The organism is Nitrospira sp. M1, from assembly GCF_965152605.1.
Genome location: NZ_OZ224217.1, coordinates 2,784,717 through 2,842,387, shown reverse-complemented (window position 1 = coordinate 2,842,387; position 57,671 = coordinate 2,784,717). Strand labels below are relative to the sequence as shown.

Here is a 57,671-nt window from a genome sequence, read left to right as displayed (position 1 = left end):
AATTGATGGGTAAACCCACCGGCTTGGCACGTTGGCTGTGAATGAAGACGGTACAATGTACTCATGGCATCCGGCGGAAGGGTGGTATCAGCGTGGAGGAACAGGAGCCAGTCATTCTCTGACATTCGGTGATTCCACGCAAAGGCTGCTCCGGCATTCATCTGCGAGGCTCGCCCCCTCGGAGCGGTCAAGAAAGTGATTCGCGGATTGCCGGAGACAAGGTTTGGTGTATGGTCTGTACTCCCTCCATCAACCACCACCACGTTGTACGTACCTGATTGCTGGAATAACGATTGGAGTGTGGCCGGTAAGGCGCGTTCTTCGTTTAATGTTGGAATGATGACCCAAATCATAACGTGTTACACGTGAATCGTATCTCGTATTTCGTAAAAGCCAAATAGAACTTCTGACAAGATGTGAGAGTCAGTCGATTTGTCTCGCCTTTCTTCTTGCTGCTTATGATATTCCCGTACTGGGAGAATATAGCGAATCACAATATTGCTTTGCCGAAAGTCCATCATGTCCACAGCACAACACAATACGTCGTGCAACCGGCCATCTATTCGAACAGCTATAGCCTAAAGGATGAGAGCCCTGGATACGAAGTTCGGCAGACGAGGTTTTTTTGACGTTGCTCTACTTTCCGCTCGTTGTCTACGTCACTCATCTTTTTTGAATCTCACGTTATACGATAGCGCAAACTGGTGAACCTTTTATCCAGTCAGGTAATGTTTTTCGGAACTCCGTTAGATACCAATCAGGGTCCTCATTGATCTCAACGAGAAGCGCTTGGCCTGTTCGTACCATTGACTCTGCCAGTCCAATGTAATCTTGTGCCTGACTTTGAAGTGATTGTGTCGAGATCGCGCGCTGTGCGATTGTACGTTCCAAGAGTCGAAGCCCAAACCCATGATGAGCTTCTTCTTGTTGTAAAAAAATCCGCCGAAGTCGTTGAAACGGAGCTTGTCGTTTCAGAAGACCCATTTCTAGTTTCTTGAGTATGACTTCTCCTAAACCTTCAAGAATCACCTGTTCGGCTAAGATTGTCTCATGCAAGTCCCCACGGTCCAGTGCCGAGGCGATGAGGCGTTGGTATTGTGCAAATGGTTTGGTAAATGGGGAGGCGCCGAGGTGTTTTGGGGCGATCCAATTAATCGATGCATGAAATGTGCGCGCGTGCAATAGTTCTTGTCTCGCTTGTCCTTGCAGGAAGCGAGTCGTTCCCGGGTCTTGAGCCAGTGCTGCTTGTGCTTTTGCGCAAGAATGAGCGATGTGTTCACCCAACTCAATGAATTGGAGAAGTCTCGCAAGAGGAAGACGTTCGTTAGTGTGCAGTAACATGGGTGCCGTTTCTGAGAAATGGTTCGACTTTTGTCGGGGTCAACAGCGCATTGAGTGGCTGGCGTAGGGTTGATCCAATGACACGGCTACAGAGCATGTTGCAGGAAGACTGGTTTGAGCATTCTTCAATAGTCTGTTGATCGAAATGGTGTAAAATCTCATCCAACGATGATCTAAGAAGATTCCCCTGATGTGTCAGGGCCAGGCAGGGAGCCACGTTGCCGGAGGCATCGATGGCGATGCTGTAACGCCCGGCATCGCACCGATTGAGCGGTCCTCCGTTTAGCCATGTAATGTTATCGCGCAGGTATTGCCGAAAATACCCACGCGGGACGAGTCCGGAATCTAAGACAGACTGAAAAACCGACACCGCCGTGGCTTTCTGATATTGGAGCGTCAAGTCAACTTTTCCATATCGATCAATATCCCAATGGTAGGCTCCGACCACTGGGATAAATCCTCGATCACGCGCAAACCGAACCACGTCCATTACATGGTGACGATTCACCTCGCTGACAATGCAGGTCAGATACTTGGGGTGTGGATAATCAGCTAAGGCGTCAATGCCGTTGAGGACAAGACCCAATTGGTCGGCCCCGCGGATCTGTTTGTAGAGGTCTCGATCAAGCGTATCAAGACTTACTGAAATATTCAGAGGAATATGCGCGAGTCGATTGATTCGTGCTGGTGTCAGTTTCGTTCCATTCGTAATCAAACTTAGGCTGAACCCAATCTCCGTGAGATCATCCAGGATTTCTGGCAGGTCTGTTCTTAAGAGCGGTTCCCCGCCTTGGATCAAGAGAAAGCGCAGCCCGTCGTGATACAGGTTACTGAAGACCTGACGAATTTCCTGCCGACTCATTTCATAGCGACCTTGATTGAGTGGGAGATCACAATAGCCACATGAGGAGTTACAACGGAGTGTGACTTCGAAGATGCCTAGAAGAGGGCGGCGGCGCAAGAGATTCAGTGCGGGTTTGGTTGTGTTGTAGAGATTTGCAATCATCGTGATACCGTATTGGAAATAGGCGTGTGCTTATGACGTGCTCGTGATGTGTTGAATCATGCCCGTGTGTACCATGACTTGAAAGAGTTGAGAAATTTCCGTCTGACTCATTTCCGGATAGTGATTCAGGGTGTGGTGAAGCGCTTCTTCGAGCGAGAGACCTGTGCAGAGGTGTTCAAGAAGATTGTATTCAACCTGCTGTAATTCATTCACATAAATTTGTTGGTGTTTTTTATAGAGCAAGAGGTGTTGTGCAATGTTCCAGTCAGGCTGCGGCTGTCCATCGTGGCAAGTGCCTCGAAGTTTCCAGATGTTGTAGATGGAATATGGAGCAGAAAACAGATGAACGGACGGGCCGAATTGAAATCGTATATTGCTCTGTTGCGTCATGGCTTGGATGGTCTCTTGGGAAGCTGGTTCATGTTGTGGCATGTGGAAGATATTTTTAAACAGCCATTCGAATCGAGCAAGGTCGGGAAGAAAGAGAAGGTCAGGAAATGGACGGGCTTTTTCCAGAAAGTCGGCAAACTCTGCTCCGTAGGTAGATAGATTATAGGTTTGAGATGGATAACTCTGGATGAAGGTTTTCGCCAGGCGGAAAAACTCTTCATCACCAGCAACCCACCAGACGGCCTCGTAGGTCTCTCCCAACGCTTCGGTCAGTCTGACCAAATACCCACGTCGGTATACGTCTAGCGCATCGTGCGACGTGAGGTCTTTCCCCGGTGTAATGGCCTTAGAAAGGCGTGCGTCCGGGGCTTCGTGATCCTGTCTACAGGCTGTGTGCGAAAATAGACGTTGATACTGATTCAGCGTGAGTGTGCCCATGGTGATAGTTCCATATTCGTGTAGCTTTGTGCGCTTCCTGTTCTAATACGGAAAATTCGGGGATGTCATCGTCCCATTCGATAAGCACGGGAATATCTGGAGCACGAGCGATGAGTTTCGAAAATAATTCCCAGACTTCCGGATACACGGGTTTTGAGTGTGTATCAAAGAGATACGTCCCCATGTCGGTATAGCCAGCCAAATGAATCTGTCCAATCAACTCTGTTGGGATGGCTTGAAGAAAGACCTCTGGATCAAAGCGATGGTTGATGGCGTTGACGTAAAGGTTGTTCACGTCAAGGAGGAGTTTGCAGCCAGATTGTTTCGCCAGTGTCGTTAAGAATTCCCATTCGGCATACGTTGCTCCGGGCGGTTGAAGATATGTTGAGACGTTTTCTAGCAGCATGTGGCACCCGAGGGCATTTTGGACTTGATCGACATGCTTCAGCAGTAATGTGAGCGCTTCGTCTGTATAGGGAAAGGGTAAGAGGTCGTGGAAATTGGACGCTTGCAAGCCAGTCCAACAGAGGTGATCGGACACAATCCATGGTTCGATACGATCTTTAAGCCGCTTCAATTGTTTCACATATTCCGGCCGTAGTCCTTCAGTTGATGCGATCGAGAGAGAGACGCCATGGAGTGCGACAGGGTAGTCTTCTCGAATGAGCTGAAGCATGTTGAGTGGTCGCCCTTCGGTATCCATATAGTTTTCACTAATGGCTTCGAACCAGGTCACCGATGTGTGGGGGCGTGTTTCCAGGTGAGGATAGTGAACTGGACGAAGTCCAAGTCCAACATTTGGTTGAGCGAGTGTGGCTGGTTGTGAGAGTGATTCATTCATGGTGAGTCTTGATCGTCTGTTACCATGTGCCCTCCCTCTTTCTTTCTATATGGAAGCAAGGGAGGGCGTTATGGATGTTATAGCCGCTTCAATTATACCGGATCGATTGAATGTCTCATTACTGAATTCCGATTATCCTCGCGTCATGGCCCATAACAATCCTAAGAGGTTCATCTAAGCGAGTATCAGCTCCCATTGTTGAAGCAGATCATACGCGGTGTCTGGCAAATCGGTTCGACTGGCATTCAATTGAATTCACGAGAACTAATGAGATTTAGCCACGTATTGCCCGCCTTTTGCATCGCAGTCGGCTTGCGACATGCTGACCCACCCTTTGCCTTTGCAATCATTCTTGCCTTCGCAGGATTGCCCCGCGCCTTTGCATTCTCCGTGTCCTTTACAGTCGTTCACACCATGACACTCGCCTTTGGCCATTTGGCCACCCGACATACTGTCATGCATGCTGTCGTGTGAATGCGCGCAACCTGACGCAATTAACATTCCTGTCAGTGCCGCACCCATAAGTAATGATTTACTGGACATAACTGATTCCCTCCTCAATACAAGTGAATTGAAAATGTGGACTCGTGATGTGTCACTTCTCGTTCGTCGTTATAGCCTCATGTTTAACTGGTACTTCAGGCCTGGGGCGAATAGTCCATTTCGATGGTAGTCTGCATAGGCCGTTCAACGTTACAGGTTCATGTAAAAAATCATCGCGACAGTGAGAATATCCAGTTTGAGTACAGGGTATCCTTTTACAGCGGACTGTTCGTATCTGGTGCGATGCCGTTGAGATGCCAGTCATATTCAAGAAACTGTACGTCATAAGTATTGGTTCGTAGATTGTAAGCCAATGTGGGGTCATCGATAAATTGTGCAACATAGGCACTCAGCGAGCCTGAATGATTGACGAAATCTTCGGTGAACCAATCAAAAATTTTCGAAAGATAGGCAATCTTATTTTTGTGGTCGAACCGATTTTTCGTTGGATCGTTGATAAATTGTCTGGCGCTATCCGTAAGCTGTTGATCGAGCTGTTCACCTGTGAATGCCTGGGATCGGAGTTTGGGGCATGATTGAGACGCACATACGATGGCGAAGTGAATGCGGGGTTCCCGAAAGTCAGGAATCAGGAGTTCTCGTTCCAAATCATAGAGGTTGATGGTCTCACCGCCCACAGAGTATCGCTGGTTCACGAAATATTGGTACCGGCCAGTAAACGTACTTGGGGAATAGCCGTCTAGGATACCCTTAATGGCAAAGGCGTTATATGCGTTTATCCAGAATGCTAGTCGATCATTTGGCGTCGGGAGTCGGGTCGGAGCAACGTGATTGAGAAGGTGAAGATACTCGGTGAATGTATGGTCCTGTGCAATAGCTGGGTACTGGACGACACCATCCTGTACATGTGCTTTGAGGACCGCATCAAACAATTGGTGTGAAAAGGTCTTTGTAGCAATTGGCTGTTCAGGGGTAAATGAGCGAGGAATGGTCGTGCACCCAACGAGCCAGATCGGGGCGATAATCAGAATAGATACTAACTTTATGGTTTTGGTTTTTAGCAAGAGTTTTCCTCAAAATGAGAGACGATACTCTCGGTTATGGTGAATTGGTGCTTGTTGCATAACAATCGTGTTCTCTCAGTGAGGTAATCGGACTCCTCTGTATACGAAAAAGTCTTGAATGATTTGAAAATGTTACACGGCTATTACAATTATCTGTGATGCAGATGCGTCATGCTGAACTGATGCCTCGTTGTCTGTGTGCAGGGAGAAGGTATTGCTGTATTCGGCGGGATCGCTTGAGGTGCTGGCTAAGAAACGACCGAGTGGATGCGTGCCGGATTCTAGACAAAGATATCGACAAGGTTTCCCGTCACCCCAAGTTTGTCTCGTAGCTCGGTTTCAGATTTCTCGAGTACCTCGGCGATAGATTCAAGGAGACCGTCGTCTTGAGCGGATGACGAACCGAACAACAATTGGTTGACGCGAGTTGGATTCTCACGAAGCGTAGAGGTCAAGGCATTGTGGTTCTGTCCTGACAATCGAAAATCAAGGACCTTATTGGAGTTTGGTCTAAAATCAAATTCAATGCCAAACGGACTCCGAAACCGCGGGCCATCGGAATCAAAAATATTGGCAATGGTTGATTGAAGATTTGCGCGTAGTGTGTTCAAGAATGGTCCGGGATCGCCAGAAAATTTCCTGTTGTTGAATAGCGGATTTAAGGCTTCTCCCACTTCCCGTAATAAAGTCACAAATTCAGCCGTTTGCTTCGGCGAGACGCCTTTTTGGGCTTTATTGACTCCTGCCGTATTGTGAACTGGATCATATGTTCCATCGGTTATTTCGAGTGCCGCAAAAAATGCTGTGCCGTTACTGTCTAAGATAAGTTGGTCTTCTGGATCATTGGCCGTAATCGAGATGCGCTGTCTTGACTCATTGAAGCTTGCGGTGACATTGGCTGCCGAACTATTGATTCGGCTCAACACGTCGTTGATGGAATCGTTGAGCACATCAATTGATATCGAGATCGAATTAATTAGAATGGATCCGCTGATGACAGAGGAGAACTGTGCGAGTTCACTCAACGATTGATGTTCATCTATGATTTCGTCTTGACCTTGGACTGCCGTCGCTCCGTTGAGTTTCGTCGCCGTTAAAAACCCTGCTGTATCGTTTCCGACCGTGATGGTTGGCGCTGATCCAGTTGTTTTCTGAGTCAGGACAACGCTTTCTGTCCCCGCGTCAAATGTGGCAGTGACTCCGGCACTGGACTGCGTAATTTTGGTGAGGACTTCGTTTAGCGAGTCGCTCGCTGCTACGGTAATGGAATGGCCGTTGACTTCAAACGAACCTGCAGAAACGGAAAGGCCATCGTCGAAATTCGGATTGTCATTTCGTGTTCCATTGAACGGATTATCAGGATTGATGGCGCTACCGATGGAATCAAAGACGTCGACGGTAAACGTGTCATTGGCTGTCAAAGCTCCGGCGCTCAAGCTTAACTCTAGACCATTATCTAATGTGTTGACACGATCGGCTGAACCTACTCCGAAACTAAATGTTGCGATCACTTGATTTTGACTATCGCGAGCTTCCAATGTAGGCGGAAGAAAGAACGACCCAATGGTGCCTCCTCTGGTGACGGTAAACGTCAATGTATCAGTACTATTGTCGCCATCGTAAATACCGCCAAGGGTTGGAAGACTTGTGGAGCTACCGGTAAAAGATGGTCCAAAAGGTGAGAACGACATGGGTGTCGTATTGATTTCTTCTGTTGACCGGAACGTCGTGGCCGTGGCTGCCGTCGTTGTGAGGCCGAGGTCGCTACTGGAACGAATGGTGGCCGCTTGGATGCCTGTTGCGCCAGACTTACGAATATGTGAAGAGGGAAGCGTGGTATTGACCGCTTGCAGAGCTTTGAGTAATTTTTGAATTTGAGTACGAGCAAAGGTGAGTTGTTCCCGTGTGTCAGTCGCGACGGGCGGTTCTAGCGTCGAAGTTTTTCCAGATGTTCTGGCAAAACGAACTGAAATGGATGTGGCCGAAAACGGATTGGCCGTTGGGTTTGTATCGACTTCCATCAATCCATCCTTGAAATCTATGTGCTAATTATGACCTGTGAGTTGTCAAACTTCTTCAATGCCTCCTGGGTTGATGAGGAAGTTTGACGCAATCAGAGATCGAGAAAAAGTGGAGTGCTGGGAGTCCACGATCGTCCCGTATGGACGGAGCCAGGTGGTACCCTCGCGATTTCGAGGCTCATAGTCTTTTTTGTCATTCTCGTACTTCTGTATCGGGTATTGTGAAAATTCCTTGCTGACGTTGTTCAGTGATGAACTCTAATATATGGGAATAGGTATTCGTATATGAATCGAAGCAAAGATTCTTGCTCTCTGATAGTGGCAAGCCCCCGTTTCTATGCTTTGTGGTTATGCGGACATTGAGGAGCATCGTTGTTTCTGATTGTGATGTGATTGTTTGGAATATCCTCTCGCCCATCTCTTTCTTCTAGGTTTTTAAGAAATGGTTTTGCCAGGATAAGTTTTGTCTGGATTGCTGGTCTTTCTTTTTAGGTCTGTTCATAGCCGTTGGCTTTGAACCCTCATCGGGAGTTTGGTCAGATTTTACTTACGATCGATGCATGGTTTTGTGAAATATCGATGCCAATATCGCGTACTGGTATTCTGTCGAAAATGAGAGAAGTAATTGAGAAGGGATTCTATCTTTATCCCCTTGATGGGAACGCTAGACTCAAAGCGAGGTGATGTGAGTGATGAGTTCGTGACTCAAGGCGGGTTGTTGTCCGGCGAGAATATTACGATGTAAATGATTGACGGATTTCGTTCCCACAATAATCGATGAAATTTGTGTGAATTGTAAAAGAAACTGAATGGCGACATCCGAAATTCTTCGATCTTCTTGTGCGCATAATTCATGAAGGGTTTGTTGCTGTTTTGATATCTCCGCACGATTCTGAACTTGAGGTCCTGTTTGTATCATGGCTTTCTCTGTGAGGAGACCTCTTGCGAGGGGGACACGCGCCAGAATACCCGTATTGGGAAATGCGTGAGGCAAAAGGTTGGTGACGGCCTGTTGTTCGAATAGATTGATGGGAACTTGAAGCGCCGCAATTTGAGGGTTTTGTAAACAGAACAGGCCATCCTCAATCGAATTGACTGAAATTCCGTAGAACCGTATTTTCCCTTCTTGCCGACATTGCTCCAGAAAGCGAAAAACTTGACCGTTTTCTAGGATCGCTCGCGGCGGGCTGTGCAGCTGATAGAGATCGATATAGTCCGTTCCCAGTCTGCGCAGACTTTTCTCCAGAGCCCCCTTGAGATATTGAACATCAAAGTTTTGGCGTTTTCGAGATAAGGTTTTGAATGTGGATTTTTTCCTTGATATTCGTGAACGAAACGGACCGATGAATGGAACAAGGTATTGTCCCACTCGAGCCAGTGATGAAGGGAGAAATCCTCCTTTTGTCGCGAGAATGACCTTGTCCCTTTTCCCGTGAAACGCTTTCCCAAGCACACGTTCTGAATTCCCATACCCGTAGGAGTCGGCAGTATCAAAAAAATTGATGCCATGGTCTATGGCAAAATGAAGGAGCGATTCAGCTTCGACCGTTTCGCCTTCGAAGACACTGGCTCCGAGTCGAGAGCAGCCAAGGCCAATGACTGATGTCAGGAGTGGGGTCTTTCCGAGTGGTCGATATTCCATTTAGGCAAACAGATCGGAAAGAACCTTTCCGTCCATAATTTCAGGAATGGGCTGGTGCAACACATGAAGAATCGTCGGAGCGACATCCATAATATGCGCGTCTTCCAATATTTGATTCTTCTGGATGGTCTTTCCCGAAGCCAGCATAAATCCGTTGACCATATGCGCACCTGAACGTTTATCGGGTAAGATTCCTGAAACTCTTCCCATTTTTTCAGACTCAAGATGGTTAATGGGTGCATCGCCGTTCCATTGCACAATTAAATCTTGCAATTCATCGAGATGGTTTCCCTGGTACAGGTCTTTGACCTTGATGACGCCGGTGACGGCATGTTTCCCAGTATCAGGATTCGTCAGTTCAAGAAGATCTTCAGTAATTTTGGCACACAGACGGTCGTATTCTTCCCCAGGTTCGATTTGACCATTCGGTTCGCGTCCTTTGAGGTTGATCCGAATAGCGCCTGAGTAGTCAGATGGAATTTCAAAGGCTTGACTATGCTTCCAGTTGTTTCCCATCGTGAGTACATGTCGTGTGACGTGGTCCCACAATTTTTCAGGAATCACTCGTTTGATGTATTCAATACGCTGAGGAGACAGCATGGTTTCGATGCTCTTAATGGCATAGTAGGGTCCCCATTTTTGATGAGGGAGGAACTGTTTCAGGCCTTTAGATGATGGTTTCGTGATATACCCAAGTTTTTCCAACACTTGAGGAAGAAGGTGTTGCCCGCTGAAGTTTGCTCCCATTCCGGTGTTAGACACGACGAGTACGGTGGCATTCGGGTAGACCTGTAAAAGCTCGCCAATGCCTCGATCGACCTCTTGATAAATACGAAGGACGGCTTCGCCACATGCCTGTTCGAGTTCCGGGTCATATTCAGGGTGTCTCGTATCGGTGATATGCCAGAAGTAATGCCCGACCCAATGTGGTTCGGCATAGCCAATGACGTAACAATCCCATGGTTCTTGGGCCAGGACCCATTTGGCCAGTTCAGTACGACGGCGGGTACCGTCCAGAAGTTTTTTGGAAAATTCTTCCCACGCCGAAATGCTTGTCGGTTTTTCCTGATACCAAAACTCTAAGGGATGATGTCCAACCCGAGAGAACGCATCCGTGAGAAGCTGCTTAGGCCATGACTGTTGTTTGGCATTCAATCCTTCCGCGCCCCAACCTACGAGCATAACGCCATTGAGGTTCTCGGTTGCGTAGGTATCTGGAAGGTCGAGAATGGCCACGCGTTTTCCGTGCTCACTTAATGACTGCCAAAATGGGGCTGTTGCAGTTTCCTCTGCGTATTTTTTTCGTATGGTATAGGTTCCCGGCTTTAACTGACGGTGGTAGAAGCTCATTCCATGTTTGGCTGGATTGGTTCCAGTGATGAGCGACGCCCACGTTGCTCCGCTGGAAATTTCTGTGGTTGATGCGAGCCGCCGCCAACTTCCTTGTTGCATCATGCGTTGAATGTTGGGAAGGTATCCGTCGCGGACCCATCGTTCGATCAGCGTGGGTTCTGCGGCTTCGAGCCCAATGACAATAACCTGATTACGGTCTGGAGACGTATGTGCTTGTGCTTGACTCATGGGGTTTTCTCCGTAGTCACTTCAGAGGTTTTGTGCGAGCCGATGGCATGCCACGCGCCTCGTATATGTGACGCGATGATATTCCCGTTCCCTTGAAAAAGTAATTTGGTGAAAAGCGTAAGGAGTCGAAACGGGAGGTAGAGTCCGATGCAAATCCATTGTGCGAATGTGGCGTGATTTCTGATGAGATACAGATAATTTCTGGCTTTGGTCTGTTCATACTGCGGGATGGGAGGGCGGCCTAACTTTGTGCCTTTGTGGTGAATGATGGCTGTTGGAACATAGAGCGTCTTGAACCCCAGTTGTTTCGAGCGGAGACACAGGTCAACATCTTCCCACCCATAGGGGTTGAACGCTTCATTGAATCCGTTGAGTTGCTCAAAAAGCGTGGCGCGAATGAACAGGCCAAAACATCCGCACGCGTCCACATAGCGCGGATGCGCATACTGGCCGCAATCTTCTTCCCCTGCGCCAATGTCGTGAATGATGCCGGTATACAAATTGACGTGAATACCAACAGAGTTAATGGTTGTCGTCGGGAATCGAGTGTAGCCTTTCCCGCAGGCGATACCCACTGTCTGATCTAATTGGATGGCTTGCATGAAACAGTGGAGGACATCTGGAGCGATGACGGCATCATCATCGAGGAAAAAGAGATAGTCGGCATGGACATGTTGTTTGATGTGTTGCCAGCCAGCATTTCTTCCGCCTGCGGCTCCGCTATTCATTGGCATTCGAATTTTTGAAAGCGTGGGGTAGGCGTGTGAAATCGCTTCCCATGAGCCATCTGTCGATGCGTTGTCGACGACTAATACGTGAACGTGTGGGTATTTGCTTGCAAGCGCGCTGTGAATGGCGGCAAGGATCTCCGTCCGTTTATTAAAGTTGAGAATAATAATGGCAATCATTGGTCGTGGCGTTGTCATGTGCGTACCGTAGATTTCACTGGGAACCATGTGCTGTTGAGTTCAACGAGTGCGCCGATAAGACCTAGGAATAGTGTCCTGGCAAACACTAAAAATGAAAACGCCAGGGCAGTGGCCGGGACGATGCCAAAGTATCCAAAGAGGAAGATGAGTGCGCCTTCGCGAACACCAAACCCTGAAATGGAGATGGGCAACAGAAGCAGAAATCCGAGCATAGCGCGAATCCATCCCAAGCTCTCAAAACTTAAATCAATGCTGATCGAACGTGCGAGAAGAAAGAAGAAAAGTCCGAGAAGCACATGCCAAAGGCTTGAAAAAAACACAATGACGCAATGTTCCCGTAACGATAATCTCTGGTATTCCATCGCGGCTTGGATGAGCCGTGTAAGACCACGGACGATGGGAGCCGGGAACGATTGAAAGAAGGCATGATGCGAGATGGATTGGAAGATTACAGGCACATATGGGCTGAAGAGAAATGCATAGAGGCTTAGGAGTCCTACGGATAACACGAGAAAAAATAGGCCATAGTATTCATTGCCTATGCTTGGACGGTCAATTGCCCAGCAGATGAGTCCAAATAGCGCGAGGGTGAGCGTATTGACGACTCGATTGAGAATAAGGGCGGCGAATGCCTCTGCGCGTTTCTGATTGTCTTTTGACAGCTTATGCCAGCGTATGGCTCCTCCTGCCAGATAGCCCGGCAAGAACAAATTATAAAACTCCGTTGAGAAATTTATGGCGACGATGTTCATGAACGATACATGCATCTGATGATTGTCTGTAAACACTTTGAGCTGAGCGGCTGCAACAAAGAATGAGATGAGAGTAATTGGAATTAAATAGAGCACTGTTGCCAGGTCTAGTCTATGGAATGCCGTCGCAATGGCTGAAAATGGTATAATGCTGAAAATATACGTCAGGATGAGTATGGTGAGGAGGAGTTTGAGAGTCCACAGTATTCCGTTTTTCATATTGTTGACCGGGTTCGTGTCATACTCATTCATGACAGGTCTGGTATTCCAAACGGTGTCAATGTGATGTGTTTTGACCAGTGCGTCTCTTGGTATCCTACCTCGAACGTTCAGAGGTTGTGTGCCCGCAGGCATATGTTGTTGGATCGTTCCACTAGGGAACGAATGCTATTGGCTTTTTCTATAGTCTATGCACTGAATGGGTTGTTACGGACTGTGGATAGGGTCTTCAATTTTTTTGAACAATTCAGCATATTGTTGCGCGACGGATCCCCAGCCAAAGTGATCTTCGAGTCGTTTGCGTGCGTTTCTCCCAAGCGTTGTGCAGTAATCATCGTCAACGATCAGACGTTGCAGCGCGTCTTTAATACTGTCCGAATCTCGAGGCTTGATGAACAATGCGGCCTTTCCAACAACTTCTGCGCAACCCGTTCCCTCTGTCGTGACAATGGCCATCCCGGCGGCCATCGCCTCCAAGAGCACGATAGGAAAGTTTTCAGCTACTGAGGGGAACACAAAAATGCGCGAGGTTTCGTAGAGGTCACGAATTTCTCTTGACTGATTGTCAAGAAATCCCCAAAATTTGACATCCAGATTCTTTTCATCAACCTGTCCTCTGAGCGTTTTCAGGTAGGGGCCGTCTCCGACGATATGAACTTCATAGTGGGAATGAAGATCTTCAAGAGCTTGTAACAGGTATTGAACGCCTTTTCGTTCAAACATTCTCGTCACGATGAGTAAGCGGTTGAGTTTCGGTTGATTTGGGTTGAACTTGTCGATATTGATACCATTTGGAATGATCCATGTTCGAATGCTTGGGTCGATTGTGCGAATAAGAGATTCAATTGATCGGCTCGGGCAGATAATGGTCTTGCTTCCATGCACGACTCGTTTCCACAAGAAAGCAAAGATCTTATGTTGGATTTGGAAACGGTCAGGATTGTATCCTGGAACGTCTGAACCATGTGCCGTAATGACATAGGGTAAGCCCGTCAATTTTTGTATAATATTGGCAAGAATTCCATCAGGAAATATGAAATGGGTATGATTAAGATCGTATTGATGTTTCTTGATGAGACGCGTCACGACTGGAATGGCTGATAAAATGTAGGGGAGCATTTCAGGGGTATAGCACATTGATTGTTGTGTGCGAATGCATGGAACCCGATGGACCGTGATGCCGTCAATGACTTCTTGTTTGGGAAGGTCTTGATACCCCATGGTGACGACATCAACAATATGGCCGTCTTTGACGAGCGATTTGGCCAGCCCATAGACGACTTTCGCTCCACCCCCTCCCAGTGGAGGAAACTCATAACTTAATGTAAGAATTCTCATGATAGACGACTGTGTGCTTAATAGATGGGATGAGGTGAAAATTACCTAGATGTTCTACGTATATCAGGCCAATCGTATGGGCTGCATCTCTCTGATGAATGAATCCCTACTACTATACGATGCACATCTTAAATTGTGAATAGCAAGATCAAAAGCCAAGGCCTGTGAGCATGGTGAAACTTTGACTGCATGTGGTCAACAATGTGGAGTTTCACATCCTGCCTAGAATATACGATAATTTTCAGGAGGAATGAAATGAAAAACACATATGTTCGTGTCATTTTTATTCAGTTGTTGATAAGTGTCATGTGTTATGTGTCGTTCATTGGGAATGTTCTTGCCAAGAATAATAGTGAAGTGCCTGTTCCGATTCAGGAGAACTTGGGGGGACATTCGTACGCAGTTTCGACATCTATTCCGATGGCGCAACGGTATTTTGATCAAGGTCTGATCTTAGCCTACGGGTTTAATCATGCCGAGGCGGCACGGTCCTTTGTTGAGGCTTCCCGGATAGACCCTGCTTGTGCGATGTGTTTCTGGGGAGAGGCCTTGGTGTTGGGACCGAATATTAATGCGCCAATGGATGCATCTGCCGTGCCGCAAGCCTATGCTGCGGCTCAACAGGCTCTGGCGTTGTCTGAGAAGGCGACCGGAAAAGAGCAAGCGCTCATTCAGGCTGTCGCAAGGCGGTATGCCAAAGATGTTGGTGAAGATCGAAGTCACTTAGATGCGGCCTACGCTGATGCGATGCGTACTGTTGCGAAACAGTTTCCTGATGATGCCGTAATTGGTGCATTGCTTGCCGAGGCCTTGATGGATGTGCACCCATGGGACTTATGGACAACGCAGGGAGAAGCGAAACCCTGGACCTTAGAAATTATTAGAACGTTGGAAGTTGCCTTGCAGCACGCTCCGAATAATCCGTTGGCTAACCATTTGTATATTCATACCATGGAGGCTTCTCCTTATCCGGAAAAGGCATTGCCGAGTGCGAAACGTTTAGCTACGCTTGTGCCGGGCTCAGGACATTTAGTGCACATGCCTGGACATATTTACATTCGAATCGGACGCTATCGTGATGTTGTACACGCCAATCAACATGCCGTCGCCGTCGACCAAGAGTATCTCAAACATTCGCATGCTGAAGGTATCTATACGGCGGCGTATGTGCCGCATAATCATCATTTTCTCTGGGCTGCCGCCACGAAGACCGGTCAGCAATCGTTAGCAATGCAGGCGGCCAACGATACGGCGGCGAAGGTGAATCCTGAAGCTATGCGAGATCCTACATTTGCCGGAACCCTTCAGCATTTTTGGTTAATGCCGCTCTATACGCAAGCGTTGTTTGGACAATGGGCAGAGATACTTCAGGCTTCTGCTCCGCCGGAGGATTTGGTGTATCCAACAGCCATTTGGCATTACGCACGTGGGCTGGCATTTGTCCGTCAAGGGAAAGCTGATCAGGCTCAACAGGAACTGAGCGCATTGCGACAGCGTGCTCAGGATCCAGCCGTTGCGTCGTTGACCATATTCGATATCAATCCTATCTCGACAATATTGTCCATAGCAGAGAATGTGTTGCTGGGTGAGATTGAAGCGGCAGGTGGTCGGTCTGACGTTGCCGTGACTCACTTAGAGAAGGCGGTGAACCTGGAAGACACCTTAAACTACACAGAGCCGAAAGATTGGTATCTTCCGCCCAGACAAGTATTGGGGGCAGTGTTGTTACAAGCGGGAAAGGCGGCAGAGGCTGAACAGGTCTATCGAACCGATTTGACGTATCACCCGCAGAGCGGGTGGTCGTTGTTTGGTCTTGTTCAAAGTTTGCATGCACAAGGTCATGTTGATCAAGCGAATGTGGTGCAGCAAGAATTTGACAAAGCCTGGGTCGATGCAGAGGTCATGTTAACGAGTTCCAGGTTTTAAGAGACATCTTAGTATTTTGATATGACAGACCGAAAAGGAGGTGGAGCCCCGACACATCTAAACATCCGAGCTTTTCTTTCATGCGAACCTCATTTGTCTTTCAAGGACTGCTGGTAAGTCTTGTCCTCATTCTCCTCTATTCCGTGTTTGTTCCATCCCTTTCTGCTGACTCATGGTCGTCCGTTCGCCCAGACTATCAACTGGGTCTCGAGAAAAACCATTCACAATATGAAGATCCTCCAGACAGGCCTCTCCAGCTTGTATTTCAGAGCGATGGATTGAGCGTAATGGCATTTCGAGGGAATGGCTTGATTGAACAATGGGATTTAGCCAATCGCTCACTTGCTCAAACCTTTCAGACGAACAGTATTTTTTCTTATGCCGCTCCTGTCAATAGTCTAATCACCAAAAATGTGATGGATAATGTGGAGATCCTTTCTTTGGATTCATCGAAGGGCATGACTCTGGCGCGAGATTTTTATATCCATAGTGCCATTGATGACAGTGGGAGGTTGCTGTTGTTGTCCACTGGTGGACAATCCTTAGAGATGTGGAACGTTGACACCAAGAAGTTATTTAAAACGTGGGATGCTCATCGACCGATTCGAAACGGCGTGGCCATTTCCACAAGCGGGAAGTATGTGGCTGCGGCTGAGGGGTCGTACGATTCTGTTGCGAACACGCATCGTACAACGATTGAGCTTTGGGAAACGAAGCATACAGCGCCACGACTCTTATTCAATGGGGTTGATGATCGCGAAGTGCATGGAGTCTGGACTATGGTGTTTTCTCCTGATGCCTCCATGATTGCGGTTGATAGTCACGTCGATCGTCAGGGGGGATTGACGGTTTGGGGGACAGGTTTGGGAAATCGTATCTTTCAGGTGAGGGAGTTGGATTCGAGTTGGGTGCGCGCGTTAGCGTTTTCTCCAGAAGGCGAATACCTGGCTTCCGGTGATGAGCATGGTCATCTCATGTTATGGAGTATTGAGCAGCAACGAGTCGTGTGGCAAGGATGGGTAGGGGAGCACGCGATTCATTCAATCACGTTTTCGCCCGATGGTCAATTTTTAGCTGCGGGAATTCAGGATTCAACGATTCAGGTTTGGGAAATTGCATTGCTGTTTGAGGAGTTGGCCGGAGGGGTATTACATGATGGTTGAGAAAGAACGATGGTCAAACCTCTCAGAGCGGCGTGAGGAGTTCCTCTCGTATGGAAGTTGGAGTGAGAATTCGATGCCAATCTGTGAAGTCATTCCGCATGGGATTCCAATTCTTTCAGGAGCGCAATGCCTAGCGATTGCATCTTCGAGGCCTCATCTTGGGAGGCAAGGCTAAGAGACGATGCATCTTGACGTGGTGTTCGATCGTACTGTTGCACTAATGTTTCAACGGTCTCTATGAAATCAGTCAGTTCAGGTTTTCGAAGTTCGCGTGGACTGTCGTATGGTAGTTGTTGATCTTCGCGTATGTGTTGGTGAGATCTCATTGGCCGCATGACGATCTCTGTGTCATCGACTGGAATGGATGTTGACGCATGCATTCGTGGCAGTACGATAATTTCTTTCAATTGGGCATGGTGAGCAGAGTTGGGTTGAGAATAGAGAAGCGCGTAATCATGACCGAGCAGTAGTCGCTCAATTCCCTGTTGGAGTGGAAGGTCGGTGAATGTGGTTGAGAAGCGATGATCTTTTTTCACTCCCTGTAAAGTCATCGTGATAGATAATTGATTGGCGAGTTGTTGCAACACGTGATGAAAAGAAAGCCTGTCGATGTGTGCCGATAGTGTGTGGTGAGTTCGAGAGAAACGTATCGTTGGGGTCTCGATAACATTCTCTTCCGCTATGGCGTATGTCCACGGGGCCATGCTGCATCCTATGACAACGAAAAATATTACCATGAATATTCGAATTGTGAATCGCATGGACATTTACCAGACTCCCATTCCAATGTTCACGTTCATGCTCCGTTCGATGAACCACACGAATGCAATGACGGCGATCATCAGAGAACCAACCTGAACACCAATACGTTGATACGACCAGGAACGACGAATCAAGAAGGCTAGAGGGATAAATAGCCCGACGATCACGACCTGTCCGATTTCCACTCCGATATTAAATCCCGCAAGAGCCAGGGCTAAGGATTGTCCAGGTACGCCTAAATCGATAAGGACCGACGCAAATCCTAACCCGTGAATTAACCCAAAGATGAAAATCATGATCCATAGATGGGTACGAAACACAGGGTAGAAGTTATGAAGTGCTGCCAGAAGGACGGAAGCCGCGATGGTTGATTCAATCCAACGTGAGGGGAGGCTCACGAATCCTAATACGGCCAGACTCAGCGTCATGGAGTGAGCCACGGTAAAGGCCGTAACGATTTTGAGTGCCTCCCTGAGTGCGGGACGAAAGGTTTGTTGCGGATGCCAATGTCCTTCTCTCCACCATAAGACGGCAGGCAAGAGCAGGCTGATCAAAAAAAGAATGTGATCATAGCCAATCCAAATGTGCCAGACACCTTCTCGTCCAAATTGGAACAACTCATGCCAAGGTGAGTGTTGCTTTGGATTGAGGCGTATCGTTGGGTGCTCAGGACTGAATATTCCGGTTTGCACATGTCCGTCGGCAGCAACGTGTAGGAGACCACGATGAAGTGGATCGAGGTCAAAGAGTAAGCCGTACTCTATTTGCAATGTACCCATGGTTTCTGGGCAGACAACCCCAAACCGTATGACCGCATAGGCCCCGTCAGTGTGCTGATCGACAAGGTCCTTTGTAGGATTATGCCAGCATGTGGATTGTTCTCTCGTGATGTGCAGGCGGGACAGTGCATAGTTTCTCATCGCCTGATGGTTGGCCCGAACTTCTCCCCAGGTGATCTGTCCGTCACCATTTCCGTCTAATCCCATGGCATAATCAATGTCGCGTAACGCAATGTCCCATTCTCCTTGAATGGCGTTGCCCTCAATCGTGAACCGTAGATAACTATCGCTCGCCTTATGAGCAAACGTGGGTTCTGCAAGTAGGACAAAAAGCAAACACGAGAAAAGTACAATCCCCCAGCGATTCATCTCAATTGTCCTAGAAGCTTCTGAAGTTGAATATCTTCTACGTTGCGTGATTCAAGCCAATCGACAACGGGTTGAGCGGCTGATGGATCTCCATTCTGTAGTGCGGCTTCCAATACTATGCGTGCATCCGAAGGTTCTCGTTGGATGCGCCAGTTTTCCAGGGCCAATTTCAATGCTTGCTCTGGTTTGTGTAATAGCTGCAACAAGAATCGAGCTTCTTCTTTAAGATGTCGTGTGTTGCTTCTCAATTGATTCTCTGTAAAACGTGCTGTGAGTGTTTCAATATGTTGTTGAAGCGATGGAGCCTCGATGTCTTGTTCTGCAAGGGTGACGCGTAATAATAACCCGTCAGAGCGGACCTTTTGCTTGAGTAAGTGATAGACCATTCTCGGATGCCCCTGATCTAGTAGGAAATCACTATAAGCTCCCAATAGGTAGGTGTCGTCTCGATTGAGCATGAGCGCTTGTTGAAAATAATACTCGGCCTCTTTGGTCTTGCCCAGACGTGTCGCCATTTCTGCAAGAACCGTCAGAGCCCAAAGTTTTTCATTCGGTGTAGGCGAGGTCTTGTTCTTGATGCTTCTTTGCAGGGTTTGATAACTCTCCAATGCATGACCGTTTAAGCTCATGACATGAGCTAGGCATGTTGTTGAAATCAACCTGTGTGTGATTTGTTGCAAAAGCAGGCAACTTCGTCGAGCCTCATGATAGTTTCCTCGTACCGTTTGGATGACGGCCTGCATGAGCCATGCTTGAGCATGGCGAGGCTGTTGCTGAAGCGCACGGTCAAGATCCTGGAGTGCACGATCAAAGTCGTGTCGGCGTTGCCGAAGGGTTGCTCGTACAATAAGGATTTCTGTCGGCGCGTGGCTCACGTTCCACCAGGGGTTCAGTACTGCTTGAGCATAGCCGTCGTAACGAGGATCAGCATTTGTCCGTCCCAATTGAAGGTAAGCTCGTGCAAGATGAACCGCGAGCCTTAGATCATTGGGAGTGTTCGATAGTTGTGTTTGAAGTTCTCGAAGTTTCTTAATTTGAGGGTTTTGTGATGTCGGAAGTTGTTCTAATACGACGGAATCTTTCTGAGGAACGTAAGGCTCTGCATGAAGGCGAGAGTCATTGCCTAGCTGTACGGCCATGACCAAGCTGAGTAGGAACGTTTTCAAGACCACTGTGGTGATCGACATGAGTTTATACCCCTACCCCACTCAACCCTCTCCCTACTCGAGAAGGTTAGGCGGGGTTGAAAATTGTCAGATCGCCAGGTTTAACGACACGGATTGACTCCAACTTCATCACAATCAATGTGCTGACGATTCCGTCCATCATGTGGTGTTGGGAGAAATGGGAACACCTTGTATATGCCGTTTGCTGTTAAGTTGGATCCTGGAGCGTCTTCAAGGAAGTTGACTCCATCACCAACACGGTTGTCGATGAACGCTTGCCCGCCGACAACTCGGGTCGCGATGTCAGTGACATCATCATTGGGGCGGCGTCCATTGGGAAATCCAGCGGGATCACCAGCCAATCCACCTAGTCGCTTTTGGTTTTCTGGGGACGTAGGCGGAACGCTGAGGTCGACCCGAAGCAATTCTGAGCAAGGGGAGCCGCAGTTGGTCCCGTTTAATGGCTGCCCTGGGTATTTCAAAAACACTTGCATCAGATCAGTTCGAGGGGTCGCAGGTACCGGGAGTTTGAAGATCAAGTTCAATGCCGTCGCAATTGAAGGCGTTTTAAAGAATTCTTGGAATTGTGCCTCGTCCTCTGGGTCGGCTGCATTCCATTTATCTTTGCTTGGAGTGTCAATGATCAGTTCATTCACGAGTGGGTTAGCCATTCGAGAAACTTGGACAAATTTTCCGACATTGATTGACTTTCCATTATTCCGCAATATTTTTATTTGTTTCTTACTGGTCGAGGCATACATGCCAATGAGAGATTTGTTGGGCTTCCCTTTCGATGTAGACCCTTTAAGTATCCGTTCAATGGGTATTTCAATAGCAATGCTGTTGATATTAAACCCACTGAAGCGATTGATCCCGAATGGGTTGGCCGCATCATTCGCGTCTTCATCTGCGGTAAGCGCAGGAACCGGACGGCGTACATTCACCGTGTCGAAGATTGCTCCCAAGTCAATGTAAAACGTCTCAGCGCGTTGACCAGCAAAGACACGAATACCGCTTGAACTATCTTTATAGAGACCTTGCGCGGCCAAGTCTTCATAGTTTGGCATTGTAGCTGACCCGACATTCGATGGGACTGCCACGAGCCTTTGACCTTTAAAGAGACGCGTTCGTTTTTTTCCTTGAATCTCGGTGACGGTGTAGGTTTGCCGTCGAGTCAATCCTTCCGATCCTGGTCCATCTAGCGCAGTAATTCCTTGAAGTTCGGCGAGAGCGATGTTTGGATTTCCAACAAAGGGTAGAGGAAAGTTTAATGATCCAAGTGCCGGTCGAGCTTCAGACTTAAATTTGATCTGATAGACGATGTCTTCGGCTTTACCATCTTGATTATTGTCAATGTGGATTTCGTACAGGACCTTGTCATCAAAGGCAAAGTAATTTGGTCCATCCGCTGGATCTTGGCCCGGTATGGTATTGAGGATGAAGACAACTTTATCTGGGTCTTCCCAGCTTCGAAAGGCATAGACATCGGTGTTGTCAGCTGCTGGGTCAAGTGCGATAAGCGGAGCTTCACGGTGACTGGCACCAAAGGCCGGAGTCGCGATACATGTTATAAGCATGAGAGCGAATAGTTGTTGTCCATTTGGAATTCTCATGTCAGGACCTCCAAGATCGTCAGGGGTTTGTGTTTGTTGCCATTACTCGTGCCCACGGCGTGATGAACATGCTGAGGCCAATATCCGACTCCGCTGTGTGTATGTGTGTCGGTGCATGCATGCAAGGCCTAGCAGTCCAATGCCCAAGAGGGTCAGCGTCGATGGTTCGGGGATCGGTGCGATTGCCGTTGTTGCTCCTGCAGCTTTCGTGGTGAGCGTTAGAACATCTGATGCACGTGGCGTTATGGAAATTGAAAATGGCAGAACGTGATTGTCAGTGAAGAGACCGCCACCCAGATCCGAGTCTGCACTGACCGTGAGATCAAATATGTTTCCGTGTTGACCACTTTCCAGAAAAATATCACTGGCGGCAGTTGAAAATTCCCTCTTTGCATTGGTGAGGTTGGCCTCTGCCAAGTATGACCAGTCAACCTCGAAATCGATGGTGTATGACTCAGTTGATGACAGGTTATTGATGGAAAGGATTCCCTGTGTGAATGCAAATGATGCGGCTGTCCCATTGCGTGCTTCTCCCGTTGCAACAGACTGTTGAGAAAGCCCCTCACTCAAGCCAAGCTCATTCGAGCGAGTCCCAATAACCATGACTGCAGCCAATGTATCGGCGAATCCAGTGCCGGAGACATTCGACTCTTCCGCGATGGCCGATGTATCCCCTGTGATGAGTAAGTCATGTGGTTTCGCGCTGAATGATTCTGTTTGACTTGAAAAATTGGTGATGCGAACGTCCACAAGCGCAATAGCGTTATAGATGGTGTCAGCATGCAACAGGGGTGGGCCACTTATGATGAAGAGGAGGGAGAGTGTTATGGCTGGTCGTAAAGAGAGGTCTATTCGACGAAGCTGTTGCATCATTCATCTCCTTGAAAATTGTGAGGATTTGGTTCATATTGGTGTGCACTCAAAGATTGTGATAAAGACTGCAACTGCTGAAATGTCTCTATCAGCTTTCAAGGGCGACCCCCAGCCATCTTGGCCCATTGATGTACATCGACCTTTCTGATGCACCTGTTCATGTTCTGGCTTCGTCTGTTTTAGATGTTTTTATAGGCATTACGAAAGGGACAATCGTTTTGGATCTCTTTTCCAGAATTTATGACACTGTTGTACGTTGTCGTGTGAGGCCTGCGTTGGGGCCGGGGGCTCGTCTTGGTGATTCTCGGTGAGTATGCTAGGTTGTGGCGTTACAGCAGGGAGACGAAATTCGTGGTTTGACCACGTCATGAATCCATATGAAGGATATCTCTCGTATTACGTCGTAAAGGAAGAACACGAGTGCCCGATGTAGATGTCCAGGTTAAATCAGAGTCGAGTACTCACGATCAGCAATTAGTGAGTTTGATCGTGAAGGTGGCTCAGGGAAATGAGCAAGCGCTCGGAGATTTGTATGACCAGACCTCGTCTCATGTATATGGATTGGCTTTTCGTGTCCTGAATGATCCCATGCTTGCCGAAGAAGTGACCATGGATGTGTATATGCAAGTCTGGCGTCAAGCTTCCCAGTTTGATCAGGAGCGAGGAAAGCCGATTGTCTGGTTGACGGTGTTAGTGAGAAGTCGCGCGATCGATCGACTTCGCTCAGGTCAGAAGGAGCGAGACAGTCGCCAATCACTAGATACGATAGAAGACGCCCCGGCGACAAAGGCAAATCCCGAAGAATCCAGCGCGTATAGTGAGCAGTGTCGCGTTCTTCAGAAAGCCCTAGCCTCATTAACGATCGATCAGCGAAGTGTGATTGAGTTAGCGTATTTTGGAGGGCTCACGCAACGTGAAATCGCTGAGCGTATTGGGGAGCCGCTTGGAACCGTGAAAACGCGAGTACGATTAGGTATGATGAAGTTACGAACGATCCTTGGTCCATTGGAAGAAGGTCTTGTCTCGTGAGCCCTCAAGAACCCAGCGATAACATTCTCGAGCAGGCCGCGCTCTATGCATTAGGTGCGCTTGAGGGGGCAGAGCTGGAGTCCTTTGAAAGGACTGTGGCTGAAGGCTGTGCGACCTGTCAGGTTGTAAAAGATTTTCAGAATATTGCCGGGCTGCTTGGTTCTTCCGTGGCTCCCATGAGCCCGCCCGCTTCACTTCGCACAACGTTACTCAAACGAGTTGCGGCGGAGCGTACAGCTGAAGGCCAAGGATCAAGAGACAACCCCGACGTTCCTTCAGAAGATAGTGACGGGTTTACGGTTATCCGAGCAACGGACGACCTCTGGCGAGATGTCGAACCTGGTATTCGTATCAAACCGCTATCTTTTGATAAAACGAATGGACGAATGACCGCTCTCGCACGTATGGCGCCTCATAGTCGCTATGCGGCTCATCGGCATACGTCTTCCGAAGAGTTCTATATCCTTGAGGGGGCGTTGTCTTGTGGTGGACATACCCTATATCCCGGCGATTATCATCGTGCGGAAGCCGGAACCGTGCATCATGAGACGTCAACTGAGGTTGGATGTCTCATGCTCATGATCTTCTCGCCGAATAATGAGCTGCTTGAATCGATTGCCTAGCTACGTATCATTGGGTCGAATGATGCCCCTCCTTCCCTTTTAACGTTATAGCGAAACCAAATAACTTTCAGCCGAATGTACATCATGTACACAGCACGTTTCAACGTTTACATAGAGGAAAGTTATGCCCGCCTGGATGCCCTGCATACAATTGACGGTTCAATAACGAAGGGGCAATCAGGATGCAGTAGGTCGACATTTAAGTGATTCGGCATAACTGGAACGGCTATAAGGACTTCAAGGTATCGAAGTTCAGGGAATCGGCTATAGCTCAGCGCAGTACAACGTGAACCTGAGGGAGGTTATGCCCGCCTGGATGACCTACAGACGATTGACGGTTCACGAACGAAGGGGCAATCAGCATTCAATTGGTCGACGTGTAACTGATTCGGCATAACTGAAACGGCTATAATGCGAAGCCTCAGATCTGGTTGGTTTTTCACGCTTTGTCAGGACTGATGGACGTGTCGGATGGAAGGGGCGGTGAAGGTCAATACCTCGTAGCTATTGGGGTTCGTTTGAGGCTGCGGCAAAGTGTTGGGTGGCAAAGGCTAATCGATCTTCAAGCTTGACGAGATTTTTGGCTTCTTGTTCGACCATGTGCAGTCTTGGTAGTAATCCTGCCCGATTGGCAATTTGAATGTTCAGCCCAGGCCGCGCATTCAGTTCTAAGATTAGTGGGCCTTCGGTTTTATCCAAGACGAGGTCGACTCCTTGATATCCGAGTCCTGTCAGTTCATAGCATTGAGCCGCTTGATACAATAATGTTTCCCAGTGTGGGATTTGGACACCAGTAATTGATTTTTCGGTGTCTGGATGTTCGGTGACAATCTCATTTTTCCAGACTCCGCTTAATGTGCGGCCCGTCGCCAGATCGATGCCTGCGCCAATCGCGCCCTGATGGAGATTGGCCTTTCCATCGGACATGCGTGTCGGGAGACGCACCATGGCCATAACGGGAACGCCGAGAAAGACGATAATCCGAATATCTGGAATACCTTGGAAGCTAATGGTCTCAAACACAGGATCAAATTTTACACGATATTCAATCAAGGCTTTATCTGGGTGTCCCCCAAGGCTGTAGAGTCCACTTAAAATATTCGAGACATGATGATCGATCCCTTCCTGGGTCATAAAGTGACCACTGGCTTTGCGATAGCGATGGGTGCGCCGACCGGTAATCACGACAATGCCGTCCCCGCCACTTCCTTGTGCCGGTTTAATCACAAAGTCATCGTAGGGTGTGAGCAAGGCGGAGAGTCCGCGAACTTGCCGCTCAATTTCAATAACGCCATACAATTTGGGAACAGCGAGCCCTGCGTCTTCAGCTAATCGTTTGGTCGTCAACTTATCATCGACAAGGGGAAAGAGGTGACGTGGGTTATGCCAGAGGGTATAGCCCGCGTTCCGATGATTTAATCCTAATACGCCTTGCTTTGCTAATGTTTTGCTGAGAGAAAACATCTGTTCCTGTGTGTTGCCGACGTTAGTGGGTTAAGGCTTTAAAGCGACGAAGTTCAAGCAATCGGAACCCAGAGTATCGTCCCATGAGTAACGTGCCTGCCAGGAAGAGTAACAGCAATTCCGGAAAGACAAAGAGAAGATGTTCCATATATGGGATTGTCATGGCTAAATAGGTCAGGGAGGCTACGGCTAAACTCCCTAGTCCTTGCTGAATGGATTCACTGGCTCCTCGTTCTTCCCAGACAATACACATGCGTTCAATCGTCATCGTTAAAATAACCATAGGAAATAATGCGACAGAAAGCCCACGATCGAGGCCAAGTTTATGGCTGAGGACACTCAATGTGGCCATCAGTAAAATCACGATAATGAGAAGGGAGGCCAGCCGAGGAACGAGCAGGAGTTTGAGATGTTCGAGGTAAAAACGTACCCCCAATCCTAAGGCCACGACGAATGAAAACAGGATGATTCCCCAGAGTAATTGCGTTTCTCGAAATGCTAACGCCATGAGAATAGGCATGAAGGTTCCAAAGGTCTTGATGCCAATGACGTTTCGTAACACGAGTAACAACAGGGCCCCCATGGGTACCATGAGCAAAATCCGATAGACCCCCTGTGCCTCGAGCGGAAGGCTAAAGAGAGAAAACTCTAACAGCTCTGGGGTTGCGAGCTGAGTGTGATACATGGCTGCCTGTATCGCTTCTTCCTGATTGGGAGCCACAGTCATCGTCATGGCGAGTCTATCTCCACCTTCAATTTCCATTAACGGTTGAAGTCCACGCCACCAAGTGAAGTAGTTACTTGGAATATCAGGGCTGCCGGTTTCCGGGTTATGTGACTTCCATTCGTTCTTTTCAAAAATCTGCAACCAATGGACAATGGTGGCTTGGCGTTGAAATTCGGCGAGTCGAACCCCATGGACGATTCGATTGGGTATTTGAGCAAGGTCCAGAATGTCAGTGGCCAGCTCCAGTTTGTTCTCTGGCGAATAATCTTTTGCAAGTAACAATTGAAGGTTTGGGTCGACATTCGGATGTTTCATTCGGGAAAAGAGTTCGGCAACCATGGTGGTGGCATCGGCTGACTTTTCTTTAATGTCGGTTAACAGTGCTTGAGCCGCAGCTAGTTGTGAGCCGAGGAGGGGGGAGATGGTGATGTCGGGAAGTCGAGATTCCGTGTTTGGGTCATCCACTTCTACCCGTCGAACCGTCGCACGATAGTAGAGGTGTTGTTTGCCATTCGCTTTCCGGATCGACCACGTTGCCCGTCGGTTCTCATCGTCTTTGACCGTTGTTAACCCATATCCCTGAGAAATAAAGTTTTCATCGACGATGGCATATCGACGAGTGTTTCTCGGTAAGGCGAGCGAGGCTTTCACTGGCTTGTTTTTTGCGAAAAAGGTGAGGTGAACTTCGACGTTCCACAGTTCGGCTTGTGTTTGTGGAACTAAAGGAAACTGGAGGACGGAGGCCTTATAGACAAATAGGCTAAGACTAAAGACCGATAAACAGAACGCGAGTAGATACAGATGATGTTTGCTCAAGAATGCTTATTTCTCTTTTACGCAGTTAGGTTCATGTTTGTAGGTCTCGGCGGAATCGACTACCGCTATGCGTTTGAGGAAGTTTCGACCAACGAGCATGTTATATTTGAAATTTTTACGATCAGCCAAGTTAACTTGTACATTTCTTTTGTAAATGTTTCCTAGGCAAAGGTCAAATCTCACCACTGGCCGTCGTTGAGAGTGGGCGCCTTTTCTCTTGATCTTCACATACCGGTGAACTGGCTTTTTGAGATTGACGCTTTGGCCTTCTTTTGTGGTTACCGTAAATTTTACCCATCGTTCCGAATCACGAACGATATCTGAGAGTCCTGAGACATTGAGTGATGATGTGTCCGCACCCGTATCGACTTTGGCGTGAAGAAGAATATTTTCTGGAAGAATTTGAACTTTTTCGATCCAACCGACGATAAGTTTTGGGCTATAGTCTAAAACTAATTCAGCCGTTGAATGCGACGGGGAGGTCAGAATGGCAACGAAACACGAGGCTAAGAGTATGTTGGAAAATTTCAAGGGATACTCCTTCGGCTATGTTTTTGCCTAGAATACGAATTCTGGTGAGAGCGCATGCTGTAGCTTTGACCGAGCCGCAAAATTGCCTGTTACCTTAGCATCAAAATTGCTCATATGGCTATACCGAACGTTGTATGTTTATCAAGTGCTTATAGATGCTGCTGCCGTTGGTTTTGTCTCACAATGGCGGATCATGTGCCTGCCTGAAGCGGGATGAACATCGAGGTGTTTTCACGGCGAATCAACAGAAGGGCTGCATCCTTCCGTGTCAAGGTGTCTCGTAGCTGCAGGAAGTCTTTAACCGTACGCATGGGTGTTTGATTGATGTCTAGAAGAATGTCCCCTTCTTCTAAGCCTTGCGTGTCCGCTAGACATCCTGGGGTTACCGTGCTGACCAACAAGCCATCTCGTCCTCGCGCAAAGTCCTTCGGGACTGGTTCGACGCTGATGCCTTCAAGCAGTTGGAGTGTATTGAGCGGCTTCAGGCGTGGACGCGCATGGGTTTTGAACGGGAATTTCCCTATGTTCACCGTGATCTCTTTTACGTGTCCGTCTCGAAATCGTGTGAGTGAGACCTGTGTGCCAGGTGTCGTGGCTTCAACCAATGCTTGTAATTGCCGCGGTTCGGTCACGGATTGTTCCTGAAACTTTCGAATAATATCCCTCCGCTGAAACTTGGCACGCTCTGCTGGCCCATTTTTCGCCAATTCTGTGACGATGACGCCTTGAGCCGTCGGATCGTTGAGTTGTTTGGCAATGTCTGGGGTTAGTTTCTGAGTGGCAATTCCCATCCATCCACGGGTGACCTTTCCGTGTTGGCGTAATAACGTCGAGATTGTGTTGGCTAATTGGCTGGGAATGGCAAAGCCAATTCCCATATTGCCATGGCTTTCATGAAGGAGAGCGGTTGTGATTCCAATCAGCTCGCCTTTCAGGTTGACGAGTGCCCCTCCGGAATGTCCTGATTGAACGACCCTATCGGTTTGAATAAAGCTTTCGTAGTCGATCACGTCAAGACTTGCGTGACCCACGGCGCTGATGACACCTATCGTGACTGTTTGGTTCAGACCAAACGGATTGCCGATCGCCATCACAATTTCCCCGACTTGTACCTGCCGCGAATCACCCCAAGGTAAAGCCGGCAAGTCTTTGGCTTGGATCTTGAGAACGGCAAGATCGGTTTTGGGATCTTGCCCGACAACCTGAGCTGGCACTGTTCGCTGATCATCAAGGACCACGCGTATATCGTAGGCCTGGTCGATAACGTGATAATTCGTCAGAATGTGCCCATCCGGACTAATGATGACCCCAGAGGCAGCATAGCGTTCTGGACTTTCCGGGAGTGGAATGTCTTCATCCGGTATTGTGGATTGGTCAAAGTATTGTTGAGGGAACGGATTGTTGAAGAAGGGAAATGGTTCATACAGTCCCGTCTTGTCCGTTACTTTCGTTTTCACGGTGATATTGACGACGGACGCGCGTGCGTGCTGGGCGACCTGCCTAAAGGTCTGAGAGAACACCAAGGTGTCGGTCTGGGGTGTAGGTGTTGTGTCACCTTGTACCTGAGTTTGTTGAGGTTCCGATGCAAGGGCGGCGTTTCCGCTTAGGAGAAAGAAGAGCGCCACGAATGCCAAGATAGAGGAAAACGTCAACAATTGTTGACGGGTATTCATTGGATGTGGGGATCGTACGACTTCAATCATGATTTCCTCCGCATTGGTCATCGTCGCGTTGTGTTCAGGCATATTTCACATGTCTTGACTAGTGTGTCGATTGAGCAATAACTATTCCATGACTCGCTAACTCTGAGATCGTGAATTGTGAATAGATGGTGTAACTACCTGCTGACAAAGGAGCGTTTTGGTGTAACTTGACGACAAGTTGTCTGGATTTTGGACAATTTGTCTACCGAGAAGAGGATGTGTTCATAATGGACAGAAACAATATTCTCATTTTAGGCAAGTTTCTTTCTAATGGCTATAGCAATATCACGTAACTTCTAGAGGTGCCTAGGTCACGAACCTACAAGGGGTTAGCACCTCCATGCACGTATACCCAACACTTGAATCGTCATTGAAGATTGAAATGATAGGTACCCTATGTGTATACGGTCGTTGATCGAGCCAGCTGTGCCTGATGGTCAATTTACCTTGAGGTCTCACCACAACTGATGTTCCCATGACAGGTGTCCTTGGCCACGAACGTTGAGCGATCTTCGCGTGCCACATGGACCATCTTCGTTGAAGTCTCACTCCATCTGCTGTCATTATTACAGGTGTCCTTGGCCACGAACGTTGAGTGACCTTCGCGTGCCGCATGGACCATCTTCGTTGAAGTCTCACTCCATCTGCTGTCATTATTACAGGTGTCCTTGGCCACGAACGTTGAGCGACCTTCGCGTGCCACATGGACCATCTTCGTTGAAGTCTCACTCCATCTGCTGTCATTATTACAGGTGTCCAAGTCAACACAGCGCAAAAGTACGCTTTATACATTGCAACGTGTATATGAATGACTCTATGTGAATTTTTCCGAAGACCTGGGTATTTACCTTGCATTGCTAAAGGGCAGTGCTCTACTGATGCAACTCCCGGACATGGGGCTTTCGGTGGGGTGGCATCGTTCGAGGAGTCATGGCCTTGCGTGTGGGCTATAGCATTGATCCATCAACTCTATCACGTGTCCATTGTTTAGAAGATTCGATGCTGTATGGACAACAGAGCGTGGTATTTGTCAGAGTGGACAATTCAGAAAGATTGAAAACGTCATTCGGTGAACGTCGTCGTACGCCTTGCAGGCCGCAGGAGGATGATATTCGAGAGACAACTGAAGATCTCAAGCAGCGAAATGAAGAACTGTCTCAAGCGAATGAACGCTTGGTGGGAGATCAACGGGAATTGCTGCGTCAACAGCGTTTGGCGGTGCTTGGGAAACTTGTGGCAACCATGGCCCATAAAATTGGAACTCCATTGACAGCCATTTCTGGACATCTCCAACTCTTGTTGGAAGATACGCAATTGTCGTCCGAGGTTCAACAGAGGATTCGAATCATCTTTCAACAAACGCACCGTCTGAATACGGTCATGCAAGATTTATTGAATTTTTCCAGAACACCGACGTTGTCTCTCGAGCCTGTGTCCATTCCTCAATGTTTAGGCCAAGCCCTGCAATTGTTTCTTCCGGTTCTTGATAAGCAAGGCGTACAGTTGAAAACCCGTTATGGATCTTCATTGCCACTTGTGAATGCTGATTTTCTCCAACTGCAGGACGCATTCAACAATCTCATTGACAACGCCATGGACGCGATGCCCCATGGGGGACACCTGACGGTGAGTGCATGGCCGCAGAATGGTCCTGGAGCCATGGATCACGATGCCGGAGTGTGTGTTGAGATTCATGATACAGGGTCGGGGATTTCCCATGATCTTCTTCAATCCGTCTTTCAACCGTTTTTTACGACGAAAGATCATGGTGAGGGAACAGGCTTAGGCTTAGCCATCGCCTCCGAGATTATCCAGCAACATAATGGGAAGCTAACCGTGCAAAGCGGAGAGGGAAACGGCACGAATTTTTTAATGTGGCTTCCCGCGTGGAGTGAGAAACCCTAATGTCTCAGGTTCGCGTCTTGATTGTTGATGATGAAATGGAGACATGTGCGCTCCTTCGCGAAATTATGGAAAAAGAGGGATACGATGTCCTCACGACCCATGACGGTCACCTGGCATTGGCCCGTATCAACGAGCAGCCACCCGACATCGTCTTGAGCGACATTCAGATGCCTGGAATCAGCGGGATTGAATTAGTGACGGCGATTCATGAACGACAACCGGAGATCCCAGTCATCCTCCTAACCGCTTACGGGTCGTTGCATACTGCCGTTGAAGGCATTAAGGCCGGCGCCTTTGATTATTTAAGCAAACCATTTGTGTTGGATGAAATTCGAACGGCCGTTCGCCGGGCGTTAGACCACAAGCAACTGCTTGGTGATAGGTCGGTTGATCGTGCGCAGATTCCACCATCCAACCCTTTGAATAACATTCAAGGAAAAAGTCCAGCTTTGGTGGCGATCTACAAACTGATCGCCCGTGTGGCCCCAACAGATTCTACCGTATTGATTCAAGGCGAAAGTGGAACGGGTAAGGAACTGATTGCGCGCGCACTCTATGCGAATAGCGTACGGAAGAATGGTCCCTTTGTGGCGGTTGACTGCGGAACGCTCGCGGAAAATTTGCTCGAAAGCGAGTTGTTCGGGCATGAACGTGGAGCGTTTACCGGAGCCATTTCCAGCAAAAAGGGATTGCTGGAATCTGCTCAGCATGGGACGTGTTTTTTAGATGAAATCGGTGATATTTCTCCCACTCTGCAAAGTAAATTACTGCGGGTCATTCAAGAGCATGAAATTCGCCGTGTGGGGGGGGTAGAGTCGATTCGTGTCGATGTTCGAATTTTAGCAGCGACCAATAAGAATTTAAAGAAGTTGGTCGAGGCGGGAAAATTTCGTGAAGATTTGTACTATCGATTAAATGTCGTGGCCATGACATTACCGCCACTTCGAGATCGCCTTCAAGATATTCCCGAGTTGGTGGATTTTTTTCTTGCAAAACATGGTCGAAGCGGAGCGATTGCGGTCACCGGCGTCAGTTCGCAAGCCATGGCGCTGTTGATGCAGTATGAGTGGCCAGGCAATGTACGTGAGCTTGAGCATACGATCGAACGTGCGGCTGTCTTGGCCGGCCAGGCAACTATTTTTCCACAAGATTTACCTGAAGCTGTCACAGCCGTCCATGTGCCCACGTCCACTGCTCAGAACGGGTGGAAGACGCTAGAGCAACTTGAGCGGGAGCATATCCTGCGAGTTCTTCAGGCCCATCACGGTGATGAAGCGCAAGCAGCTGAAGTGCTCGGCGTTCACCGAAAAACGATCCAGCGGAAATTGAAGGAGTATGGTCTCGATGTATAAGGTGTGCTCACTGTAATCAATTCTCTTTGGGAGGCTTTCCTCCTCTGTCTTTCACACCCTTTCCGTTTATAGGACCTCTTGTCCTGATGTCCTAGACACACTGTCTTTACTCAATCATCAGACCACTTTTTCCGCACATGATGGAGGAATGTCATGAAAGGCCAACATCATTCGCCATTCAAAAGAACGAGGTATACGGCGTCATGGTTATCAGCGGAGAGAACTGCGTGCCTAGACAATTATGCCAGATTGGAGATGAGCAGAATTAATTGTCTGAGAACATGTGCTTTGATGCGTATTGTTCCATGAGTTTCGCGACTAACGCGGTCCAGCCTGTTTGATGACTCGCTCCAATCCCTGCTCCATTGTCTCCATGAAAATATTCATGGAATTGAATCCAGTCCTTCCAGTGGGGATCGTGTTGGAATTGCGTGATGCCACCATAGACCGGTCTGCGGGCATTCCCATCCTTGAGGAAAATCTTTATCAGTCGATGAGCTAATTCGCCTGCGGTTTCCCAGAGGGGCATGAATTGCCCTGAGCCGGTGGGGCATTCGACGGTATACGAATTTCCCAGAAAATGATGGAATTTCTGAAGCGATTCAATCAACAGGTAATTGACGGGAAACCAAATTGGGCCACGCCAATTGGAGTTGCCGCCAAAGTCTGGCACGGTTGATTCGCCTGGTTCATAGCCAACGTGGTAACTATGTCCGTTTGCATGGAAAATAAACGGTGCATCGTGATGGTATTTAGATAACGAGCGAATGCCATAAGGCGAGAGAAACTCCTGCTCGTCGAGCATAATCTGAAGGACGCGGGAGAGGCGATCCTCTCCGACAATGGACAGCATGCGGCGAATGCTTCCGTCCGGTGTGGTCTCCGTCGCGACATGCCGACGAAATTCTGGCCGGTTTTCCAAAAACCACAGCATTCGTCGTTTAAACCCTGGAAGAGCATCAACGACGTCAGGCTCTAGCGTTTCGACGGCAAACAGTGAAATTAACCCGACCATAGACCGGATTTTCATTTTCTGATGGTTGCCATTGGGGAGATGCAAGACATCGTAATAAAATCCATCCTGTTCATCCCAAAGATCAAGGCAGTCGTCTCCTTTTCCATTGATGGCGTCGGTTATGAAGACAAAATGTTCGAAAAATTTACTGGCGACCCCTTCATACGCTGAGTTAGTTTTGGCCAGTTCTAGCGCCATCGCCAGCATGTTGAGACAATACATGCCCATCCAACTTGTTCCGTCTGATTGATCAAAATGTCCGCCTGTTGGCAATTCTTTTGAGCGATCAAAAATCCCAATGTTATCTAGCCCGAGAAATCCGCCTTGAAAGAGGTTTTTCCCTTCCGGGTCTTTTCGATTGACCCACCACGTAAAGTTGAGCAGGAGTTTGTGAAAGATCTGTTCCAGGAAGTGACGGTCCGCCTTCCCCTGTATCCGTCGATCGATTTTATAGACTCGCCAGGCAGCCCACGCATGTACCGGAGGGTTGACGTCGTCAAATGACCATTCATATGCCGGAAGCTGCCCATTGGGGTGCATATACCATTCACGTAGGAACAAGAGCAGTTGCTCCTTTGAGAAATCTGGATCAATCTGTGCGAGCGGAAGGCAATGAAAGGCAAGATCCCAAGTGGCATACCAGGGATATTCCCATTTGTCTGGCATGGAGATCACATCGGCGTTATAAAGATGACGCCAATTTGCATTTCGAATGCCTTCTCGGCTTTTGGGAGGAGGGTGAGTCGAGTCACCAGTGAGCCAGGTTCGAATATCGTAATGATAGAATTGCTTAGACCACAGAAGGCCCGCAAAGGCTTGACGTTGGATCTGTTGTTCATCGGGAGAGAGCGCGTGAGCCCGTTTGGCATAGAATTCATCGGCTTCCGCTTTGCGCTTCGAGAACATCATATCGAATGTTTGGCCAAATCCTTGGTCTTTTCGTCGTACATTCGTTAACCGAAGCTTGATCGACATCTCTGCGTGAGGGCCGAGTCGTAGCTGATAACAGGCTCCAGCTTTCGTTCCTTGTCCAAGTGGATTGACTGCCTCATGTTCGTTGTGAATCACGTAACGATGAAAGGCATCTTTGACGTATGGTGTAGAATTGGGAACGCCCCATAGCCGCGTCCCATTTGTCTCATTTTCTGTGAACAGCAGTTCAGGGTCTCCCTCACACAACAGCCAATGTGTTCCATAGTAGGCATGTTCGGCTTCAAGAGCCGTGATGCCATCAATCGTGTTCGCTCGTCGTATGAGTGGTTTGTCAGTGGCCTCTCCCCACGACCAGGTATTCCGAAACCACAGGGTCGGGCAGATGACGAGGTCGGCGAGATCTGGCCCTCGATTAATGGCCGTGATCGTGATCAACATGTCTTCCGGACTCTGTTTCGCATATTCGATGAACACATCGAAGTATCGATTGTCCTGAAAGATTCCCGTGTCCAGCAGTTCAAATTCACTGCTGTGCCGATTTCGTTGCTGGTTTTCTTCCACAAGTTGTTGGTAGGGGAATGTGCGTTGCGGGTACTTGTAGAGAAATTTCATATAGGAATGGGTTGGCGTGGAGTCGAGATAAAAGTAATACTCTTTGACGTCCTCACCGTGGTTGCCCTCCCGATTAGTCAGTCCGAACAGCCGTTCCTTGAGAATCGGGTCCTGCCCGTTCCACAGTGCGAGTGCAAAACACATATATTGGTGCCGGTCACTGATGCCTCCAATACCATCTTCTCCCCACCGATAGACGCGAGAACGCGCATGATCATGCGGGAAAGAGTCCCATGCCGATCCGTCCGAACTGTAGTCCTCGCGTACCGTTCCCCATTGCCGTTCACTCAAGTAGGGCCCCCAGCGTTTCCAATGTTTTTTATGGTTTTTGGATTCCTTCAACCGTCGTTCTTCGGTCGTCATAGTCGTCTTTCGATGGGATGACATAAATTGTTTCACGTATGAACCCACAACAGGGGGCCGCAACATATTATAAAAGACCGGAAGACAGAATCTTTAGACAACTTGTCCTATAGACAGACAATTTGTCTTGCTCTGTAGATCTGATTGACCGTTAGAGGACGTAAAAATATCCCTATTTTCTGGATTATATTCAACCGAAACACATATGTACCTAAATGTCGTTCTTGTTTCTGTGGGCATGGCATTTGCTCTAGTTTTTTGTAAGCATAGGTCTATCTTTCAGTTTTAGGCAGTTAGGGGCAATCTCGGGAATACTCATGCGACGTTCATTGATCATGGAAGTTATGTAATGCATTAATCTAGTTATGGAATATTTTACCGAACTATCTGCTGAGTCGATCTTTCGTTATGGGTTAAGCACGCTTATCTTGCTTTTAGTCATCTTTATTCTTCGCATTGGTCTGCACCATTCAATTCTTGAGGGGGTTGATTTAGCTGGGGACACTCGACGTCGGTGGTCTGTCAACATCCGAAATACTTTGGTCTTTGCTTCCCTTATTGGGCTTACGTTTATCTGGGCTCCTCATCTTCAAAATGGTGCGGTTTCTCTACTCGCGTTTGCTCTGGCGTTTGTCATCGCTACCAAAGAGTTGCTGGATTGTCTTATTGGGTCAATGTTTCGAACGGCCTCTCGAGCCTATTCTATAGGAGCGCGCATAGAAATCAATGGTATTCGCGGGAATGTCGTGGATCATAATTTTCTGACAACAACGTTATTAGAGATTGGACCTGGCCAAACTTCTCATCAATATACGGGACGAGCCATGGTTATTCCGAATAGCCTGTTCCTCAGGCATTCGTTGACGAATGAATCCTATATTAAAGATTATCGACTTCACATTATCAGGGTTCCCTTAAGCATACAGGATGACTGGAAGTTGGCCGAGACCATTTTGTTGGAAGTGGCATACGAAGAATGTCAGATCTACCTTCAGGATGCGAAGAAGAACATGAAAGCCCTTGAGGGAAAAGTGTGGCTGGATGCGCCTTCTGTCGAACCACGGGTGACCGTCCAACTTCCCGAACCAGGCCAGATTACGCTCTTATTACGAATTCCCTGTCCTACTTCTTTCCCGTCAAGACTTGAACAGGCGATTCTCAAAAAATTTCTGACAAGATTTCGTTTTGGGCTACCATCCCCGGATCCACGTACGGTCGATAGTGCAATAGAACCGGTCATCCAGGATCACATCGAGACCGTCTTTGCCGAATCATAAAACCGGCCCTGTATTCTGTTTTAACTGTGTTCCATGCAAAATAGACGGAAGCGTTAGCCAGGTCTCATTTCTTCACTGTTCTTCCCACACGTCTGTCCCATTGTTCCGAATGTGTATCCTAGGTGAGTCCATTACGCCGAGGGAATGTCTCGAGAGAGCCACCTTTTAGATTGTACGGTCTTCATGTCGCGACTTGACGCAATTGCGATCGAGAGGATATGTCCGTAACGCGTGCTGTCGGTTTACCTTAGAGATGTGTTTTGATATTGTCCCTATGAAGGAACACGGGTTTTTATTCTAAAAGGGTAGGGAGATGATCGATGTGTGAATGGATGGAGTGGTCCTCTGACTGGCGATGCATGTGGAGAGGTGGGAGTCTAGTGAAGGAACGTTTAGGGGGCCTCACACTTCTCGCCGTGTGTGCCGCCAGCCTGTGTATCATGTCTCCAGCTTTGGCCAATCCTCCGAAATTTCCTGACCAACAATCGTTTGCGCATGTTTCTGGAATTGATGTTGAAGTGTTGGCCTATGAAAATATGGATGACGTGTCGCTGACGGCGGAAGCGATGAAGGCTTATGTGCTCAAACAGCTTGTGAAAGCTGGTCTGTTGGGAGATCATCGTAGTCCGTCATTGCAGGAAACCCGTTCTTCAAAGAATGTGAAGAAGGGTAAGCCCGAGAGTCTGGTGATATTAGGTATTCGTGTACGACGGACTGAAGATTCAGCCATGTTCGTTGCAAAAATCGGGAGTGTGGCGGTCGCGCTGCAACTCTTTCAGCAAGTAACAATTACACACAATCAACATCCGACTCAAGCCATTACGTGGAGCGAGAGCGAAAGCATTCTTGGGGGATCGAAGCGCCCTAAAAAAATCTTTGAAGCGCTTGATAGACTTCTTGAGAAGTTTGCCCATGACTTTCGAATTGACCGTTCAACCCCACAGTAAGCATGAACCGCAGGGACAGGTTCGATGTTGAGTTCCTGAAAGTCCATGTTTCACCTAACCAATCCAGGTAGTTCGTAGCCCAAGGGCAGTGTTTCTTTCTGGCTTTCAACAGTACACCTCTCAATTTCTGAAATGATATAGGATGAATTGTAAGTTCTCTCTCAGCCTTCGACCATTCAGGGCATCTGCTCTACTGTTTCGCCTGATTGAGCATCGCCTCATGCACGACTGTGCCTATGGGGGGCCAAGAACTAGGGCAGGGGGACGACACCACATGTGTGCATTGGGTTCATCAACGTGACTGAACTGATGGAACCTTTCATCAAGACATTTCTTTTGTTTTTTGTGTTACTCAATCCATTCACGCTAAGCATTTATCTTCTTGACGTCATTAAGGCCTTTGATCTTCGCCGGTTCGCACGACTACTCACGTGGGCTTCGTTTCTCAGTCTTGCCGCCTTCATCTTTTTTGCACTGGCCGGGGACGCATTGTTTGCGCAAGTTTTACAAGTGCAATTTTCTTCCTTTCAAATTTTTGGCGGCATTACATTTCTAATTATTGGAATTCGCCTCATATTGGGCATGGGACCGCCAATGGAAGCGCTTCGGCCAGAGTCTTCCCAGCTCTCAGGGGCGATTGCTATGCCGCTTATCGTCGGTCCTGGTACGATCAGCGCGAGCGTGTTTGCTGGAAGTCGTTTAGAGCCGGTGATGGCATGTTTGTGTATTGCGCTGGCCTTAGGTGCTGCGATTGTCTCGATCATTTTTTTCAAGGTTATTCATGATCATGTCTTGAGGCGAAACGAGATTTATCTTCAGCGGTATACGGATATTGCTGGACGAGTGACAGCTCTCTTTACCGGGTCGTACGCTGTTGAAATGATTTTCAAAGGTATTGATGGCTGGTTGCCATTTCTGGTGTCCACTTCTCAGTAATATCGTATACGTCTAGGGAGTGTTTTTTTCGATCGAAGAGGATAGTCGTATGCTATTCAATCGATAGTCGTATGAATGTGTAGAAAGTAAATGGGACACAATTCAGATAACGATCCAGGGATTGCCCAACGTTCTTCGTTCGGCTCTTGGTTACTCAATTGGCTGGATGCCAATATTTTTGAGTTAGGCCGAGAGGTCCGTCTTTCCTACCTTCCGCCTCTGATGATCTATCTAGCCGCAGGGGTGTCGGGTCTCACGGGTATTGTCAGTACATTTTTTGTCAAAGATTATTTAGGGCTTTCAGCGGAATTTCTTGCCATGTTGGGATTTTGGGCTGGATTGGTGTGGGCGGTGAAAATGCCACTCGGTCATTTAGTGGACTTATTATGGCGATGGAAGACGGGTTTTGTATTTCTAGGGGCTGGGTTGATTACCGTGAGTCTTGCGATCATGTTAGGGCTCCTTGGATCACCAGAAGCCATGCAGCAGGTCATGCCTTTGGAAAGCTGGTATGTGATTAGTGTGATGCTGACCCCGATTGGGTATGTGTTACAGGATGTCGTGGCCGATGCCATGACCGTCGAGGCCGTTCCTTTATTGGACGAGGAAGGTCAGGCATTGGATGATCAGCGTATCCGTTTAATGCACACCACGATGCAGACCCTTGGACGTGTGGCGATCATCGGAGGTCTCGTCGCCGTTTCCTTAGCGAATCTGATTCAATTTGCCGATATTCGCAACATGGAGGAAGCCGACAAGATTGACGCCTATCTGAATATTTATCAACTGGCGCTGTGTATTCCAGTTATCTCAGTTCTGGGAGTTGTGCTTGCGAGCATGCTCAAGCGACGTCAAATCAAGCAATGGTTGAGCAAGGGGGTTGATCTCAAGCAGATTGATCGGGCCTTGTCTTCTCAGGAATCTCCACCAAAACCAAACTGGTGGATCCTTGGTGGAAGTGCGGCCTATGTGCTGTTTACGATGGTGATGGGGATTGGAGAAATTCCCTATGGACAGGAGCTGGTGTTAGTCGGATCGTTGACGATTATCCTATTTATGATTTCTCGTCTGGTTGCCGTCTTAACTCCGGAGGCTCGCAGGAGTTTGGTAGGAACGGCGATCATTATCTTTATCTACCGATCCACTCCTGGACCAGGTGAGGGCGCGTCCTGGTTTCAAATTGACGAGTTGGGGTTCGATCAGCAGTTTCTCTCTGTGCTCGCGTTAATTGCAAATTGTTTGACTTTGTTTGGCATGTTTTTGTTCCGTCGGTTTATGGCCGAACGTTCGATTGCCTATGTCATCGTGTTTCTCACCATTACGGGTACAATCCTCAGTTTACCGACGCTTGGGCTCTACTATGGCATTCAGAATTGGACGGAACCTCTCACTAATGGAATTGTTGATGCGCGGTTTATTGCCATTATTAATACTGCGTTGGAATCGCCACTTGGGCAAATTGCTATGATTCCGATGCTTGTGTGGATTGCGCAGTCCGCTCCTGAAAAATTGAAGGCAACATTTTTTGCCGTCATGGCCTCGTTTACGAATCTTGCTCTGTCCGTCAGCCAATTAGGCACTCAATACCTCAATGGGATTTTCACGGTCACGCGGGAAGTGCAAGGAGATGCCCCCGGAACCATCGCTGTTCCGGCAGACTACAGCGAGTTAGGTATCTTGCTCATCATTGTGATATCCATCGGCCTTATCCTGCCATTACTTTCGGTAGGACTCGTTCGACTTTGGCGCGCTCCTAGCTCGTAGGATCAATCACTGAGCCGACGTAATGGTGGAGTTTATATTTTCCAAAAGCCAATATGTGGGGTTGAATAGTCTTCTTGTATGATGCGAGGGAAAAGTGTGTGTACGGTTCGTGTTACCCTCCTTAACTTTCACCATGCGTACACATTGAGCGTCTGATTCTTTTCCTTCATATTATATACTTTCCTCGGCAGTTGATTTGGTCACTTTTCCCCAAAAGGCACGATAGATATAGATCGTATAGGTTAGCACAAGACTGAATCCGAGGATGAACCATACCAATCCGATTTTCAGCCCATAAGGAGACGTGGCCGCATTATAAATCGTGAGATGAGAGTGCGAGTCTGTACTGGCTAATAACAGATTGGGGTAAAGCGCCCAAGCAAGAGAACCCAGGCTCGACAGAATGAATAGGCTCGAAGCTGAGAATGCAGCGATATCCTGTCCAGCATAACGAAAGTAGAGCATACTGCCGAGTATCACCAGTGCGGCAATGGGAATGACATATCCAACTGGATGGGTAGAAAGATGGTGGCCAAGGATCGGGTGGGCTGAGGTCAGTGTGAATATATTGAGCAGCCCCATCGGCACAAGGCTCCATCCGCCCACTCTCGCAAATCGACAAGCTCGTAGATACAGGTCTCCATCTGTCTTCATGGCAATGTAGTTGGCACCATGCACACTCAGAATGGTGACCGTCAGTATGCCATTGAGAACCGTGTACACGTCCAAAATTCCCGGGTCTGAGCCTGGAAACAATGTTGTCCACAAGGGCATGAAAAAATACCCATCTGTATTTAAGGGCACTCCACGCATGAGGTTGCCAAGCGTGATCCCGACGATCATCGCCAGGAAAAAACTGGAGATCGTGAAGGTGAGATCCCAAATGGGTTTCCAGAGGGGATGATCCAGATGATGGCGCAATTCAATCGCCAAGCCACGCAACATGAGAAGCCAGAGAACCACGATGAGGGCTAAGTAGAATCCACTGAAACCCACCGCATAGGCTCTGGGGAAGGCAAAAAATAATAACCCCCCACCCGCAATCAACCAGACCTCGTTGCCGTTCCAAACCGGCTCGATAGCCGCCAAGGTTTCGCTTCGTTCCGTGTCCGTCCGCGCAACATAGTGATAAATGATTCCGGTCCCCAAATCAAAACCATCGAGAACGAGGTACACGGCAAACATGAAAGCCACCATGATGAACCAAAAGGTTTCCATGACTCAGTCTTTTCCTCTTGTATCAAGTGTGGGATTCAGGCAATGGATTTCCCTCACCTGTCTCCGATGACGTTGGGCCTCGTTGGACAAGTTCAGAGAATAAAAAGAGAAACAAGAGCCCTAACAAAAAATACATCCCGACAAACCCAATGAGTGTAAAGAGGGCATTGCCAGAATGTACGAGTGGCGAGATTCCATCAGAGGTTTTAAAGAGCCCATAGACTAACCACGGTTGTCGTCCGAGTTCAGCGGTCATCCATCCAGCCGTGGTGGCAATGTAGGGAAACGGTGCGCTGAAGAGTATGATCCATAACAACCATTGCCATGTGGTTGTGAATAATTGCTCTCGCCATAACAGCACAAGTGCCGTGGTCATGATCGCGATAAAGATCGTTCCGAGACCCACCATGATGTGATACGAATAATAGAGTAAGGGTATATTGTCGGGCCACTCATCCCGCGGAAAGGCATCCAACCCTTTCACTTCTGCCCAGAGTTCGTCATACAAGATAAAACTCAGTGCCGATGGCACCGTCAACGGATTGTCAATCGTCAAGGTTTCCATATTGGGTTGGCCAACCAGGGTCATTCCGGCTCCCCGTTCTGTATGAAACAGACCTTCCATGGCCGCACCGGCTATGGGTTGGTGCTCAAACACTTGTCGGGCGTTTTCATGGCCGGTGGGGAAGCTGAGGATGAGACTCGCGCAGGCCCCCGCAACGACTCCGGTGCGCACAAACAATTTGGCTAAAGTCTGATGTTTATCTGAGAGATAATAAAACGCACCGACCCCAGCCATTACAAATGAGGCCGTGGCCACGGCGGCTGTCATATTGTGCCAATATTGCCAGAATAACCACGGATTCGTGAGGAGTCCAATTAAACTGTTTACCTGGACACTCCCATCATCCATGACGGTATAGGCGACAGGATGTTGCATCCACGCATTGGTGGCTAAAATGAAATACCCGGAAAGCCATGACCCGACAAACACCATGAACGCCGCAACCCAATGCGTTTTCGGGCCAAATTTCTTTTCACCAAACAGTAAGATTCCCAAAAACGTTGATTCCAGAAAAAACGAAAACAGGCCTTCCATGGCGAGTGTTTGTCCGATGACGCCTCCGGCATACTCTGAAAATTTTGCCCAGTTCGTACCGAATTGAAATTCCATTGGAATACCGGTCACGACCCCAAACGCAAAGCTCAGTGCAAAAAGTTTTGTCCAGAAACGAGCGGCTTCATTGTAATGCTCATTGCGGCTCCACAGCGCGCGCGACTTGAGATATACAAGCAACAAAGCCAAGCCCATTGTGAGTTGCGGAAAAAGATAATGAAATGTGATCGTAAAGGCGAATTGAAGACGATCATATAATAAAGCGCTTTCCATGATTTCTAGTCCAATTGGAAAAGATAGAACTGGAGGCGATACGGACATTGCGACATGATACAGCGTCTCGCGAAACCTCTGTTTCTATTCCTATGTCTTCCACATGTTACCATGTGACCAGAAACTGTGTCGTCGACGACAGTGTGTCAACTGATTCAATGAGGAAAAAGACATGCACACCCAGTGAGATGCGCGTGTGCTAATTGGTGTCACTGGCGACCTGGCGTAAAAAATGTCCTGGTTCTTCATTCACACATTCACCGTGGAACAGTTCGTGGCCGAATCATTGGCGTGGCCCAAGGTGAATGTGGTGTTGAGCAGACACGATAGCGAGCCCGTGATAGTGGGGAGAAATGAGGCTTCAGCGATGTAGCATTTACACCAGCATCCGGTAATTTCTGACAGCATGCCCCGGAAGGGTGTCGGGATTTTTTTGCATTGCCGCCATCGCCATTATCTATGTCGAATAATGCCTTCCTCATCAAGAAATGGAACGTTCAAATTACATGGTAACGGCGTGAAGCCAATGTTGTTCAAACAGCTGATCCAGGGCAGCCATTTGGATTGATATGACATTTACCTCGTGAGGATAGGTGTGAGGCAATGAGGACAATATGAAGTTGTGTTGTTTGAGATGTGCGGGTACAAAGTTAAGAAATTTCCTGATATAACTATTGTCGAAGTTTCAATCATATGCGATTCATGCTGAAGGGGATAGTTGTACGATGAGATGCGCAAAAATTCTTTGTACGATCGGTCCGAAAACTTCGACGGCTCAAATGCTTGAAGCGTTAGTCAACAACGGAATGAATATGATTCGACTTAACATGTCGCATGGAGTACAGCAGTGGCATGCCAAAACGATTAACACGATTAGAGCTGTTGAGAAAAAGCTCGAAGTGTCGCTTCCCATTATGGTGGACTTGCAGGGTCCAAGAATTCGCGTTGGGACTCTTTCCAAGAACGGAGTGGAATTGACGGAAGGACAAACGATTTCATTGCTATCTGTTCAATCCGGACATGCACGTACGTCCGATGCGGCTAACGTCAAATCCCTATGCATCCCTATAGGCTATCCAACACTTTCTCAAGATGTAAAGCCCGAACAAAGGATTTTGATTAATGACGGGTTGATTGAATTACGTGTCGTGAAAGTGACAAAGAAGCATGTGACATGCTCGGTAATGGTCGGTGGAAGAGTGACGTCCAATAAAGGAGTCAATTTTCCGGATACGACTTTGAGTACTCCTTCTTTAACAGAAAAAGATCAACACGACATTCGTTTCGCGATGAGCCACAATGTGAATTACATTGCACTCTCTTTTGTCCGTTCCGAAAAAGATATTCAGACGACAAAGGCGTTTCTTGAACGAAGTGGGTTGGCCATACCGGTTATTGCCAAAATCGAACGGCCGGAAGCCGTGCAACGATTGAATGCAATCTTAGACCAGGCTGATGGAGTAATGGTGGCTCGAGGGGATCTGGCGATTGAAATGACGCTTGAGGCCGTACCTGTGCTTCAAAAGCGAATCATTGCTGAAGCTAACCATCGAAACCGATTGGTCATTACGGCGACTCAAATGCTGGAGTCGATGACCGAACATTCTATTCCCACCCGTGCTGAAGCTTCCGATGTTGCCAATGCGGTGCTTGATGGATCTGACGTGCTCATGTTATCAGCAGAAACTTCAATAGGAGGATATCCTATTCAAGCTGTTCAGGTCATGGATCGCGTCATTCGTAATGCCGAAACCGGCAATGTTCTTCGTTGGGAACCGGCGAATACCCATAACGTTCAGGAAGCATCAGTCGCGGCATCAGCCTGTATCGCAGCAGCAACAGCCGCCCGGCTTGTGCAAGCCAAGTTGATTATTGTGTTTACGAATTCTGGGGCGACGGCCCTCTTGATGTCTAAGCAGCGCCCCGATGTTTCGATAATCGGACTGACACCATTTTCAGACAGCCTAAAACGTATGAAGGTCTTTTGGGGAGTAGAACCGTATCTGATACCCCACATTTTGAATACGGATGAGCGAATTCAGATGGCTGAAGCGATATTGAAACGCCACCGCTTAGTCAAAGCTGGAGATCGTATTGTCATCCTTTCTGGAGAACATGATCAGCAGCAGACAGGCACAAACCTTATGAAAATTCACGAAATACGATAAAGGTTTGACGTGCAAGCTTAGTCTTGTCCGCTTCGTGTTGCCGGAAATATGAAGTTTCCCTTGCTCCAAGGTCAACGATTGCTTCTTTTCGAAGGTCGTTAGCTCTTTGGACACTTTCGCTATACTCGCCAAGGTTGTTGTGGAATAGTTTGGTCAACGGTTCTATTTAAATTGTTGACCTTTTCCTCAATTCTGATTCCTCTTCATAACTCATTCCATTCCCTTCAATGTATCTATAGCCAATTCAATACATTTCCAATGTGTGAAAACGACTGGAAATTGTTAGGATTCGCTCTATAGCCGTTCCAATTTACTTCCGTCTGTACGACGTGTGTTTTTGCGCTGTGTACATGATGTAACTTCGGGTGGAAGTTATTTGGTTTCGCTATAGAGTCTTCACTTCACACACAACCGCGAAAAGTTTATGATTTTGGCCGCGTCTGTAATTTGGTTAGTGAATTGCATGTTGAATTTAGGTTGAGCGCATCAGTAGAAATTCTTTGACAGTATGAGGATGAGTGTGGAAAATAATATGTATGATTATGGTTTGTACATTCAGAGAGGACTTTCGGCAGCACATCGCTCTCTTCCTGCGTGAGCGAGGCTATGAAGTTTGTGTCCCATCCCATCGGCAAGATGTGCTCACGATGGTCACTCAAGAACAGCCCCTTGTGGTATTGCTGGATATGTATGTGACACATCCAAGTGGCTTGGAGGTGTTGCGTGATTTACGGGCACACGGCTTCAAAGGAAAAGTTGTCTTACTGGGTGGAAGTTCAATGAGCTCAGTAATTTCACATGCGTACCATCTTGGTGTTGATCAGGTGGTCGGGGGGCCTCAGTGGGTTGATGGTCCGGCAACCCTTCTCTGCGGTCAAATAGAGGCCGCTATTCACTCAACACTGCATGCTTCGATTGCGCGGCAGGCGTATGAACTGTATGAGTCACGGGGCCGAACGCATGGTCAGGACTTGGACGATTGGCTTAATGCAGAACGATTGATCTTCAAGCGAGTACTTTCCCAAAAGGCGAGTAGTAAGCCTTCACGATCTTCTTTAAAGGATAGACAGCCTAAGAAAAGCCAACTCTATGTTTCCATTCAAAACGATGCGAGTGAAGTCAAAACGTGATGTGTGGTCTCGATAGCGTGCTGTCCTGAACGTGTGGATTGTGCGTTATAGCCGTTCCAGTTATGCCGAATCACTTAAATGTCGACCTACTGAATGCTGGTTATAGCCGTTTCAAATAACTTCCGGTGGTGGAAACGTTGTACCGCGCTGGGTTAATTGTATTTTCCTATTTGGGAGAGTTATTTGGTTTCGCTATAACGTCTCCTCGCTAGATTCAATCCACTTTTTCTTACGAAAATATATCATTAAACCAGCTGTGCAGAATCCCAGAAAGAGTAGTCCTAGGGGGTAACTCCCATTCCCATTCTCATTTTGATATAAAGTTAAAATTCATGCCATAGATGTCGGCGATCACGAAAAACGTAAGCTTTGCGCATGACATGCCTTAGCTGTGAATGAATATTGGTTAATTTATTCACTGTCATGTTCTGCCTATGTTCTTCGTGTCGCCGGCATCCAGGGTGTATGATTGGAATGTCGTGTTATTATTTGAACGGTTCTTTGAGCACGACCTTTACCCCGCCAATCGTTCCCGTAACAGCATTTCGAACTTGTTCCCCTGCACTTGAGCTGACTTCACCGGCAGCTTTTAACGCACTGCTTGCTGCAGTTGACGCGGCCTCGGCGGTATCCACTCCGATGGATTTCGCTCCTTCTATTGCCCCCTCGACAGAGTTTTTGGCTGTGGTTGCCAAGTCTCCGCCGACTTGGGCTGTAGCCTTAATCATGGAACTGGCGGTTCCACTCACCGTGTCCATGGTTTTTTCTCCGACCACTTTTGCCCCCTCGAGTGCGCCTACCATTGTTGCTTTGGCCGTTGACCCGAGATCTCCTCCGACCTCAACCGTTGCCTTGATGACGGCACCTGCAGTGTGACTGATGGTTTCCATGGCTTTCCCACCGATTTCCTGTGTTGCCTGCGCTGCCCCAATGATAGTTGCTTTGGCAGTGCTGGCTAATTCTCCACCAACAGAACTTACCCCTTTGATTGCGGCAGTCACAGCTTGAGCCGCAGCATCGGTCATTCCCGTGGTTAAATCTTTCGTCGCGATGATTGCGCCTTCCACGGCTCCCTTTGCCGTTTGAGCCAAGTCTCCACCAACTTCTGATGTCGTTTTAATGAGCGTTGACGTACTCACTCCAATTGTCTCGAGCGTATTTGTTGTGACTTCTTTGGTTCCCTGCACAGCGCCAACGATAACGCCTTTGGCCGCAGAGCCTGCCTCGGCTCCGACTTCAGAAATCCCTTTTACCGATCCCACAATAGTGTCTTTGAGTAAGCTCCCAGCTTCGGTGCTAACGGCTTTGGTCCCTTTGAGGGCGGTAATGAGTGTTCCGCTCACCAGATTCAGTATGGCATTGGTGACATCGCCTGTACCTTGAATGGTTTCGACAACACTTTCTTTGGCTTTCACAATGATGGATTTTTCTTCGGACATGTGCGACTCCTTTCGCCGGATAATGAATAAACGAGAAGTAAATACGTATGTGTCCCAGCCTGGTCACGTGTGTCCTACGTCTGTATTGTCGATAGCAGGCTGATCACAGCTTCGCATGATCATGATGTCATGTGCCGTCATAATCATTCTTGCTAAGAATGGTTCCGTCTGCCTCCTTTCCCGATTATCGTGGGATGAATATCAAATGAATCTATGTTGTCAGTCTCTGTGTTTTCTCCGAATAGTATACTAGCCGAGTATGATTTCTTCTTTGACTGTTTCATGGATTTCCTCCACAACTTTTTCGGCCGTGGTGGCGTTCTTGACTTTGGCAATATGAAATAGGGCATCCCCTTGATTGACAATGGGTAAATTTGTTCGACCGATGAGGATTCCCGGTTCGTCTGCGTTCACAGAAATTTCCGTTTCACCCATAGGATCTGAAATCGTGCCTACATGATCGCCTTGCTGAATTCGTGCGCCCAGTGGATGCAGCGACCGGAGTATTCCGCCAGCTGGAGCTCTGAGCCAATAGGAATTCGTGGACACGACGCTCTTGGTCTCGACAGTCGAGGGCTGTTTGCCAAGCATTCCCAATGTTTGCATAACCCGAAGAATGCCTCGTACGCCAAGGCGAATGGCCAGTTCATCGAAACGGAGAGCTTCACCGGCTTCATAGAGCATGGTTGGAATGTTTTGGTCGGTTGCTGCCCTTCGCAGTGAGCCGTCACGGAGATTCGAGTGAAGAATGAGCGGGGCAGAAAATGATTTACTGAGATGTTCCATATTGGGATCTGAAAGATCTGCCCGAATCTGCGGAAGGTTGCTCCGATGAATTGCCCCGGTATGCAAATCAATACCATGCGTGCATCGCAGAACGACTTCATGCATGAATAAATAGGCCAATTGGGACGTCAAGGAGCCTTTCACGTTTCCTGGGAAACTTCTGTTCAGGTCTCGACGATCAGGTAAATACCGAGAATGCGCCAGAAACCCAAATACATTGACAATTGGAACTGCGACAAGTGTGCCGCGAAGTTTGTGTAATCGAGGAGTTTTCAGGACTCGTCGTATGATTTCAACGCCATTGAGTTCATCTCCGTGAATGGCGGCGCTAATAAAAAGACGTGGGCCATCTTTTTTCCCATGAATGATGTGAATAGGAATATTCATGGGTGTATGGTTGGAGAGTAAACTCATCGAGAGATTGATCGTTTGCCGTGTTCCTGGCAGAACCGTGTTGTTGCCTATCTCAAAACTTTGACGTAGTAATTTAGCCACGACCTCGAGTCCTCGTTTTGTTGGGTTTCGCATTCTTTTCAATAAATTGAATGATCTCCTTGGCGACGTCGATACCCGTTGCATTCTCAATGCCTTCAAGACCAGGAGAGGAATTGATTTCCATGACCACTGGGCCATGTTTTGAGCGAAGCAGGTCGACGCCGCAGACATTGAGTCCCATGATTTTCGCGGCTCGGGTTGCCGTCGACCGTTCTACAGGCGTGATTTTGATGAGCTGAGCGTTTCCACCTCGATGTAAATTTGATCGAAAGTCACCCTTCGCGCCTTGGCGTTTCATGGCAGCGATGACGCGGTCACCAATCACTAAACAACGAATATCCGAGCCACCGGCTTCTTTAATGAATTCTTGCACGAGAATATTGACTTTGACGCCTCGAAACGCTTCTATGACCGACTTGGCTGAATTGTGGGTCTCTCCCAACACCACCCCGATTCCCTGCGTACCTTCCAGGAGTTTGATGATCACTGGCGCGCCACCGGCAATGCCGATGACGTCGTCGGCAAAGTCATCGGAGTGGGCAAATGCTGTAACCGGGAGCCCAATGCCTTTTCGTGCTAATAATTGTAAGCAACGAAGCTTGTCGCGTGATCGTCCGATGGCGACTGATTCATTGAGCGGCCAGACTCCCATCATTTCAAACTGACGTAGGACGGCGAGTCCATAGAATGTGATCGACGCTCCAATACGAGGAATGACGGCATCATAGCCTTCAAGGTTTTCACCTTTATAGCGAAGCTCGGGATTGTGCGACGTGATGTTCATATACACTTTGGTCGTATTGATGACGTCGATATGATGTCCGGCTGCCTCGGCTACCTCGACAAGTCTTTTGTGAGAATATAGCTTCGGGTTACGTGCCATCATGGCCAGTTTCATACGTGATCCCTCCTCGTAAATGGCAATAGGTAATACAAAAATATTCAGTGCTCGTTTGTGGTGACTCGCCCTACACAAAATGATTTTCCAGGATCGATGACGCAGTGACGTCTGATTGCCGTACGACCCAATAACATTCGAAAACCCATTTGATCTCGATTCGTCAAGGTTACTTCAATTGGCCATGATTGGGCTCCGAGCGTGAGTTGCGTCTCGATGACAAATCGCTGCTCTCGTGTCCCTCCAGAGTTTGTGACGACTCTGGATTCCCGGACTGGACAGGTACAGACTCTCTTGTCTGTATCATTATGTTGATAGGGTTGAATCGTAAACCGGACCCAGTCTTGCCCTTGTTGTGTAAATTGTTCGATGTTAAAGGCATGCAGCGCCGATGTTCGCGCACCGGTGTCAATTTTCGCTTTGATGCGTTCCACCTCTAGATCAGGGAGTGTTACCCATTCCCTCCATCCAATGATTGTCTTTTTCATTATGTTGAAGGAACCTCCTTGTTCGTTTTTCTGCGATACATCGGGTGACTCGTTCCTGGGAACCTGAATTAACTGAAGAGTGGCCGGTAACGATCGTGAGGGCCGTACATCAGATTCTTGGCGTAATTTGATTTAACGTTCAATACATATATCAGGGCTCCCTCATACTTGTTCTGGTGAATGCATGAGTCTTGGCAGAGTCTGTTTCTCTGATGAGGTAATTCTCGCAAGTCAACGGTCATCATGCTCTCCTCTGTACGAGTTCTATGACAATTATGATGTCACGAGCGGTAAAGGAATCGGTGATCGTACATGTAAATCCCGTTGAGGAAATGGTATCTCAACTCCGTTTGCACGAAACTTTTTCACGATGGCACAGTTAATGTCGGAATGTATTTGACGTCGGCCTTGAGGATCGCCAACCCATGCCAAGAGACGCATATTCCATGACGAATCGCCAAACGCCAGTAGCCATGCCTTTGGTTCTGGATTTGATAAGACCTCAGGATGCTCTCTTGCTGTTTCCAATAATGATGAGATGACGGTGTCGAGCTCAGAACCATAGGACACGCCGACGTCAATCTCTAGCCGTGTTTTCGGATCGCCATGTGACCAATTCACAACGGTCGATGAAATGAATTCAGAATTGGGAACGACGATGGCGATATTGTTGAGTGAGCGGATAGTGGTCGAACGAATGTTAATTTCAACGACGTCACCTTCGGTGTCAGCAACGGTTACGCGATCGCCTACTTGTATGTGTTGCTCAAATAACAGGATGATTCCCGAGATAAAGTTCGAGGTCAAGTTTTGCAATCCAAATCCGATGCCGACTGATAAGAATCCAAAGATAACGGCCAGTCCGCTGAGGTCAATGCCAATGAGCTGAAATGCGATAATCGCTCCGAGTACCCATAGCAAATATTGGGCAATGCGGGTCATCGTGTACTTTGTGCTGGCAGGAAGATTGATATGTTGCAAGAGACGGTTTGCGATGAAATGGCGAAAAAAACGATTGAGAATTAATAATCCGCACATGACAAAAAGGAATACAATAAGAGAGGAGATGGTCACCGGAGTTTGATTGACCGAAAACAATTGGTAGTGGAGCATGTTGTTCGCCATCGTCCAAACGTCCCAGCCGTTCATCATTGAAGCTCCTTTTTCTCGGGTTTCATTTCGCTGTGATCGCCAGTTTCAATTTTCATATGTCGTACATTTTCTATTTCTCTGAAGGCGCGATTTGTTCTTGTGTATCGGTCATGAGGTCTTTGGGGAGTGTGACGGTATTTTTTAAAACATCTACGGCAAATTGCGCTAAGCCTTTCAGTCCTCCAGTAAAGGATTCCAAGGGCAGATATCGAACTGTAGGAGATGACCGCGACTCTTTGACTTCGAATAATGCGGTGGCAAGTCCCTGACGTTCTCCTTTAAGGATTCTGCCAAACAGAGGAATGTTTTTTAAGAGATTGGAATATTCCCCAAACGGGCTGACCGCAAAAATAAAGTCGAGCTGATCCTGTGGCAGGTCATATGTGCCGGCTGCAGTCATTTTAATGACAGGACTATTGAGTAACAGATCATTCGAGGTCATGAGGCCATTTTTGATGGTAAATGTGCCAGTCAAGTTGTGGAATGGTATCCCTTCTTGTGCGAGATCCACCTTGCCCATGAGCACATTGGGAAGGTTGAGAAGCCCTAGAATTCTCGATATGGTTGGTGATTGGATAACGTGTCCATCATGAATACGCACGTCACCTTCTCCGGTCAAGGACTGTTGGAGTTGTTGAGCGTCACCCAATTGAGTGGTGAGTGAGATAGTTGTCGACAAGCTTCCATCTACTTTGGAGTTATCGGGAATAATCGACTCAAGAGGAACGTCGTGTGCGCGAACCTGAACGGTTGCTGTACGGTGTTCTTGTGTCCATTGAACCCGAGCCGTTTGCAGTGTGTTGGTTGTCTGTACAGCACTGGCCTGTGATTTGTTGATGTCAATAATTCCATTGGTCCGCCAGGCAAACCAATCGTCCCCTGAACCGTGAAGACTCACATTGGCTTCCACGTGTTGTATCTTGAACTGTTCATCTCCAACGACAACATGGTCTGGGAAAAATGCTCCATCCTCTGAGCCTGTTGTGAGGGTCACATTGAGCATGCGTTGATCATCAAGAGAGACGTCGCCTTTCATATTGAGATGAAATGGAGGCATTTCTATTGATGATTGGCGGATATGGAGTATGTGATTGGGGGTGAGTTCGCCGTCAAGTTTGAACCATGTCGAAATGCCAGAGGGTTTCTGTAATACATGAGGGTAGGAAATGGTTATGGATGTGAGATCCATTTCAGTTTGGAACGTTGGTTGTGTGGTTGAGCCTGAGATGTTCAGAGCGATGTCCAGCGGACCACCTGATAGGTGATTGTCGTGAGACAATTGGGGAAACATGAGTTGTAGGTCAGAGAGTTCGACCTGACTCCGGAGTGTTATGTCTTTCAACGTATTCTGCTGTCCATACGATGCGCTGCCCTGTAGCGTCGTATCACTCTTTCCGATCTTTCCTTTGAGTGTATGGATGGTGACATGTTCCTGGTCAAAGTTTAGGTGTCCGGAAAATTTCTGAAGGGGGAGGGGAGATGCCGCAGGATGAAAGCCGAGATTCCGTACCTGTAACTCACCTTGGTGAATCGTGAGTTGACTGGGTTCGGTCAACGGTCCTTCAATCATCAGTGCGATAGCCGCAATACCCTGGACGTTTTGCATCTCGATCCATGCAGGTGGATCCTGTTTGATTGTTTCGAGTTGACGGACTGTTGTCAGGATATCCGTCGCATGAAGGTTGCCATTGGCGGTGACCGTGAGCCAGGGGCCAGGCTTTCGAAACTCAATGTGTCCATTGGCCTGCTGTAAGGTCGATGATCCATATTCAGCCGACAACTTATCGAATGTGACCTGATCGTGATCGAACGTGAACGTTCCTGTCATGGCATGTATGGGAAGAGGTTGCGCGGGAAGCTGAAAGCCAAGATTTTCTATGGCCAACTCACCACGTTGAATCTGAACATGGTCGGAACCACCTACGGCTCCTTCAAACGTGAATCCGACACGGGCATGCCCCTCTACGGCATGTGCATTGAGCCATATGGGCGGGTCTTCTGCGAACGTGCCAAATTGCCGAGCGGCTTCTAATGCGTCCTGTGCCTGGAGGTCTCCATTCACGGTGAGTGTGAGCCAGGGGTAGGGTTTCCTTAAATCTAATCTTCCTTGCGCGTGCTGAATGTGTGAGGCTTCATAGTCAGCTGAAAAACTATTGATCGTAAGATGATCGTGTTCCAGAGTCACTGAGGTTCGAATATTGCGCAGGGGCGGAATCTGTGTATGAGGATCGACGAAGCCCTGTGTGATGCGAAGCGTGCCAAGGATTGATGGCGTGTGTTCAGCATCGAGTAGACCTGCAAGCGTGATCTGGGGAATGTCAAAGTTTCCCCGAATAGTATGTTGTTGAAGCATCGTTTGAATGTGGGCTGGTATCCATGTGCGAGGAATAAGTTGGGTAAATTTTTCAATCGAGTACGTAGGAACTTCGCCTGTGAAGAAGAATGCCGGTTGATCGCTTGATAGCCCAGTGACGCTCATTTTTCCATGGATAGAGAAGTCGTGTATGAGACTGGAGACGTGTTCGGCGATCAGGGTATAGCCGGTTTTATCAGAAAAGAACGTGAGGGATGTCTCAAGATTGGCGATGAGTTGTGGCGTTGAGAGTTCCAGCCCTGGTGAGACAAAATTCAACACGGGACGCATGTCGATGTCACGGATATGAACGTTTGCTGTGATGTGAAGATCGCTCTCAGATGGAATCTGAGTCTTGGAATCGATGGGAGAGGGCGCCATGCCTCCCTGTACCTGACCCGTCACTGCGATTTCTGACGAATGTTGCGTGTCAGAGGGAATCGCCGTCATTCGAAAATTCAGTTGTTTGAAGTCTGATTGTGTGAGTATCGTCGCTTCAAGTTGAGAGAGCGTGAGAGATCGGGGTTCCTCTGGCTGTAATTCGTTGATGATGGTGACGGAGCCCTTGTGTATTCCGAGTTCCTTGAGTCCAGCAAATTCTATGAGCGACGTTCCCGTATCTTCTTCATCAGGGATGATGAGCCACTGCCAGGTCCCGTCTTGTTGTTGTCGTATTGTAATCGCTGGTTCATTGAGCGTGCAGCGATTGATGATTATGTGTCCAATAAGAAGAGCAGAGACTTCGAAGTGGCATGATCCACTTTCTAATTGAAATATCGTGGCCTCTGTCTTTTCATCGATGAACGTGACGCCGAAGAGTCTGACCTGCGGAGGAGAGAACGCGTGAATTTCCAAATGCTCAGCTCGGACTGTGGTGCCAATCGCGTCCCCGACTTTTTGTAAGATGTATCCCTTGAGTGGTTCAGAGTCTGAGAAGGTGATAAGCATGCTCAACGTTGCGCCTAGAAGCAAGAGGACGATGATGCTGAATACGCAAAAATATTTGACTATCCTCATCGTGGTGTTTTGTCCGGGAATCTGACTGCTCAATCTCCGACTTTAGATGTGAAAAGACGCGCATCCGTCCCGAAGCCGCTTTAGTACAATATTTTTTCTTCTCTTCTTTCTTGTCTTGGCTTTGGAGGTGTCACTGACTCGACTTCTTGCATGTCTTCTATTGAATCTTTGTGTTGAAATGGCTCAATTTCTATCGGGCCTTCAATCAAGTTTGTTGTCTTGTGTTCAATGAAAAACAAAATCGTATATTGATTGAAGTACGTTTTGGCACGATACCATGGGGTTGCTCGTAAAAATTTCTCAGTTGCGTTTTCAAAAAACTCGAATGAAAACCTGGTATATCCTGTTTGGTAGGTGGCTTTAAAGATGGCCAGTTCTGGCAGGGCAAACGGAAGGATGCTCCCTTGAACCTCGGGCATGCCAAACAGCGACTCAGATTCTTCGGTTCCCAGGGTTTGGATAATGATTTGTAGCCGATAGGTAGCCGATTCACAGTTTTGTTTGGCAGTGAAGCCCTGTTTTCCCAGCCAGCCACTGATGATGCCAATCATGAATTGCTGATTGTCTCTCAACCCTGTCGCGCGCACACAGATAGATGCTTCGGGTGGGACAGGGATAGTGATTGGAGGGTCTTTGGGTTCTAAGCTAAAATCCACAGCTTGGGCCATGAGCATTTGTTCGATCATTGTTGGCGAACTAGGCTCAGGTAACATATTGGGTGCTGCACAAGCTGACAGCAGACCGTAGGTCAATGTGACGAGTGCGATGCGTAGGAACATTTTCATCGTTGCCTTTCGATATCAGTGTCCTGGGGTGTGTCAACATGATCTCTGGATGTGTGATCCTTGTTTCTTCTGACCCCATCTATCTGCTTGTCATGGCAGAGTCTGCATCCAATGTTCGTGTCCTTCAGTCGAATCTTGACGCCTTCCTCTACGTTTCAACTGATTATTTTCCCTTGTCTCTTTTAATACGTCTTCCTAAATATAACAGAATACGGTCAAGTGCGAATGCGAGAATGACCACGCCAATCAACACGCCTGCCATGAATGTAAGAATTTCCATGTTTTCGATTACTCTGTGTGTGAAGATCGTCCTGCATGCGATTCGTAGTTCATATGCTCCAGATGCGTTGGAGATACGAATTCGTTATTCTTGTTTTCACTGATCGTGTCATGATGATGTTCTTCGCCGGTATTGCTTTGCATTCTTCATGAGATGGACGACGCCTTCAGTCATTGTGCCTCAATATCAAGCGTTTCTGTGCACTATCTCCTCCCACGTGTTGTGTCTCTTGCTCTGCAGGCTTTCATGCTAACCTGATCAGCTTCGTGTCTCTGAGATACGACGTGTGAACTTGAAGAGCAGGAGAGATGGGACTCAGCGGTGTCGTTCACTCGGGGTGAGAAGGCCAGCCAGGACTGCCACACCAGCAAGGATGAGAACCAGCCCCACAATCCATCCAAGCAGAGCTGGTTTGATAATAATCAGAAGTCCCAAAATGATCAAAAACGCGGCCAATACTGACGACACAACCGGGCCAACATTGTGAGTCAGAGTGGCGAGCGCTGCGAGTAGTGAATTCACGTGGTCTCCTTCTTCAATTGAATCCTATCGGACACGGGAAGGTTTTCGGTTGTGTTTTTTTCCTAGTGGGGCGACTTGTGCGGTAATGTGTACGCCTGCCACAGCCTTTCCCAAATAATGTTCCACTGAACTTTTCAGACGCTCTTGTACGTGATGGCCAAGATCAGCGATGCTGGTAGCTGGGTCAACCGATAGGCGGCAGTCTAAATGAATCCCATCGGGAGACTCCCGGACCTGAGTCGAAGATTCCATCACTCCCTCGATGTGCCCTGTTTCTCGACTGGCAAGCTCTTGAATACTTGTCAGCGCTGCGGTGACTTCCCCAAGATCATCTTTCTTGACCACTAATCGACTCTCCGTGTGCGACCAGGGGCGAAGCTCTATCAGCAAGAGGAGTAGGCTGACGAGTGAGACGCCGGTCCCGATTGCGAGGACTCCCCACCACGTTGATGATTCCATTTGAGTGAATGGAGTAAGTGTGTGATCCCAAGGGGATGGGAGCAATTGCTGTGGAGTAATCATATGCGTCGAGACTAATACAATAGTCCCGATAATCAATAAAAGGACAAGAGCTCCAAAGATCACCAAGATTCGATTCAACGTATTCAAGCGTTAATCCTTCATCTGAATATCTGTAATTCGTATGTTGACCCTTCGGATATGTTCTGTCGTCAAGGCGTGAATGGCTTGTCGAGCCCTGTGTCGGACTCGTGCCGCAAGTATGGACAATGAACCCTGCTTTTTGAGGGTTGCAATAATTTCCACATCTATGTTGAGTGAGCCCTCAACTCGATGAACCGCAACACCGGAAATCCGTACCCCTGGCCCAACCGTCG

Annotated in this window: 47 protein-coding genes (2 of these 47 cut by a window edge); 12 read left to right on the top strand and 35 right to left on the bottom strand. The window is 48.0% G+C overall.

Annotated elements, in window-relative coordinates; translation table 11 throughout:
- The 13 genes from ACWHX8_RS12980 to ACWHX8_RS12920 all read right to left on the bottom strand — a co-directional run.
- On the bottom strand, window positions 1–353 hold the 5' portion of the coding sequence (locus tag ACWHX8_RS12980) for a TIGR04283 family arsenosugar biosynthesis glycosyltransferase (protein ID WP_447968551.1). 343 nt of this gene lie to the left of the window's left edge; the window shows 353 of its 696 coding nt (coding positions 1–353); its start codon is at window positions 351–353; its stop codon lies off the left edge, out of view.
- 331 nt (window positions 354–684) lie between these two features.
- Window positions 685–1,341 carry a ferritin-like domain-containing protein gene (locus ACWHX8_RS12975; RefSeq protein WP_447968550.1) on the bottom strand — a complete coding sequence of 219 codons (657 nt, stop codon included), beginning with the start codon at window positions 1,339–1,341 and terminating at the stop codon, window positions 685–687.
- On the bottom strand, window positions 1,325–2,347 hold the full coding sequence (locus ACWHX8_RS12970) for a radical SAM protein (RefSeq protein ID WP_447968549.1): 1,023 nt from the start codon (window positions 2,345–2,347) through the stop codon (window positions 1,325–1,327). The genes ACWHX8_RS12975 and ACWHX8_RS12970 overlap by 17 nt, the downstream gene beginning before the upstream one ends.
- A 30-nt stretch (window positions 2,348–2,377) precedes the next feature.
- Complete coding sequence (locus ACWHX8_RS12965; protein ID WP_447968548.1) at window positions 2,378–3,175, bottom strand: HvfC/BufC family peptide modification chaperone; 798 nt, start codon at window positions 3,173–3,175, stop codon at window positions 2,378–2,380.
- A complete protein-coding gene (gene bufB, locus ACWHX8_RS12960; protein ID WP_447968547.1) occupies window positions 3,120–4,016 on the bottom strand; it encodes an MNIO family bufferin maturase in 897 nt (298 codons plus the stop codon). The genes ACWHX8_RS12965 and bufB overlap by 56 nt, the downstream gene beginning before the upstream one ends.
- Window positions 4,017–4,280: 264 nt before the next feature.
- Window positions 4,281–4,559, bottom strand: coding sequence for a BufA2 family periplasmic bufferin-type metallophore (gene bufA2 / locus ACWHX8_RS12955; RefSeq protein WP_447968546.1), 279 nt, complete (start codon window positions 4,557–4,559; stop codon window positions 4,281–4,283).
- Window positions 4,560–4,774: 215 nt separating this feature from the next.
- On the bottom strand, window positions 4,775–5,584 hold the full coding sequence (locus ACWHX8_RS12950; RefSeq protein WP_447968545.1) for a DUF547 domain-containing protein: 810 nt from the start codon (window positions 5,582–5,584) through the stop codon (window positions 4,775–4,777).
- A gap of 281 nt (window positions 5,585–5,865) precedes the next feature.
- Complete coding sequence (locus tag ACWHX8_RS12945; protein ID WP_447968544.1) at window positions 5,866–7,605, bottom strand: hypothetical protein; 1,740 nt, start codon at window positions 7,603–7,605, stop codon at window positions 5,866–5,868.
- 670 nt (window positions 7,606–8,275) lie between these two features.
- Window positions 8,276–9,247 carry an aldo/keto reductase gene (locus ACWHX8_RS12940; RefSeq protein WP_447968543.1) on the bottom strand — a complete coding sequence of 324 codons (972 nt, stop codon included), beginning with the start codon at window positions 9,245–9,247 and terminating at the stop codon, window positions 8,276–8,278.
- Entirely contained in the window at window positions 9,248–10,828 is a 1,581-nt protein-coding gene (locus ACWHX8_RS12935; protein ID WP_447968542.1) for an alkaline phosphatase family protein, read from the bottom strand.
- Window positions 10,825–11,754 (bottom strand): glycosyltransferase family 2 protein, encoded by a 930-nt coding sequence (locus ACWHX8_RS12930; RefSeq protein WP_447968541.1) that lies wholly within the window; start codon window positions 11,752–11,754, stop codon window positions 10,825–10,827. Before ACWHX8_RS12930 ends, ACWHX8_RS12935 begins: the two co-directional genes overlap by 4 nt.
- Window positions 11,751–12,761: a lysylphosphatidylglycerol synthase transmembrane domain-containing protein gene (locus ACWHX8_RS12925; RefSeq protein ID WP_447968540.1), complete on the bottom strand. Its 1,011-nt coding sequence runs from the start codon at window positions 12,759–12,761 to the stop codon at window positions 11,751–11,753. The genes ACWHX8_RS12930 and ACWHX8_RS12925 overlap by 4 nt, the downstream gene beginning before the upstream one ends.
- Window positions 12,762–12,935: 174 nt before the next feature.
- On the bottom strand, window positions 12,936–14,066 hold the full coding sequence (locus ACWHX8_RS12920) for a glycosyltransferase family 4 protein (RefSeq protein WP_447968539.1): 1,131 nt from the start codon (window positions 14,064–14,066) through the stop codon (window positions 12,936–12,938).
- 255 nt (window positions 14,067–14,321) lie between these two features.
- Here ACWHX8_RS12920 and ACWHX8_RS12915 point away from each other — a divergent pair, with 255 nt between their 5' ends.
- Both ACWHX8_RS12915 and ACWHX8_RS12910 read left to right on the top strand, forming a co-directional pair.
- Complete coding sequence (locus ACWHX8_RS12915; RefSeq protein WP_447968538.1) at window positions 14,322–15,992, top strand: tetratricopeptide repeat protein; 1,671 nt, start codon at window positions 14,322–14,324, stop codon at window positions 15,990–15,992.
- Window positions 15,993–16,072: 80 nt separating this feature from the next.
- Entirely contained in the window at window positions 16,073–17,155 is a 1,083-nt protein-coding gene (locus tag ACWHX8_RS12910; protein WP_447968537.1) for a WD40 repeat domain-containing protein, read from the top strand.
- An 89-nt stretch (window positions 17,156–17,244) separates the two neighbouring features.
- Here ACWHX8_RS12910 and ACWHX8_RS12905 read toward each other — a convergent pair whose 3' ends face one another.
- The 5 genes from ACWHX8_RS12905 to ACWHX8_RS12885 all read right to left on the bottom strand — a co-directional run bounded on the left by ACWHX8_RS12905 (window position 17,245) and on the right by ACWHX8_RS12885 (window position 22,717).
- Window positions 17,245–17,859: a hypothetical protein gene (locus ACWHX8_RS12905; RefSeq protein WP_447968536.1), complete on the bottom strand. Its 615-nt coding sequence runs from the start codon at window positions 17,857–17,859 to the stop codon at window positions 17,245–17,247.
- 63 nt (window positions 17,860–17,922) lie between these two features.
- On the bottom strand, window positions 17,923–19,065 hold the full coding sequence (locus ACWHX8_RS12900; protein WP_447968535.1) for a HupE/UreJ family protein: 1,143 nt from the start codon (window positions 19,063–19,065) through the stop codon (window positions 17,923–17,925).
- The gene (locus tag ACWHX8_RS12895; protein WP_447968534.1) at window positions 19,062–20,252 is read right to left on the bottom strand and encodes a tetratricopeptide repeat protein; all 1,191 of its coding nucleotides are present in this window, start codon (window positions 20,250–20,252) and stop codon (window positions 19,062–19,064) included. The genes ACWHX8_RS12900 and ACWHX8_RS12895 overlap by 4 nt, the downstream gene beginning before the upstream one ends.
- Window positions 20,253–20,332: 80 nt before the next feature.
- Complete coding sequence (locus ACWHX8_RS12890) at window positions 20,333–21,844, bottom strand: DUF4331 domain-containing protein (protein ID WP_447968533.1); 1,512 nt, start codon at window positions 21,842–21,844, stop codon at window positions 20,333–20,335.
- 42 nt (window positions 21,845–21,886) lie between these two features.
- Window positions 21,887–22,717, bottom strand: a complete 831-nt coding sequence (locus ACWHX8_RS12885; RefSeq protein ID WP_447968532.1) for a PEP-CTERM sorting domain-containing protein — start codon at window positions 22,715–22,717, stop codon at window positions 21,887–21,889.
- A gap of 420 nt (window positions 22,718–23,137) precedes the next feature.
- On the opposite strand from ACWHX8_RS12885, the gene ACWHX8_RS12880 reads away from it, so the two are divergent.
- Window positions 23,138–23,746, top strand: coding sequence for a sigma-70 family RNA polymerase sigma factor (locus ACWHX8_RS12880; protein ID WP_447968531.1), 609 nt, complete (start codon window positions 23,138–23,140; stop codon window positions 23,744–23,746).
- The gene (locus tag ACWHX8_RS12875; RefSeq protein ID WP_447968530.1) at window positions 23,743–24,369 is read left to right on the top strand and encodes a cupin domain-containing protein; all 627 of its coding nucleotides are present in this window, start codon (window positions 23,743–23,745) and stop codon (window positions 24,367–24,369) included. Before ACWHX8_RS12880 ends, ACWHX8_RS12875 begins: the two co-directional genes overlap by 4 nt.
- A 504-nt stretch (window positions 24,370–24,873) precedes the next feature.
- Here ACWHX8_RS12875 and ACWHX8_RS12870 read toward each other — a convergent pair.
- From ACWHX8_RS12870 to ACWHX8_RS12855, 4 genes are all read right to left on the bottom strand, one after another.
- Window positions 24,874–25,833 (bottom strand): alpha-L-glutamate ligase-like protein, encoded by a 960-nt coding sequence (locus ACWHX8_RS12870; protein WP_447968529.1) that lies wholly within the window; start codon window positions 25,831–25,833, stop codon window positions 24,874–24,876.
- A gap of 22 nt (window positions 25,834–25,855) precedes the next feature.
- Complete coding sequence (locus tag ACWHX8_RS12865; protein ID WP_447968528.1) at window positions 25,856–27,376, bottom strand: inactive transglutaminase family protein; 1,521 nt, start codon at window positions 27,374–27,376, stop codon at window positions 25,856–25,858.
- 6 nt (window positions 27,377–27,382) lie between these two features.
- The gene (locus ACWHX8_RS12860) at window positions 27,383–27,907 is read right to left on the bottom strand and encodes an ATP-dependent zinc protease family protein (RefSeq protein WP_447968527.1); all 525 of its coding nucleotides are present in this window, start codon (window positions 27,905–27,907) and stop codon (window positions 27,383–27,385) included.
- A gap of 191 nt (window positions 27,908–28,098) precedes the next feature.
- The gene (locus ACWHX8_RS12855) at window positions 28,099–29,652 is read right to left on the bottom strand and encodes a trypsin-like peptidase domain-containing protein (RefSeq protein ID WP_447968526.1); all 1,554 of its coding nucleotides are present in this window, start codon (window positions 29,650–29,652) and stop codon (window positions 28,099–28,101) included.
- Between the two features lie 888 nt (window positions 29,653–30,540).
- Between ACWHX8_RS12855 and ACWHX8_RS12850 the strand changes: the two genes are divergently transcribed.
- Window positions 30,541–31,515, top strand: coding sequence for a sensor histidine kinase (locus ACWHX8_RS12850; protein WP_447968525.1), 975 nt, complete (start codon window positions 30,541–30,543; stop codon window positions 31,513–31,515).
- A complete protein-coding gene (locus ACWHX8_RS12845; protein WP_447968524.1) occupies window positions 31,515–32,867 on the top strand; it encodes a sigma-54-dependent transcriptional regulator in 1,353 nt (450 codons plus the stop codon). Before ACWHX8_RS12850 ends, ACWHX8_RS12845 begins: the two co-directional genes overlap by 1 nt.
- Before the next feature lie 265 nt (window positions 32,868–33,132).
- Here the strand turns inward: ACWHX8_RS12845 and ACWHX8_RS12840 are convergent, their stop codons facing one another.
- The gene (locus ACWHX8_RS12840; RefSeq protein ID WP_447968523.1) at window positions 33,133–35,790 is read right to left on the bottom strand and encodes an MGH1-like glycoside hydrolase domain-containing protein; all 2,658 of its coding nucleotides are present in this window, start codon (window positions 35,788–35,790) and stop codon (window positions 33,133–33,135) included.
- A gap of 365 nt (window positions 35,791–36,155) precedes the next feature.
- Here ACWHX8_RS12840 and ACWHX8_RS12835 point away from each other — a divergent pair, with 365 nt between their 5' ends.
- The 4 genes from ACWHX8_RS12835 (at window position 36,156) to ACWHX8_RS12820 (ending at window position 40,714) form a co-directional block, all read left to right on the top strand.
- On the top strand, window positions 36,156–37,067 hold the full coding sequence (locus tag ACWHX8_RS12835; RefSeq protein WP_447968522.1) for a mechanosensitive ion channel family protein: 912 nt from the start codon (window positions 36,156–36,158) through the stop codon (window positions 37,065–37,067).
- Between the two features lie 380 nt (window positions 37,068–37,447).
- Window positions 37,448–38,014: a hypothetical protein gene (locus ACWHX8_RS12830; protein ID WP_447968521.1), complete on the top strand. Its 567-nt coding sequence runs from the start codon at window positions 37,448–37,450 to the stop codon at window positions 38,012–38,014.
- Window positions 38,015–38,323: 309 nt separating this feature from the next.
- On the top strand, window positions 38,324–38,950 hold the full coding sequence (locus tag ACWHX8_RS12825) for a MarC family protein (protein WP_447968520.1): 627 nt from the start codon (window positions 38,324–38,326) through the stop codon (window positions 38,948–38,950).
- Window positions 38,951–39,040: 90 nt separating this feature from the next.
- Entirely contained in the window at window positions 39,041–40,714 is a 1,674-nt protein-coding gene (locus ACWHX8_RS12820; RefSeq protein WP_447968519.1) for a hypothetical protein, read from the top strand.
- A 171-nt stretch (window positions 40,715–40,885) separates the two neighbouring features.
- Here the strand turns inward: ACWHX8_RS12820 and cydB are convergent, their stop codons facing one another.
- Together cydB and ACWHX8_RS12810 are read right to left on the bottom strand one after the other, a co-directional pair.
- The gene (gene cydB, locus ACWHX8_RS12815) at window positions 40,886–41,932 is read right to left on the bottom strand and encodes a cytochrome d ubiquinol oxidase subunit II (RefSeq protein WP_447968518.1); all 1,047 of its coding nucleotides are present in this window, start codon (window positions 41,930–41,932) and stop codon (window positions 40,886–40,888) included.
- A gap of 22 nt (window positions 41,933–41,954) precedes the next feature.
- Complete coding sequence (locus ACWHX8_RS12810) at window positions 41,955–43,322, bottom strand: cytochrome ubiquinol oxidase subunit I (RefSeq protein WP_447968517.1); 1,368 nt, start codon at window positions 43,320–43,322, stop codon at window positions 41,955–41,957.
- A 725-nt stretch (window positions 43,323–44,047) separates the two neighbouring features.
- Here ACWHX8_RS12810 and pyk point away from each other — a divergent pair.
- Both pyk and ACWHX8_RS12800 read left to right on the top strand, forming a co-directional pair.
- Window positions 44,048–45,490: a pyruvate kinase gene (gene pyk, locus ACWHX8_RS12805; RefSeq protein WP_447968516.1), complete on the top strand. Its 1,443-nt coding sequence runs from the start codon at window positions 44,048–44,050 to the stop codon at window positions 45,488–45,490.
- A gap of 536 nt (window positions 45,491–46,026) precedes the next feature.
- The gene (locus ACWHX8_RS12800; RefSeq protein ID WP_447968515.1) at window positions 46,027–46,620 is read left to right on the top strand and encodes a DUF2934 domain-containing protein; all 594 of its coding nucleotides are present in this window, start codon (window positions 46,027–46,029) and stop codon (window positions 46,618–46,620) included.
- A 485-nt stretch (window positions 46,621–47,105) separates the two neighbouring features.
- Here the strand turns inward: ACWHX8_RS12800 and ACWHX8_RS12795 are convergent, their stop codons facing one another.
- The 10 genes from ACWHX8_RS12795 to ACWHX8_RS12750 all read right to left on the bottom strand — a co-directional run.
- Window positions 47,106–48,059, bottom strand: coding sequence for a hypothetical protein (locus ACWHX8_RS12795; RefSeq protein ID WP_447968514.1), 954 nt, complete (start codon window positions 48,057–48,059; stop codon window positions 47,106–47,108).
- A 249-nt stretch (window positions 48,060–48,308) separates the two neighbouring features.
- Entirely contained in the window at window positions 48,309–49,340 is a 1,032-nt protein-coding gene (locus ACWHX8_RS12790; protein ID WP_447968513.1) for a succinylglutamate desuccinylase/aspartoacylase family protein, read from the bottom strand.
- Window positions 49,333–50,238: a 30S ribosomal protein S6--L-glutamate ligase gene (rimK, locus tag ACWHX8_RS12785; protein ID WP_447968512.1), complete on the bottom strand. Its 906-nt coding sequence runs from the start codon at window positions 50,236–50,238 to the stop codon at window positions 49,333–49,335. Before rimK ends, ACWHX8_RS12790 begins: the two co-directional genes overlap by 8 nt.
- A gap of 44 nt (window positions 50,239–50,282) precedes the next feature.
- Window positions 50,283–50,729, bottom strand: coding sequence for an ATP-dependent zinc protease family protein (locus ACWHX8_RS12780; RefSeq protein ID WP_447971910.1), 447 nt, complete (start codon window positions 50,727–50,729; stop codon window positions 50,283–50,285).
- 270 nt (window positions 50,730–50,999) lie between these two features.
- On the bottom strand, window positions 51,000–51,878 hold the full coding sequence (locus tag ACWHX8_RS12775) for a mechanosensitive ion channel family protein (RefSeq protein ID WP_447968511.1): 879 nt from the start codon (window positions 51,876–51,878) through the stop codon (window positions 51,000–51,002).
- Between the two features lie 70 nt (window positions 51,879–51,948).
- A complete protein-coding gene (locus tag ACWHX8_RS12770) occupies window positions 51,949–55,179 on the bottom strand; it encodes a hypothetical protein (protein WP_447968510.1) in 3,231 nt (1,076 codons plus the stop codon).
- A gap of 149 nt (window positions 55,180–55,328) precedes the next feature.
- Complete coding sequence (locus ACWHX8_RS12765) at window positions 55,329–56,033, bottom strand: hypothetical protein (RefSeq protein ID WP_447968509.1); 705 nt, start codon at window positions 56,031–56,033, stop codon at window positions 55,329–55,331.
- Window positions 56,034–56,628: 595 nt separating this feature from the next.
- Window positions 56,629–56,835: a hypothetical protein gene (locus tag ACWHX8_RS12760; protein ID WP_447968508.1), complete on the bottom strand. Its 207-nt coding sequence runs from the start codon at window positions 56,833–56,835 to the stop codon at window positions 56,629–56,631.
- Window positions 56,836–56,859: 24 nt separating this feature from the next.
- Window positions 56,860–57,444, bottom strand: coding sequence for an alkaline shock response membrane anchor protein AmaP (amaP, locus tag ACWHX8_RS12755; protein WP_447968507.1), 585 nt, complete (start codon window positions 57,442–57,444; stop codon window positions 56,860–56,862).
- A gap of 3 nt (window positions 57,445–57,447) precedes the next feature.
- Window positions 57,448–57,671: the 3' portion of a hypothetical protein gene (locus ACWHX8_RS12750; protein ID WP_447968506.1), read on the bottom strand. 109 nt of this gene lie beyond the right edge of the window; only the last 224 of its 333 coding nucleotides appear in the window; its start codon lies beyond the right edge, outside the window — the gene reads right to left on this strand; its stop codon occupies window positions 57,448–57,450.

Bases quoted from the DNA above. Each gene is read 5' to 3' on its own strand.
- pyk (WP_447968516.1), top strand. From the start codon at position 44,048: ATGAGATGCGCAAAAATTCTTTGTACGATCGGTCCGAAAACTTCGACG.
- ACWHX8_RS12795 (WP_447968514.1), bottom strand. From the start codon at position 48,059: ATGTCCGAAGAAAAATCCATCATTGTGAAAGCCAAAGAAAGTGTTGTC.
- ACWHX8_RS12835 (WP_447968522.1), top strand. From the start codon at position 36,156: ATGGAATATTTTACCGAACTATCTGCTGAGTCGATCTTTCGTTATGGG.
- ACWHX8_RS12845 (WP_447968524.1), top strand. From the start codon at position 31,515: ATGTCTCAGGTTCGCGTCTTGATTGTTGATGATGAAATGGAGACATGT.
- ACWHX8_RS12770 (WP_447968510.1), bottom strand. From the start codon at position 55,179: ATGCTTATCACCTTCTCAGACTCTGAACCACTCAAGGGATACATCTTA.
- ACWHX8_RS12930 (WP_447968541.1), bottom strand. From the start codon at position 11,754: ATGACAACGCCACGACCAATGATTGCCATTATTATTCTCAACTTTAAT.
- ACWHX8_RS12885 (WP_447968532.1), bottom strand. From the start codon at position 22,717: ATGATGCAACAGCTTCGTCGAATAGACCTCTCTTTACGACCAGCCATA.
- ACWHX8_RS12825 (WP_447968520.1), top strand. From the start codon at position 38,324: ATGGAACCTTTCATCAAGACATTTCTTTTGTTTTTTGTGTTACTCAAT.
- ACWHX8_RS12855 (WP_447968526.1), bottom strand. From the start codon at position 29,652: ATGCCTGAACACAACGCGACGATGACCAATGCGGAGGAAATCATGATT.
- ACWHX8_RS12840 (WP_447968523.1), bottom strand. From the start codon at position 35,790: ATGACGACCGAAGAACGACGGTTGAAGGAATCCAAAAACCATAAAAAA.
- ACWHX8_RS12940 (WP_447968543.1), bottom strand. From the start codon at position 9,247: ATGGAATATCGACCACTCGGAAAGACCCCACTCCTGACATCAGTCATT.
- ACWHX8_RS12965 (WP_447968548.1), bottom strand. From the start codon at position 3,175: ATGGGCACACTCACGCTGAATCAGTATCAACGTCTATTTTCGCACACA.
- ACWHX8_RS12870 (WP_447968529.1), bottom strand. From the start codon at position 25,833: ATGTTTTCTCTCAGCAAAACATTAGCAAAGCAAGGCGTATTAGGATTA.
- cydB (WP_447968518.1), bottom strand. From the start codon at position 41,932: ATGGAAACCTTTTGGTTCATCATGGTGGCTTTCATGTTTGCCGTGTAC.
- ACWHX8_RS12920 (WP_447968539.1), bottom strand. From the start codon at position 14,066: ATGAGAATTCTTACATTAAGTTATGAGTTTCCTCCACTGGGAGGGGGT.
- ACWHX8_RS12925 (WP_447968540.1), bottom strand. From the start codon at position 12,761: ATGAATGAGTATGACACGAACCCGGTCAACAATATGAAAAACGGAATA.
- ACWHX8_RS12910 (WP_447968537.1), top strand. From the start codon at position 16,073: ATGCGAACCTCATTTGTCTTTCAAGGACTGCTGGTAAGTCTTGTCCTC.
- ACWHX8_RS12900 (WP_447968535.1), bottom strand. From the start codon at position 19,065: ATGAATCGCTGGGGGATTGTACTTTTCTCGTGTTTGCTTTTTGTCCTA.
- ACWHX8_RS12775 (WP_447968511.1), bottom strand. From the start codon at position 51,878: ATGATGAACGGCTGGGACGTTTGGACGATGGCGAACAACATGCTCCAC.
- bufA2 (WP_447968546.1), bottom strand. From the start codon at position 4,559: ATGTCCAGTAAATCATTACTTATGGGTGCGGCACTGACAGGAATGTTA.
- ACWHX8_RS12800 (WP_447968515.1), top strand. From the start codon at position 46,027: ATGATTATGGTTTGTACATTCAGAGAGGACTTTCGGCAGCACATCGCT.
- ACWHX8_RS12820 (WP_447968519.1), top strand. From the start codon at position 39,041: ATGGGACACAATTCAGATAACGATCCAGGGATTGCCCAACGTTCTTCG.
- ACWHX8_RS12935 (WP_447968542.1), bottom strand. From the start codon at position 10,828: ATGAGTCAAGCACAAGCACATACGTCTCCAGACCGTAATCAGGTTATT.
- bufB (WP_447968547.1), bottom strand. From the start codon at position 4,016: ATGAATGAATCACTCTCACAACCAGCCACACTCGCTCAACCAAATGTT.
- ACWHX8_RS12970 (WP_447968549.1), bottom strand. From the start codon at position 2,347: ATGATTGCAAATCTCTACAACACAACCAAACCCGCACTGAATCTCTTG.
- ACWHX8_RS12765 (WP_447968509.1), bottom strand. From the start codon at position 56,033: ATGAAAATGTTCCTACGCATCGCACTCGTCACATTGACCTACGGTCTG.
- ACWHX8_RS12945 (WP_447968544.1), bottom strand. From the start codon at position 7,605: ATGGAAGTCGATACAAACCCAACGGCCAATCCGTTTTCGGCCACATCC.
- ACWHX8_RS12895 (WP_447968534.1), bottom strand. From the start codon at position 20,252: ATGTCGATCACCACAGTGGTCTTGAAAACGTTCCTACTCAGCTTGGTC.
- rimK (WP_447968512.1), bottom strand. From the start codon at position 50,238: ATGAAACTGGCCATGATGGCACGTAACCCGAAGCTATATTCTCACAAA.
- ACWHX8_RS12905 (WP_447968536.1), bottom strand. From the start codon at position 17,859: ATGGCCCCGTGGACATACGCCATAGCGGAAGAGAATGTTATCGAGACC.
- ACWHX8_RS12850 (WP_447968525.1), top strand. From the start codon at position 30,541: ATGGCCTTGCGTGTGGGCTATAGCATTGATCCATCAACTCTATCACGT.
- ACWHX8_RS12975 (WP_447968550.1), bottom strand. From the start codon at position 1,341: ATGTTACTGCACACTAACGAACGTCTTCCTCTTGCGAGACTTCTCCAA.
- ACWHX8_RS12890 (WP_447968533.1), bottom strand. From the start codon at position 21,844: ATGAGAATTCCAAATGGACAACAACTATTCGCTCTCATGCTTATAACA.
- ACWHX8_RS12915 (WP_447968538.1), top strand. From the start codon at position 14,322: ATGAAAAACACATATGTTCGTGTCATTTTTATTCAGTTGTTGATAAGT.
- ACWHX8_RS12810 (WP_447968517.1), bottom strand. From the start codon at position 43,322: ATGGAAAGCGCTTTATTATATGATCGTCTTCAATTCGCCTTTACGATC.